46 protein-coding genes, 1 pseudogene and 1 CRISPR repeat array (1 of these 48 only partly in view) are annotated in these 57,671 nt (G+C 34.3%); of the genes and pseudogenes, 24 read left to right on the top strand and 23 right to left on the bottom strand.

What is annotated here, in order from left to right:
• A protein-coding gene (locus BK054_RS15460) for a hypothetical protein (RefSeq protein ID WP_232234291.1) crosses the window boundary here: on the top strand, nt 1–12 show its end. 318 nt of this gene lie to the left of the window's left edge; the window shows 12 of its 330 coding nt (coding positions 319–330); the start codon falls outside the window, past its left edge; it ends in the stop codon at nt 10–12.
• 66 nt (nt 13–78) lie between these two features.
• Here the strand turns inward: BK054_RS15460 and BK054_RS15455 are convergent, their stop codons facing one another.
• From BK054_RS15455 to BK054_RS15435, 5 genes are all read right to left on the bottom strand, one after another.
• The gene (locus BK054_RS15455; protein WP_071307461.1) at nt 79–666 is read right to left on the bottom strand and encodes a DUF3347 domain-containing protein; all 588 of its coding nucleotides are present in this window, start codon (nt 664–666) and stop codon (nt 79–81) included.
• A gap of 251 nt (nt 667–917) precedes the next feature.
• Nucleotides 918–2,504, bottom strand: coding sequence for an efflux RND transporter periplasmic adaptor subunit (locus BK054_RS15450; RefSeq protein ID WP_071307460.1), 1,587 nt, complete (start codon nt 2,502–2,504; stop codon nt 918–920).
• Between the two features lie 3 nt (nt 2,505–2,507).
• On the bottom strand, nt 2,508–3,986 hold the full coding sequence (locus BK054_RS15445) for a TolC family protein (protein WP_006265513.1): 1,479 nt from the start codon (nt 3,984–3,986) through the stop codon (nt 2,508–2,510).
• 228 nt (nt 3,987–4,214) lie between these two features.
• A complete protein-coding gene (locus BK054_RS15440; RefSeq protein ID WP_071307459.1) occupies nt 4,215–8,030 on the bottom strand; it encodes an efflux RND transporter permease subunit in 3,816 nt (1,271 codons plus the stop codon).
• A 354-nt stretch (nt 8,031–8,384) separates the two neighbouring features.
• Nucleotides 8,385–8,813: a hypothetical protein gene (locus BK054_RS15435; RefSeq protein WP_006259953.1), complete on the bottom strand. Its 429-nt coding sequence runs from the start codon at nt 8,811–8,813 to the stop codon at nt 8,385–8,387.
• Nucleotides 8,814–9,212: 399 nt separating this feature from the next.
• Between BK054_RS15435 and aqpZ the strand changes: the two are divergent.
• The 3 genes and pseudogenes from aqpZ to cas13b all read left to right on the top strand — a co-directional run bounded on the left by aqpZ (nt 9,213) and on the right by cas13b (nt 14,808).
• A pseudogene (gene aqpZ / locus BK054_RS15430) lies at nt 9,213–9,918 on the top strand (aquaporin Z).
• A gap of 737 nt (nt 9,919–10,655) precedes the next feature.
• Nucleotides 10,656–11,336 carry a CRISPR-associated protein Csx27 gene (csx27, locus tag BK054_RS15420; RefSeq protein ID WP_071307458.1) on the top strand — a complete coding sequence of 227 codons (681 nt, stop codon included), beginning with the start codon at nt 10,656–10,658 and terminating at the stop codon, nt 11,334–11,336.
• A gap of 13 nt (nt 11,337–11,349) precedes the next feature.
• Nucleotides 11,350–14,808, top strand: a complete 3,459-nt coding sequence (gene cas13b, locus BK054_RS15415) for a type VI-B CRISPR-associated RNA-guided ribonuclease Cas13b (protein ID WP_071307650.1) — start codon at nt 11,350–11,352, stop codon at nt 14,806–14,808.
• A gap of 116 nt (nt 14,809–14,924) precedes the next feature.
• Nucleotides 14,925–15,966: direct repeats of the CRISPR family, unit length 37 nt; unit sequence GTTGGTACTGTACACGTTTTTGGTGTGCAATCACAAC.
• A gap of 533 nt (nt 15,967–16,499) precedes the next feature.
• Here cas13b and BK054_RS15410 read toward each other — a convergent pair.
• The 5 genes from BK054_RS15410 to BK054_RS15390 form a co-directional block, all read right to left on the bottom strand.
• On the bottom strand, nt 16,500–18,080 hold the full coding sequence (locus tag BK054_RS15410) for an MFS transporter (protein ID WP_071307457.1): 1,581 nt from the start codon (nt 18,078–18,080) through the stop codon (nt 16,500–16,502).
• A gap of 42 nt (nt 18,081–18,122) precedes the next feature.
• On the bottom strand, nt 18,123–18,497 hold the full coding sequence (locus BK054_RS15405) for a four helix bundle protein (protein ID WP_036496705.1): 375 nt from the start codon (nt 18,495–18,497) through the stop codon (nt 18,123–18,125).
• 131 nt (nt 18,498–18,628) lie between these two features.
• Nucleotides 18,629–19,747, bottom strand: coding sequence for an HlyD family secretion protein (locus BK054_RS15400; RefSeq protein ID WP_058699900.1), 1,119 nt, complete (start codon nt 19,745–19,747; stop codon nt 18,629–18,631).
• 178 nt (nt 19,748–19,925) lie between these two features.
• On the bottom strand, nt 19,926–21,245 hold the full coding sequence (locus tag BK054_RS15395) for a TolC family protein (protein WP_071307456.1): 1,320 nt from the start codon (nt 21,243–21,245) through the stop codon (nt 19,926–19,928).
• Between the two features lie 91 nt (nt 21,246–21,336).
• On the bottom strand, nt 21,337–22,203 hold the full coding sequence (locus BK054_RS15390) for a helix-turn-helix domain-containing protein (protein ID WP_071307455.1): 867 nt from the start codon (nt 22,201–22,203) through the stop codon (nt 21,337–21,339).
• Nucleotides 22,204–22,441: 238 nt separating this feature from the next.
• Here BK054_RS15390 and BK054_RS15385 point away from each other — a divergent pair, with 238 nt between their 5' ends.
• The 7 genes from BK054_RS15385 to BK054_RS15355 all read left to right on the top strand — a co-directional run bounded on the left by BK054_RS15385 (nt 22,442) and on the right by BK054_RS15355 (nt 33,767).
• Nucleotides 22,442–23,002, top strand: coding sequence for a sigma-70 family RNA polymerase sigma factor (locus BK054_RS15385; protein WP_071307454.1), 561 nt, complete (start codon nt 22,442–22,444; stop codon nt 23,000–23,002).
• Nucleotides 23,003–23,257: 255 nt separating this feature from the next.
• Nucleotides 23,258–24,178: a FecR family protein gene (locus tag BK054_RS15380; protein WP_071307453.1), complete on the top strand. Its 921-nt coding sequence runs from the start codon at nt 23,258–23,260 to the stop codon at nt 24,176–24,178.
• Nucleotides 24,175–27,591, top strand: coding sequence for a SusC/RagA family TonB-linked outer membrane protein (locus BK054_RS15375; RefSeq protein WP_071307452.1), 3,417 nt, complete (start codon nt 24,175–24,177; stop codon nt 27,589–27,591). The genes BK054_RS15380 and BK054_RS15375 overlap by 4 nt, the downstream gene beginning before the upstream one ends.
• Before the next feature lie 10 nt (nt 27,592–27,601).
• Nucleotides 27,602–29,278, top strand: coding sequence for a RagB/SusD family nutrient uptake outer membrane protein (locus BK054_RS15370; protein WP_071307451.1), 1,677 nt, complete (start codon nt 27,602–27,604; stop codon nt 29,276–29,278).
• A 20-nt stretch (nt 29,279–29,298) separates the two neighbouring features.
• Nucleotides 29,299–30,537 (top strand): YdcF family protein, encoded by a 1,239-nt coding sequence (locus BK054_RS15365; protein WP_071307450.1) that lies wholly within the window; start codon nt 29,299–29,301, stop codon nt 30,535–30,537.
• 1 nt (nt 30,538) lies between these two features.
• A complete protein-coding gene (locus tag BK054_RS15360) occupies nt 30,539–32,569 on the top strand; it encodes a glycoside hydrolase domain-containing protein (protein ID WP_071307449.1) in 2,031 nt (676 codons plus the stop codon).
• Entirely contained in the window at nt 32,562–33,767 is a 1,206-nt protein-coding gene (locus tag BK054_RS15355) for a Ca2+-dependent phosphoinositide-specific phospholipase C (protein WP_071307448.1), read from the top strand. Before BK054_RS15360 ends, BK054_RS15355 begins: the two co-directional genes overlap by 8 nt.
• A gap of 66 nt (nt 33,768–33,833) precedes the next feature.
• Here the strand turns inward: BK054_RS15355 and BK054_RS15350 are convergent, their stop codons facing one another.
• A complete protein-coding gene (locus tag BK054_RS15350; protein ID WP_071307447.1) occupies nt 33,834–35,015 on the bottom strand; it encodes a multidrug effflux MFS transporter in 1,182 nt (393 codons plus the stop codon).
• 66 nt (nt 35,016–35,081) lie between these two features.
• Nucleotides 35,082–35,921: an AraC family transcriptional regulator gene (locus BK054_RS15345; RefSeq protein WP_071307446.1), complete on the bottom strand. Its 840-nt coding sequence runs from the start codon at nt 35,919–35,921 to the stop codon at nt 35,082–35,084.
• 235 nt (nt 35,922–36,156) lie between these two features.
• Here BK054_RS15345 and BK054_RS15340 point away from each other — a divergent pair, with 235 nt between their 5' ends.
• Nucleotides 36,157–36,984 carry a HipA family kinase gene (locus tag BK054_RS15340; RefSeq protein WP_039329733.1) on the top strand — a complete coding sequence of 276 codons (828 nt, stop codon included), beginning with the start codon at nt 36,157–36,159 and terminating at the stop codon, nt 36,982–36,984.
• Complete coding sequence (locus tag BK054_RS15335; protein ID WP_006261398.1) at nt 36,981–37,853, top strand: hypothetical protein; 873 nt, start codon at nt 36,981–36,983, stop codon at nt 37,851–37,853. Before BK054_RS15340 ends, BK054_RS15335 begins: the two co-directional genes overlap by 4 nt.
• Nucleotides 37,854–37,944: 91 nt before the next feature.
• Here the strand turns inward: BK054_RS15335 and BK054_RS15330 are convergent, their stop codons facing one another.
• From BK054_RS15330 to BK054_RS15295, 8 genes are all read right to left on the bottom strand, one after another.
• A complete protein-coding gene (locus tag BK054_RS15330) occupies nt 37,945–38,679 on the bottom strand; it encodes an acyl-[acyl-carrier-protein] thioesterase (RefSeq protein WP_006259974.1) in 735 nt (244 codons plus the stop codon).
• Between the two features lie 443 nt (nt 38,680–39,122).
• Nucleotides 39,123–40,043, bottom strand: a complete 921-nt coding sequence (miaA, locus tag BK054_RS15325; protein ID WP_071307445.1) for a tRNA (adenosine(37)-N6)-dimethylallyltransferase MiaA — start codon at nt 40,041–40,043, stop codon at nt 39,123–39,125.
• The gene (locus tag BK054_RS15320; protein WP_006259977.1) at nt 40,027–40,878 is read right to left on the bottom strand and encodes an ion transporter; all 852 of its coding nucleotides are present in this window, start codon (nt 40,876–40,878) and stop codon (nt 40,027–40,029) included. The genes miaA and BK054_RS15320 overlap by 17 nt, the downstream gene beginning before the upstream one ends.
• An 11-nt stretch (nt 40,879–40,889) precedes the next feature.
• A complete protein-coding gene (locus BK054_RS15315; protein ID WP_071307444.1) occupies nt 40,890–42,239 on the bottom strand; it encodes an exonuclease domain-containing protein in 1,350 nt (449 codons plus the stop codon).
• A gap of 17 nt (nt 42,240–42,256) precedes the next feature.
• Nucleotides 42,257–42,928: a YggS family pyridoxal phosphate-dependent enzyme gene (locus BK054_RS15310; protein ID WP_071307443.1), complete on the bottom strand. Its 672-nt coding sequence runs from the start codon at nt 42,926–42,928 to the stop codon at nt 42,257–42,259.
• Nucleotides 42,929–42,943: 15 nt separating this feature from the next.
• Nucleotides 42,944–44,161, bottom strand: a complete 1,218-nt coding sequence (locus BK054_RS15305) for a DUF1015 domain-containing protein (protein WP_025124814.1) — start codon at nt 44,159–44,161, stop codon at nt 42,944–42,946.
• Nucleotides 44,162–44,253: 92 nt separating this feature from the next.
• The gene (locus BK054_RS15300) at nt 44,254–45,141 is read right to left on the bottom strand and encodes a 3-hydroxyacyl-CoA dehydrogenase family protein (protein ID WP_006259981.1); all 888 of its coding nucleotides are present in this window, start codon (nt 45,139–45,141) and stop codon (nt 44,254–44,256) included.
• Nucleotides 45,142–45,171: 30 nt separating this feature from the next.
• The gene (locus BK054_RS15295) at nt 45,172–46,140 is read right to left on the bottom strand and encodes a Gfo/Idh/MocA family protein (protein WP_006259982.1); all 969 of its coding nucleotides are present in this window, start codon (nt 46,138–46,140) and stop codon (nt 45,172–45,174) included.
• 150 nt (nt 46,141–46,290) lie between these two features.
• On the opposite strand from BK054_RS15295, the gene BK054_RS15290 reads away from it, so the two are divergent.
• Together BK054_RS15290 and BK054_RS15285 are read left to right on the top strand one after the other, a co-directional pair.
• Nucleotides 46,291–46,932 (top strand): protein-L-isoaspartate(D-aspartate) O-methyltransferase, encoded by a 642-nt coding sequence (locus BK054_RS15290; RefSeq protein WP_025124812.1) that lies wholly within the window; start codon nt 46,291–46,293, stop codon nt 46,930–46,932.
• Between the two features lie 105 nt (nt 46,933–47,037).
• Complete coding sequence (locus tag BK054_RS15285; RefSeq protein WP_006263753.1) at nt 47,038–47,337, top strand: hypothetical protein; 300 nt, start codon at nt 47,038–47,040, stop codon at nt 47,335–47,337.
• 1,065 nt (nt 47,338–48,402) lie between these two features.
• Here the strand turns inward: BK054_RS15285 and smpB are convergent.
• Nucleotides 48,403–48,855, bottom strand: a complete 453-nt coding sequence (gene smpB / locus BK054_RS15280) for an SsrA-binding protein SmpB (RefSeq protein ID WP_006259985.1) — start codon at nt 48,853–48,855, stop codon at nt 48,403–48,405.
• Nucleotides 48,856–48,955: 100 nt separating this feature from the next.
• Nucleotides 48,956–49,549, bottom strand: a complete 594-nt coding sequence (locus BK054_RS15275) for a porin family protein (RefSeq protein ID WP_006265488.1) — start codon at nt 49,547–49,549, stop codon at nt 48,956–48,958.
• A 453-nt stretch (nt 49,550–50,002) separates the two neighbouring features.
• Between BK054_RS15275 and BK054_RS15270 the strand changes: the two genes are divergently transcribed.
• Entirely contained in the window at nt 50,003–50,857 is an 855-nt protein-coding gene (locus tag BK054_RS15270) for a GNAT family N-acetyltransferase (protein WP_006265487.1), read from the top strand.
• A gap of 107 nt (nt 50,858–50,964) precedes the next feature.
• Here BK054_RS15270 and BK054_RS15265 read toward each other — a convergent pair whose 3' ends face one another.
• Nucleotides 50,965–51,555 (bottom strand): porin family protein, encoded by a 591-nt coding sequence (locus tag BK054_RS15265; RefSeq protein WP_006263749.1) that lies wholly within the window; start codon nt 51,553–51,555, stop codon nt 50,965–50,967.
• A gap of 177 nt (nt 51,556–51,732) precedes the next feature.
• On the opposite strand from BK054_RS15265, the gene BK054_RS15260 reads away from it, so the two are divergent.
• The 8 genes from BK054_RS15260 to BK054_RS15225 all read left to right on the top strand — a co-directional run bounded on the left by BK054_RS15260 (nt 51,733) and on the right by BK054_RS15225 (nt 57,627).
• Complete coding sequence (locus BK054_RS15260; RefSeq protein ID WP_071307442.1) at nt 51,733–53,517, top strand: ABC transporter ATP-binding protein; 1,785 nt, start codon at nt 51,733–51,735, stop codon at nt 53,515–53,517.
• A gap of 407 nt (nt 53,518–53,924) precedes the next feature.
• A complete protein-coding gene (locus BK054_RS15255; protein WP_071307441.1) occupies nt 53,925–54,146 on the top strand; it encodes a DUF2798 domain-containing protein in 222 nt (73 codons plus the stop codon).
• A 3-nt stretch (nt 54,147–54,149) separates the two neighbouring features.
• The gene (ribB, locus tag BK054_RS15250) at nt 54,150–54,806 is read left to right on the top strand and encodes a 3,4-dihydroxy-2-butanone-4-phosphate synthase (protein WP_006263747.1); all 657 of its coding nucleotides are present in this window, start codon (nt 54,150–54,152) and stop codon (nt 54,804–54,806) included.
• Nucleotides 54,807–54,812: 6 nt separating this feature from the next.
• Nucleotides 54,813–55,376, top strand: coding sequence for a Crp/Fnr family transcriptional regulator (locus BK054_RS15245; protein ID WP_025126173.1), 564 nt, complete (start codon nt 54,813–54,815; stop codon nt 55,374–55,376).
• 283 nt (nt 55,377–55,659) lie between these two features.
• Nucleotides 55,660–56,280, top strand: a complete 621-nt coding sequence (locus BK054_RS15240) for a DUF4240 domain-containing protein (protein ID WP_071307440.1) — start codon at nt 55,660–55,662, stop codon at nt 56,278–56,280.
• Nucleotides 56,281–56,346: 66 nt separating this feature from the next.
• Nucleotides 56,347–56,640, top strand: coding sequence for a type II toxin-antitoxin system HigB family toxin (locus tag BK054_RS15235; RefSeq protein WP_071307439.1), 294 nt, complete (start codon nt 56,347–56,349; stop codon nt 56,638–56,640).
• A 6-nt stretch (nt 56,641–56,646) separates the two neighbouring features.
• The gene (locus BK054_RS15230; protein WP_041892147.1) at nt 56,647–57,012 is read left to right on the top strand and encodes a type II toxin-antitoxin system HigA family antitoxin; all 366 of its coding nucleotides are present in this window, start codon (nt 56,647–56,649) and stop codon (nt 57,010–57,012) included.
• A 15-nt stretch (nt 57,013–57,027) separates the two neighbouring features.
• Nucleotides 57,028–57,627, top strand: a complete 600-nt coding sequence (locus BK054_RS15225) for a hypothetical protein (RefSeq protein ID WP_006265482.1) — start codon at nt 57,028–57,030, stop codon at nt 57,625–57,627.
• Nucleotides 57,628–57,671 lie beyond the last annotated feature (44 nt).

The following is a 57,671-nucleotide window of genomic DNA, read 5'->3' as shown; positions in this document are numbered from 1 at the left end:
AAAGTCTTATGAATAATATTCCAATAAAAACAGAAAGGCTGTCCAATCGGACAGCCTTTCTATTTTTTAGTTATAAAACTATTTAGTTTCAAATGTGATTTTGTTTTGATTAGCACCACATTTAAGCATTGAAGAACCGTATAATGGGTTAGAAAGGTCTTCTACATCACTTAGCCATTGACCACCTTCACCGTTGTTGTACATTGGGCAGTATTGTTCAAATACTACTCTGTCTGTTCCTACCGTATTGATTAGTTTTACTAAATCTTCTGTTAGGTCTTCGAATTCTTCTCTTTGTACTTTGATGTCTGCTACGTCAATCTTAGTAGCTGTTTCTACTAATTCTTTCACTAGTTCTTTTGCCTTAGCATCTTCTGTTACTACTGCATTAAGATTAGTTACTAATGTTTTACTAGCTGTCGCAGCTTCTGCTTGATTGTCTTCTTGAAGTGCTTTTTTAACTAAGAAATAAGCATCAAGAGTAGATTGTAATACATTAGATTCTTTTACTGTTGTTACTTTCTCTGCAGCGCTAGCTGTAGTGTGATCATCGTGATCATGTCCTGCGTGTTCTTCTGTAGCTGGAGCTGTTGTTTCTTGTTTTTTGTCATTACATGCAGTAAGTGTGAAAGCTAATACTGCAAAACTTAAAATTACTTTTTTCATTTGATTGTTATTTGATATTTGTTCTTTTTATTTCAAGTCACAGATTATAAATCTGCGACAACATCTTTTTTGTCAAGTAAAGTTAGAAAAAAGAAGGTAGAGTAGGTCTACATTCTTTTTTCTGTTTTTTGTGTGTTGTTATAGACATGTATATACATTTTGGACAAACCACATCACATTATCTAAGTATCTAATACCTTAAAAGGCACCCATTCCTAATTCTTAACTCTTAATTTGAGCGAAGCGACTTACTATCTTTCGAATTGGCAACAGCTGTGTAAGGCTTTATAATCTGCATCTGTAGCTTTGTCTAGTTCTGTATCATGTCCTACCTTGGCTACAGCTTTAGATATAGCAGCTTTAGAGGTTAGTTTCTTGTCAAAATTAAGGTGTAGTACCTTTTCTTTTACATCCCAAGAAGCAGTAGATACCCCTTTTACTTTTTTAGCAGCGGTTTCTATTCTCTCTTTACACAGGTCACAGTTTCCTTTTACTTTAAGCATAGCATGTTCTAGATTAGCACTTGCTGTAGTGCTGTGATCATTACCATGATTAGCGTGACCTGTAGCAGCAGGAGCATTATCATTATTCATCATACTTCGTTTTCCTTCTAACTGTGCACTGGCATCAACTGTAAATACCCCATTGGTTACGATTTCTTCTCCATTTTCTAATCCTGACATTACTACATAATTCTCTCCAAGTGAAGGTCCTAATACGATTTCTCTTAGCTTAAAGGCAGGAGTAGCAGTCTTGGGTTGTTTTACATAGATTACAGAGCGTTTACCAGTCCATAGTACAGAAGATTTAGGAATGACCATTTCCTTATTGTACTGTTTTAAAGGAGCTGATATTTTTGCACTTGCGTACATTTCAGGTTTAAGGTTATTATTTCTATTATCTGTTTCAACCCTTACTTTAGCTGTTCTAGAAGTAGCGTCTATAATAGGGTTGATAAAAGCAATTTTTCCTTTAAATACTTCTCCGGGCAAACTCTGTAATGTATATTCTAATACATCTCCTTCTTTGATAAATGGAAGGTCATTCTCATAGGCATCAAATACAGCCCATAGTTTAGATAAATTAGAAATATTATACAGCACAGTTCCTTGACTGATATAATCACCTTGGTTAACATTTTTTGCCACGACAATACCACTTGTATTTGCGTGTACAGATACATAAGGAGAAACATTCCCTGTGCTTAAAACTTTGCTTATTTGAGCTTCAGACATCTTCCAAATGCGCAATTTCTCTTTAGCTGCGTCTAATAATAAGGGCTGTAAGTCTTTTAACTTAGCTGCTTCTAATAACTCTTGTTGAGCGGTTAGTAAATCAGGAGAATAGATAGTAGCGATTAGTTGTCCTTGTTTTACAGCTTCTCCTGTAAAGTTAACATACAACTTCTCAATACGACCATTGACATGAGAAGTTTGAGATTGTTGTAATCGCTCATCTACTTGTATGGTTCCATAGAGTTGAATGTCTTTTACAGCATCTTGATGCCCTACCACAGTAGTCTGTATATTAGCTAGTGCTACTGCTTCTTTAGACATCTGGATTGCCTGATCGTCTATTGCATCATCACCACCATCAGAAGATTTAAGCGGAATTAAGTCCATAGCACATAAAGGACATTTCCCTGGTTTATCCATTTTGATTTGCGGGTGCATAGAACAAGTCCATACCGTATTTCCCTCTTCTGTAGTAGCTGGTTCTCCATTGTGCTGATGCGATCCTGCACCACCAAAGACCATCCATCCTAATAATAACCCTACAAGTAATATTGCACTATAACGTACAATATTGTTTTTGAATATATTTCTTATTTTGTTCATTGCCTAAATATTTTGTGTGTTGTCACGTATTGCTAATAATTTCTTGATAGAAGCTACCATGGTATTATAGTTAGCAATTGCTTCTGCTTTTTTTAATTGGTAATCTAATAATTGACGTTGTACTTGTATTACATTGGTTAAATCACTTTTACCTGTTACAAATTCTTTGATAATAAGGTTGTAAGTCGTCTCAGCTAATGTAGTTTGCTTTTCATACAAGGTGACAATTCGTTCGGCATCATCTAATTGACTTTTGTATCCATAATACTCACTTTTTAAAGTATTGTAAGTGTCTTCGAATTTTTGATCACTAGACTTCCACCATAGTTTACCTTCTTCTTGTTGGGCTTTATACTTTTTGCGGAAGATAGGAAGGCTAACAGTCACCATCGGCATAATCATATCTTTTCCATTCATATCTCCCATAGCCAGCATTTTATCATTAGTCTTTCCGATAACCATATACTGCAATCCAAGCCCTATCATAGGGTAGCTCATTTTCTTGTCCATTTCTGCTTTTGCTTTATAGGCAAGACCTTCTTCTGTGATCATTGAAAGCATAGGGTTATTAGCCTCTATGGCAAGAAGAGCATCTTGCTCTCCATAGATAAAAGAAGTTTTTTCTATTTCACCTAATACTACCTCATGGTTTGCTTCTCTGTTTAAAAGAGCATTGAATTTTGCTTTCTCTGCTTTTAATTGAGAGTGTAAGCTTTCAATATTATTCTCTATCTCTATAAGCTCTAATCCGATACGCAATACATCGGACATTCCTGAGGCGCTACTGCTACCCATTTCGCTCATACCTCCACCAGATCCCATAGAAGAAGACATTGCTGGTGCGCTACTAGCAGTAGCGCCACCACCCATACTCATTCCCCCCATACCTGCTGATGTAGAAGCGGATGGAGTAGAGGCAGTCTTAGTGCTTACTTGTGGAGTTGCACTTGGTTTTGCTGTATTTGAAGGAGCAGAGAACTTTCTAAGAGCTAATTGTTCTAATTGTTGTAAGAGTTTTTTGTTCTCTTCATTATTTCTTAATTGTTCGTTTAGCTTCTGCATGGCATACCACTGGGTATGTACTTGTAAAGTAATATTATCAACGACTTCTTTGTACTGCTCATTTTGCATATTAGCCATGTGACCAGCTTCTATGCGGGCACTCTTACGGGTACCAAACCAAGGAAGCATCTGCATGATACTTACATTACCAATAGAGCGTCCACCGACAATATCCATAGGCTCTGTATAGAAGTCCATAGATAGTTCTGGATCCTGAAAAGCACCTGCTTGTGGAATCTTTTGTAAAAAGGCTTCATGAGCAAATTTCTGTGCTTTAATCCCTGGGTTATTCTCTATGGCTACATTAAGGTAGCTTGATAGAGAGTCTTTAGGTTGCTGCTGCGCTATAGCCGTAGCAGTGAAGCTAGTCACTGCTAAGAAGGCCGAAGCTAAATATATATACGTTTTATTTTTGTTCATTGTTTTTTTAGTTTACAGTTGACGGTTTACAGTTCCCGGTTCACAGTTTATGTACTAGATGTGACACAGGACAGAGCGTTAAGAAAATGTCTAGTAGACATTTTTAGTGAATGGGACAGGTGGCGTGTTGGCTAAATGCGTCTCTACCTTAGTGTATTGTGTGCTCATAATATTTATAATACCCGTAGGGCAACCATTCTTAATTTATAATTCCTAATTCGTAATTAATTAAGCGGAACGCTTAATTGCCCATTCTCTCCACCAACATTGGAATACGGGTACTACAAACATGGTCATGGACTGTATTAGCATTCCTCCGAATGTAGGGATAGCCATGGGTACCATAATTTCTGCTCCTTTACCCGTAGAGGTCATCACAGGAAGAAGTGCGATTAGAGCAGTAGCAGTAGTCATCGCTGCTGGTCTTACACGTTTTAATCCTGCGTATACTACCGCTTCTCGAATTTCTTCTTTAGTCTTAGGGTCTCTAGCCTCGAAGGTATCATGTATATACGTTCCCATTAGTACTCCATCATTAGTAGCTAACCCAAATAGAGCGATAAAACCTACCCAGACTGCTATACTCAGGTTGATATTGTGCATTTGGAATAAGTCTCTCATATTCATATCTCCAACAGAGAAGTTCATAAACCAAGGCTGTCCGTATAACCACAATAAGATAAAACCTCCTGCAAAGGCTACAAACACTCCTGAGAAGTGGATAAGCGATGCTGCAATCGTTTTAAACTGGAAGTATAGAATCAAAAGAATCGCTAATAAACTCAGTGGTACAATGTATAGTAATCGCTGAGAAGCTCTTTCTTGTTGTTCATAATTACCAGCAAACTTATAGGTTACTCCTTTTGGCAGGGTAAGTTCGCCAGAGGCTAGTTTGGCTTGTAATAGCTTATCTGCCTCGTGTACTACATCTACTTCTGCTTTTCCTTCTATTTTATCAAAGATGACATAACCAAGTAAGAAGGTATTCTCACTCTGAATCATCTGTGAACCTTTAGCATACTCTATATCCGCTACTTCGCTTAAAGGAATTTGAGCTCCTGTAGCAGTAGGGATTAGCATTTTTGCTAGTTCTTCTGGGTTATCTCTTAATTCTCTAGGATAACGCAATCTTACTGGGAATCGCTCACGACCTTCTACAGTAGTGGTTAGGGCCATTCCTCCTATAGCAGCACCGATTACATCTTGCAGGTCAGATACCGTAATTCCGTATCTAGCCATATTATGTCTGTTTAGGTGAATCTCCACATAAGGAGCACCTACTGCACGATCATAGAACACAGTAGAAGGCATAATAGAAGGGATGTCTTTAAGCGCCGCTTCTAATGCTTTTCCTCCAGCTTCTATAGATTCTAAATCTGGTCCAGATACTTTTAATCCCATTGGCGCACGCATACCTGTTGATAGCATCACAAGTCTTGCCTCGATAGGCTGAAGTTTAGGAGCAGAGGTTAGTCCAGGCAAGTGAGATACATTGACAATTTCTTGCCAGATATCATCCGCCTTTTTGATCTCAGGACGCCATTGACGGAAGAACTTACCGTCTTTGTCTATAATTAAACTATCTCTAGGGATAAGTCTAAAACCATCTTCTACATTATAGGTAGTTCCATTGATGAGTTCAAACTCTCCTTGTTTATTAACTTTAAATCGCTGTCTATGTCCATTGTCATCTAGGATGTACTCTGATCTATAGTTGATCGTATTCTCAAACATCTGAGTAGGAGCAGGGTCTAGAGCAGAGTTTACACGTCCCCATTTACCTACTGTTAATTCTACTTCAGGAATATTGGAAATACGTCTGTCTAGTGTCCCGATAAACTGAAGGTTCTGTTCAATACCTGTATGAGGCATACTTGTAGGCATCAGTAAGAATGATCCTTCGTTAAGACTAGGCATAAACTCCTGTCCAATACCTGGGAAGGTCTGTGTTGATTTTTGCCAAAAAGCAGTTTCTCTAAATGATTTCCATCCCACAGTCTCAAAGCCTTTAGCTACAAAACCAAAGCTTTTGTCTGCACCTAACCATACTAGCATTCCGAATACTAATGTTAGAATAGGAATACTCATGAACTTCCAACGGTGGGTAAGTGCCCATCTTAAGATCTGCTCATAGTAAATCACTAATAACCACAATACACCTAATATAGATCCGATAGCTAAGAATACAAAGACAAAGTTTAACCCTGTACTCTGCTGCGTCCCTAGTGGTAGCCATTCTACTGTAAGGTAGTATAAAGCCACAAATAGGGTAAGGGCTACATTGATATAATTCGCTATTGTATCTGTTTTCCAGCCTGGTGTAAACAGATTATTAATAGCCACTAATGTTAGTGTTACAGCAATAAACTCACCTGTGTATATCCACAGTCCTATACCTGCTACAGCTAAGATATAATTGGCTATTTTGCGTACTTTTTGTTTGTCTATTTTAATAGAGTATACATAGTACGCTATCGTAGGAAGTACGATGATCCCTAAGATAAATGCTGATAATAGAGCGAAGGTCTTGGTGTAAGCTAAGGGTTTAAATAGCTTTCCTTCTTGCGCTTCCATTGCGAATACCGGTAAGAAACTGATAATCGTGGTTAGCATAGCTGTTGACAATGCACCTGATACTTCTGATACCGCTTTTGTAATAAGGTTGACAAAGGCCATTCCCTTACTTTGTATTCCTTGGGCTCGTTCTTCTTCCATGTACCTGATGATACTCTCGACAAAGACGACGCCAACATCCACCATAACTCCAATAGCAATGGCAATACCTGATAGGGCAACGATATTGGCTTCTATCCCCATATACTTCATAATGATGAAAGTCGCTAGTACACCTATGGGTAGAATACTAGAGATAATTACTGACGCGCGCAAGTTTATAACAAGTACGATTACTACGATGATACAGATTAATATCTCGTGTGCTAAGGCTGTTTCTAGTGTACCTATTGTTTCTTGTATTAATCCTGATCGGTCATAGAAAGGAACTACGGTTACTTTAGATATGGTACCATCAGCCAGTGTCTTTTGAGGAAGCCCAGCTTCCATCTCTTTTATTTTAGCTTTTACGTTACTAATCACATGCATAGGGTTAGCTCCATAACGAGCTACTACAACACCTCCTACAGCTTCAATACCTTCTTTATCTAGCCCCCCACGACGTGTAGCTGGCCCTAAGTTAACGAAGGCGACGTCTTTAATTTTTACAGGAACATTGTTTCGTACTGTTACTACAGCGTCTTCTAGGTCCTTGACATTTTTAATGTATCCCAGACCGCGTACTAAGTACTCTGCTTTATTAATTTCGATGGTCTCTGCTCCGATATCCAGGTTACTTTTCTGAATCGCAGACATTACATCCATTACAGATACGTTATAAGCGCGCATCGCATCAGGATTCACTTCTACCTGATACTCTTTTACATATCCTCCGATAGAGGCTACTTCAGACACTCCCTCTGCAGCAGATAAGTTATATTTAGTGTAGAAATCTTGTACTGTACGTAGCTCGTCTGGATCCCATCCACCTGTAGGTTCTCCTGTCTGAGGATTACGCCCTTCAAGTGTGTACCAATATACTTGTCCAAGAGCAGTAGCATCTGGACCTAATGAAGGTATAACTCCTTCTGGTAATGTACCAGCAGGTAGAGAGTTTAGTTTCTCTAAGATACGCGAGCGGCTCCAGTAAAATTCTACATTTTCTTCAAAAATGATATAGATAAACGACATCCCAAACATAGAGCTACTACGCACTGTTTTTACACCAGGAATACCCAGTAGAGAAGTCGTTAGCGGATAAGTGATTTGCTCCTGAATATCTTTAGGAGAGCGCCCCATCCACTCGGTTGCTACGATCTGTTGGTTTTCACCGATGTCAGGTATAGCATCTACTGGCACAGGATCACTTGGCAACATATTTTGGTGCCAGTTAAATGGAGCTGTTATTAGTCCCCATACAATAACTACTACCAGTAGTAATAGAGTGATTACTCTATTGTGTAAGAAGTACTTAATGATTTTATTAAGCATAAGATATATATTATACTGTATTAATAAATGACATCTGCTAATCCTTTATTTTATGCAACAATAGGTATGCCATATGCTTAGACATTATTTATAAACCTAAAATCCGATAAAAATAAATTAGCGATGATAACTAAAAAGGTAATTATCATTTGATCCACAGATAGGTACTATTACTTCTTAAGAACGAATATTTAAGTATTTATGTTGCTATATACTTACTATGTGTACATAGTAAGGTAAGTACTTTAAATAATACTTTCTTATCTAGTAATAGAGTGAAATGGTGTGGATGAAGTAACTAATATAAAAGTGACCTAAAGGTATAGGTGTGAACTAGTTACTTTTTTTAGAATATCATATACGATAAATACAGATATAAGACAAGGGGTCTATATCTTTATACTTAAATCCAGAAACAGAAACAGAAAGGGGAGAAACAGATACTAAATCAATAGATTTTAAGTCCTCTAAGTAGTTAGAGTTAAACCATTGTGATTTAATATTGGCTGTTTTAGCCTTTGTGTCTTGAACAACTTTTGGCGTTTGTACTTTTAACTCTGCTATGGTAACTAATACACGTGAAGCAACTGTACAACATGGCATATTCATATCCATACTGCGAGAACCTTGCTCCATATCACCACCACAACAAGACATACCACCATCATTACTTATCTCCATACCACAAGTCATCACCTCCTCTGTGCAAGACCACTCTATAATAGGGCTAGCCGTCACTAGGAAGGATAAGAATAGGAATAATATGGATAAGTGTTTCTTCATTTAATGTCTGAATTGTTCAAAACGATGAGACAAAGATACTTGTTTTTTAAATATATAGATAGGTTTTAAATGATTTTTGCAGACGTAAAAACACTTTTATTTTTACACTTATACAATTGTTGTTTTTTGTTGTGTAATTTCTGTTTTTGAGACAAGAAATACTCTTTTTAACCTTGAGAAAAGGGAGTGTAAAAAAGTTAAAGTCTTATAAAGTTGATAATTGAAAAGAGCACGTAATTATAGGGATATTCTATCTGTAATTTTTTATGTTCTTGTTTCTCCTCTTTTTAACATGATATTAAGGTAAAATCATATTCTCTGTATTGGTGTTAAAGAATGTTCGCACTATGTGACTTCGCTTATTCTAGAGGTCTTAATAGTAAACATATTAAAATTGCTATGAGCAATTATTTTGCAGAGTTCTTTGGGACTTTTTGGTTAGTATTAGGAGGATGTGGTAGTGCATTATTTGCAGCTGCTGTTCCTGATGTGGGAATAGGATTTATGGGAGTGTCATTGGCATTTGGTCTTACCGTTTTGACTATGGCTTATGCTGTAGGACATATTTCGGGAGGACATTTTAACCCAGCCGTTTCTGTCGGAATGTATATGGGAGGGAGATTTTCAGCTAAAGAGATTTTGTCTTATATCGGTTCTCAAATACTAGGGGCTATTGCCGCCGCTGCTACTTTGTTTTTAATCTTTAAGGGAAGTCAGATGTGTTGTATAGATCCCAGTACTCCAGGAGCATTCGCAGCTAACGGTTATGGAAACTTATCTCCAATGGGGTTTAGTATGACTTCTGCCTTTATCACAGAGTTTGTTTTGACAGCTTTCTTTGTTCTAATTATTTTAGGAGCTACAGATAGATAAGAGAGCCAATGCTAAGTTTGCAGGTATTGCTATTGGGTTGGCACTGACGTTGATTCACTTGATTTCTATCCCGATTACGAATACTTCTGTTAATCCTGTACGCTCTATTTCACAAGCTATTTTCGTAGGAGGAGAGTATGTGCCTCAACTTTGGTTGTTTATTACAGCCCCTATGCTAGGAGCAGTAGTAGGAGGGCTTATTTATAAATACCTTTTAGAAGCGAAAAAATAAAAACTCCTGTTTTGTATATATATTAGGGCAACGCATTTAAGTATGCGGAGCCCTTTTTTGTTTTTTTGGGTTGTCTTAATTGCAGAGAGAAAAAAGGAAAAAAAGAGAATATTAGGACTATTTAATAAAATAGGAGTTGTCCTAAATAAGGATTTAAAATGTGTCTCTATAACTGTGTTTTTATTGAGATTTAGAAAAGAAAAGTCTTCCATCGATATTGTTTTTTTAGGCTTGAATTGTAAAAAGTGCTATAATATGTCAAAAGAGGTAAATATAAGTCTTATCTATATTCCTTTTTTCTTGTTTTATTGTTAATAAAACGTACTTACTACATAGTAAAACAATTAAAAAAAACAGATAATAATTATAATTTAATAATATTTTGGGTAGTGTAAAAATATCATGCGATTTTTTGCTAAATGGTTGTATATTTAAAATGTGGAACAACAAACTCTGGTTGTATAGAAAATATAGAAGTTTTATTTTTTTAAGCCAATAAGTAAAACGGAGTTCAAAACACCCAAAATTTTTTTCTTTTCAACTTATAGAGGCGCACAACCCTAACCAAGTCGTCGATATTAGGCAAAGAGCTATCCTATTTATAGGGTAGCTTTTTATTTGGTATCATATCATGATGAGGCCATTTATTCTTTTGTTTATATGTATTTTTGCTATTTTTTGTCTTTAAAAATACTAGTTTGTTCTGTACCTTGGGAGAGATGTTTTAATCACAAATTATGGATAAACTTTCTCTTTACGAGCTGTTCTCTTTTGTTATTCCTGGAGGTATAGCACTTCATTTATTAAATTGGTGTTCTGTCAATGTATTAAGTACAGGTACTCTATTTAATCTATCGGATTTATCAAATAGTTTGATAGCTTTAGTATTCGCTCTTCTTATAGGAGTAACACTTCATATTATCACTTTTAATATCTTATTAAAGAGTGGTAGCTACCGCCAGATAATTTATAAGTCTGTCCAAGAGATCAAACTAGATGATTATATCCAACAAGTAATTCCCTTTTTAAATCAAGAGTATTTTCACAATAAGAAACACGAGGTAGCTGCTAATACCAATAATGCTGTACCTGCAGAGAACCTATTTGATTATGCTTATTATTACTTAGAGGTAAATGGCAAAAATGCACAAGCAAAGAATTTCCAAAGTTTGTATTTCTTCTTTAGAAATATGTTTACTCTAGGGATCGTGTCTATTGTAATTCTGATTATTGCTTTAGTTTATAGTACGATAACAAGTGTAGGAAAAGATGTCTTAAGTGAGATTGTTTTTAAGATAGCTTTTTTTGCTGTTATTATTGGTATCGCTGTACCAGTAGCAAATTGGTTGAGAAAAAAGATGATTATAACAGTGTTCGGGTGTTATTATGCTGATAGAGTACACCAAACGAATAAATAATAAAAAGACGAATATGAAAGATATACTTACAACAGAAAAGCAAAACCGTTTTTATTCTCATAAAATAGCAGATAAATACTTCTTTGGGGGATATTTTAATCTTGCTTCTAATAATATTTATGAGGTCTTTGAGGAGGTAAACAAGAGAAATACTTTTGGTAAACTAGCTAAGCGAGATAATGGTAATTTAAAGAATTATATTATTCATGTTTTTAAAGATGAGTTGAGTATTAGTGATTTTGAAAAACGTGTGGCAATATTCGCAAGTTATTTTCCTATTTTAGAAACAGTGGATAAGAAGAGTATTAAGGAACGAAATAGAACCATAGACCTTACTCTTTCTCAACGAATAAGACAGTTTAGAGAGATGCTTATCTCTTTAGTAACTGCAGTTGACCAGTTGCGTAATTTTTACACACATTATCACCACAGTGAGATAGTGATAGAAAATAAGGTATTGGACTTCTTAAATAGTTCATTCGTGTCAACAGCGCTCCATGTGAAAGATAAATATTTAAAAACAGATAAAACCAAAGAGTTTTTAAAAGAGACTATTGCAGCTGAACTAGATATTCTGATTGAGGCGTATAAAAAGAAGCAGATAGAGAAGAAGAATACTAGGTTTAAAGCTAATAAAAGAGAGGATATTCTCAATGCGATATATAATGAGGCTTTTTGGTCATTTATTAATGATAAAGATAAAGAGACGGTAGTAGCAAAAGGTGCGGATGCTTATTTTGAGAAGAACCATCATAAAAGTAATGATCCTGACTTTGCTTTAAATATCTCTGAGAAAGGTATTGTATATCTGTTGTCTTTCTTTCTGACAAATAAAGAAATGGATAGTCTAAAGGCAAATTTGACAGGCTTTAAAGGAAAGGTTGATAGAGAAAGTGGTAATAGCATTAAATATATGGCTACACAGCGTATCTATTCTTTTCATACTTATAGAGGATTAAAACAAAAGATACGTACATCAGAAGAAGGGGTAAAAGAAACGCTACTGATGCAAATGATAGATGAGCTGAGTAAAGTGCCGAATGTTGTATATCAACATTTATCAACAACTCAACAAAATAGTTTTATAGAGGACTGGAATGAGTATTATAAAGACTATGAGGATGACGTAGAAACAGATGATCTGTCAAGAGTAATTCACCCAGTGATTCGCAAGCGCTATGAAGACAGGTTTAACTATTTTGCTATTCGTTTCTTAGATGAGTTTTTTGATTTCCCTACGTTGAGATTTCAAGTACATTTAGGAGATTATGTACACGATAGAAGAACGAAACAGTTAGGGAAAGTAGAATCAGATAGGATAATCAAGGAGAAGGTAACAGTATTTGCACGCTTAAAAGATATAAATAGTGCTAAAGCGAGTTATTTTCACTCGTTAGAAGAGCAGGATAAGGAGGAGTTAGATAATAAATGGACTTTATTCCCTAACCCGAGTTATGACTTCCCTAAAGAGCATACTCTTCAGCATCAAGGTGAACAAAAGAATGCAGGAAAGATAGGTATCTATGTAAAACTTAGAGATACCCAATATAAAGAGAAGGCAGCTTTAGAAGAAGCTAGGAAGTCATTAAACCCTAAAGAGAGGTCTGCTACTAAGGCTAGTAAATATGATATTATTACACAAATAATAGAAGCAAATGATAATGTAAAAAGCGAAAAACCTTTAGTGTTCACTGGTCAACCTATTGCATATCTAAGTATGAATGATATACATTCAATGCTTTTCTCTTTATTAACAGATAATGCGGAGTTAAAGAAAACTCCTGAAGAGGTAGAAGCAAAGCTAATAGACCAAATAGGTAAACAGATAAATGAGATTCTTAGTAAAGATACTGATACTAAAATACTAAAGAAGTATAAGGATAACGACTTAAAAGAGACTGATACAGATAAGATAACTAGAGATTTAGCTCGTGATAAAGAGGAGATAGAGAAGCTAATCCTAGAACAGAAACAAAGAGCAGATGATTATAATTATACATCTAGTACAAAATTTAATATTGATAAAAGTAGAAAAAGGAAACACCTTTTATTTAATGCTGAAAAAGGAAAGATAGGAGTATGGTTAGCCAATGATATTAAACGCTTTATGTTCAAAGAATCTAAGTCTAAATGGAAGGGATATCAACATACAGAACTACAGAAACTCTTTGCTTATTTTGATACAAGTAAAAGTGATTTGGAGTTAATTCTAAGTGATATGGTGATGGTCAAGGACTATCCAATAGAGTTAATAGATTTAGTTCGGAAGTCAAGAACATTAGTTGATTTTCTGAATAAGTATTTAGAAGCAAGGTTAGGATATATAGAGAATGTCATCACAAGAGTAAAGAATAGTATAGGGACACCACAGTTTAAAACGGTTCGTAAAGAGTGTTTTGCTTTCTTAAAAGAGTCTAACTACACTGTAGCTTCTTTAGATAAACAGATAGAGCGCATCCTATCTATGCCTCTCTTTATAGAACGTGGTTTTATGGATAGCAAACCTACGATGTTAGAAGGCAAAAGCTATCAACAGCATAAGGAAGACTTTGCTGATTGGTTCGTACATTATAAAGAGAATAGCAACTATCAGAACTTCTATGATACAGAAGTTTATGAGATAATAACAGAGGATAAAAGAGAACAAGCTAAAGTAACGAAGAAAATAAAGCAACAGCAGAAGAATGATGTATTCACACTGATGATGGTGAATTATATGTTAGAAGAAGTATTGAAATTACCATCTAACGATCGTTTAAGCTTAAATGAGCTCTATCAAACTAAAGAGGAGCGTATAGTGAATAAACAAGTAGCTAAGGATACGCAGGAGCGTAATAAAAACTATATTTGGAACAAGGTCGTTGACCTTCAATTATGCGAAGGTTTGGTTCGTATAGATAAGGTGAAACTAAAAGATATAGGCAACTTTAGAAAATATGAGAATGATAGTCGTGTAAAAGAGTTTCTTACTTATCAGTCAGACATAGTCTGGAGTGCTTATTTATCGAATGAGGTAGATAGTAATAAGCTCTATGTAATAGAGCGTCAGCTTGATAATTATGAATCTATTAGAAGTAAAGAGCTGTTAAAAGAGGTACAAGAAATAGAGTGTAGCGTCTATAATCAAGTAGCGAATAAAGAGTCTTTAAAACAATCAGGTAATGAGAACTTTAAACAATATGTACTTCAGGGTTTACTGCCTATAGGTATGGATGTAAGAGAGATGCTTATATTATCAACTGACGTCAAGTTTAAAAAAGAGGAGATTATACAGTTAGGACAAGCTGGGGAAGTAGAGCAAGATTTGTATAGTCTAATCTATATCCGTAATAAGTTTGCTCACAACCAACTGCCGATTAAGGAGTTCTTTGATTTCTGTGAAAATAATTATAGATCGATTAGTGATAATGAATACTATGCTGAGTATTATATGGAGATATTCAGATCTATTAAAGAGAAATATGCAAACTAGGATGAAAAAAATAGTATTTAAAAGAAATAATATAAGAAGAGATAAGCCTTTTTTAGAAGTATAAAAGGCATTGCACCCTAGTAAATATAGTACATCTGACCTCTGCAAATGTAGAGGTTGGTACTGTACACGTTTTTGGTGTGCAATCACAACCATTTGTAAGTAAATAAATCATAAGCATTCGTTGGTACTGTACACGTTTTTGGTGTGCAATCACAACTAAAAACTTAGTGAATCATTATAATGATGCGTTGGTACTGTACACGTTTTTGGTGTGCAATCACAACCTTCTTGAATTGTTCTTCTGAAGCGAGTATGTTGGTACTGTACACGTTTTTGGTGTGCAATCACAACTTTACCCCAAAGACCAGCTTTCTTCAATAAGTTGGTACTGTAAACGTTTTTGGTGTGCAATCACAACGAAGACAACAAATCAAAAACATTTGATTTTGTTGGTACTGTAAACGTTTTTGGTGTGCAATCACAACGAAGACAACAAATCAAAAACATTTGATTTTGTTGGTACTGTACACGTTTTTGGTGTGCAATCACAACATTATTGACAAAGGTTACCTCTTGTTCTTTGTTGGTACTGTACACGTTTTTGGTGTGCAATCACAACACGATCACTTCCACCCAACAGTGAAAGATGGTTGGTACTGTACACGTTTTTGGTGTGCAATCACAACATCTTCTTGTAAAGTCCTTATAGTGTATCTGTTGGTACTGTACACGTTTTTGGTGTGCAATCACAACACTCTGAATGCGCCTAACTGTGACGCTGTGGTTGGTACTGTACACGTTTTTGGTGTGCAATCACAACTTGCGTTTCTAAATTCCATGATCTTAAATTGTTGGTACTGTACATAGATTTGGTGTGCAATCACAACATTAATCGTATTCATTACGTCTTTTGCAATGTTGGTACTGTACATAGATTTGGTGTGCAATCACAACATTAATCGTATTCATTACGTCTTTTGCAATGTTGGTACTGTACATAGATTTGGTGTGCAATCACAACTAGTAATCCATTCTTCTGCTTTAGTCCAATGTTGGTACTGTACACGTATTTGGTGTGTAATCACAACATTAACAAGTTCTATCTGATCGATGAATACGTTGGTACTGTACATAGATTTGGTGTGCAATCACAACTCTTCTAAGTTTTAGTTCTAAATCTGCTAAGTTGGTACTGTACACGTTTTTACTTACGTTGTTTCTATTTTAAATATAGGAGTTCGTGAATCTAAAGATTTGGTGTGCAATCACAGCTGTCTAAAGAACAAGTATTAATCCAGGTTAGTTGGTACTGTACATAGATTTGGTGTGCAATCACAACTATGTAGTGTTTTTTCAGTGCGACCAATTAGTTGGTACTGTACACGTTTTTACTTACGTTGTTTCTATTTTAAATATAGGAGTTCGTGAATCTAAAGATTTGGTGTGCAATCACAACGATATCGACTACACCTGTCTTATCAAAGTAGTTGGTACTGTACACGTTTTTACTTACGTTGTTCTTATTTTATATATAGGAGTTCGTGATTATGAATAATTGGTGTGCAATCACAACAGAAAAAGCGATTACAGAGAACTCTGTAATCGCTTTTATTTTTTAAAATTAAAAAGAATCTCTAGTTCTTTCTTCTTTAGAAGAAGCAGTGTACTAGAGGTTCAAAAGTACAAATCTATATATTGTTAGGGAGTTGATTTTCGATACTCTCTTTATCTTTTTTGCTCATCATAAGATTACCTAGTTTATTGATATACACACGAGTTTTCAGTGTGCGTATTCTACCGTAGTGGTGGAATAATACATATAACAACACTCCTATACCAGCGATATTAATATATCCATATACTGTCTTGGTGGCAGCGAGTATCCCGTTTAGTTGGACAAGGGATAGATTAATACCCGATCCTGATCTTAATAGCATGGCATCGTCTAGATATACGGCTAAGTTGTTTAGACTTTGTATTTGGAACTGGTATTGCGTCCAGCTGTATAATGCACTAAACATCCCTACAGCGATAAATGTACGCCATAGAATAGCAAATCCGATTAGTCCTAACATACTAGCCAAGTCTAACTTATCTAAGGTGTAATACCAAGTGGTGACAAAGATAACTCCCATTCCGTATCCTTTAAAGAACATGGGTAAGTACCACATCGAATAGCTGAATTCTGTAGCCATAGCGAGGTACATCATCACACTGTACATAAGAAATGCAGAGAATCCAGAGAAGACGAGCATGCGTATAGGGATTTCGTTTTTATACCAATAATAACAGACAACTGCTGCAGTAATAAGCCCGGGAATCAGTAAGAGATTTAGGGAGGCATTGGTCATCGGATTATATCCTAATATACCTACAGCAAAGATATTCTGTATCGTAGCGGTGGCAAGGTACATTCCTAAACACAGTAGCATGATGGTTCCGTGTCTTACATTATTCTTCTTAAAGGCATTTAGGGGCAGGAATGGTCTTCTAATCAACTGCTGGCGGATGACAAAAATAAATAAGAGAATACCAAATACTAATGAGGCATATCTTATGATCTCTGAGTCAAACCAAGCTTGTTGTTTTCCGAAGGCTAGGATATAGGCCAAGGTCATGAATGTCACATTGAATAAAAGGATGCTAATCCAGTCAATGTAAATAAAAGGAACCTTGCGCATAAAGCGTTGATTGTGTTGAAATATAATACAAATCAATGCTGCTCCAAAGCACATAATCGCTAGGTTCATATAGCTAATCTGCCAGCTGAATATAAAGCTTACCTTAGCTACAAAGTAACCTGATAATTGGGTGATAACTAATAGGGCAGAGTAGTAGATACTGTAAAATATCCCTCTGTTGCCTCCTACACTTAAAAGCATCATAAGGGGTAATACTACTTCCATCATTCCCATCATTTTAAATACTCCTATTAGATAAGAACAGGCTATAATGATATAGGGTTGATGTGTGGTAGATTGTACCAAATATAATAAACCACACATGGTGAGTGAGGTTACAAGAAGTTCTTTTGTTCTGAATCGCGCTTTGATCCTAACAATAAGAGGCATGACTGTACCTAGACCTATGGCATAGGCATAGTTAGCCCATAGGTAGTACTCTGTCATCGAGCCCGTACTACCCACGATATTGGTTATATTAGTGGTATATATTCCACTAATACTACAGAACACAGCAGCTATGATTACAATGAGTAATAGCATGACTGGTTTTGGTACCCAAGAGTGAAATAATCCTTTGTTATACATGGTATAGAATTAATAATTAGGAATTGTGTACGTTGTACATCCCTAAGTATGGTTTATTATTTTTTCTTTTTCTTTGATTGTTTTTAGAATGCTTCCTATAATTTTAAGCAGCTCATCTATGTCAGTCAAAAGGCTTGTACTCTGTTTAGTCGTTAGATAGTCTGTGTCAGTTAACAGTCGAATCCAGTAATGAGATTCACGAGCTTCTTTATATGCAATATATAGTTTAGCATAGAAATCTTTATCTGATTGACCTCCAATAGCTTCTTCTATATTTGCACCAATAGATGTTCCGCTGCGAAGCAATTGTTTGCTTAATATAAACTCTTTCTTAGTAGTAGTTAGATGTTTATAAGTATTAACCATTCGAATAGCAAAAGCATAGCTTTTAATTTGTACTATATTTTCATTCTTCATAGAAAACGGATTTGATGAATTTAAAAATATAGTGTACACATTAATCATTCCATTATTAAGAATTAGAAATTTAATTATAGGATATATTTAGAAAGCCCGAAGGGCTATGATTCCTAATTTAAAATTCCTAATTAGTTAGCCAGTTGTATATTCATATTCATCCCTGCTTTAAGGTTAGCGATGTTTTCTATATCATTCGTATCTGTAAATTCGATACGCACAGGGATACGCTGTTGTACCTTGACGAAGTTCCCCGTAGAGTTATCCGTAGGCATACTAGAATATCTAGAACCTGTAGCTGCAGAGATAGCCGTTACTTTTCCTTGAAAGCGTATTCCTTTTACAGCATCAGCTGTCATATCAATAATACTACCTATTTGAATATTGTTCATTTGAGATTCTAAAAAATTAGCTGTTACCCATTTCTCATTATCTTTTACGATAGTAGTAATTTGCTGGCTAGGTGAGAGTAGTTGTCCTTCACTGATTAGTCTTCGTCCCATCACCCCATCATAAGGAGCTGTAATCACTGTGTATGACAGGTTTAGTTGAGCCATATCTAACATCGCTTTTGTGCGTTTGATATCTGCTTCATTTAGGGCAAGACGTGTTTCTATCTCTGAAACTGAAAGTTTGGTTGTGTTTTGTTGTTTTATTAAACTTTCATAAGCAGATTTAGCAGCTTGGTACTCTGTTTTTACTTGATCATATTGTTGTTGGGTAACAGCCTCAGCTTGTAGTAAATTCTCGTATCTTTTGTTGTTTTGTTCTGCGTTCCACAATCTTGCTTTAGCACCTTCAATATTAGAGCTAAATACCCCGATATTATTTGATGCTGTATGAATAGAGGAGTTAGTTACTTTCTTAGCAGCTAAGGCACTTAGATAAGCAGCTTCAGCTTGTTCTACTTGCGTTAAGATTTCTCTGTTGTCAAGGATAACTAGTGTATCTCCTTTTTTGACTTGCTGATGTTCTATGAACTTGATCTCTTTAATATAAGCAGATACACGGGTATTAATAGGGTTAATGAACTCTTCTACCTGTGCTGATTCTGTGTAATCTCTATCGTTGATGTGAAAGTATTTAGTCAATAACCAGAAGAAAGCGATTCCTATTACCGCAAATGTTAGGGTGTTGACTAAGAGTATCTTTGTTTTCTTCTTTTTTTCTTTTTTAGCTTTATCCTCTACAACTTGCTCTACTGGAGCTTGAACTGGTTGTTCAGTAGTTGTATTTTCTTTTTTTTCCATTGCTTGTTTTAGATATAATGTCGTTTGTACTTTTTGTTTTTTAGGAGGTACTGCATGTCACGTCACGGATTACAAATCCGCACCATCGTTGTATTTTACCACAATCTATATCGCGTCATATAAATACATTATGGCTTAGCCAAACATTCCTAATTCTTAATTAAATGCCCTGCGGGCATTAAAGTGTTCCTGTTGACTTTAATAAATTGTAGTATTGGTATAATACGTTTATTTCGGCATTAGCGTACTTAAGTTCGGCTTCTAATTTTGCATTAGTTGCATCTGTCATTTCAGCTTGAATAGCCAATTGGTTTAGGTATTTAGCCTCTATGATTTTGTAATTCTCCTGTGCGAGTTGTTGACTTTTCTTTAATAGATTAGCGTTCTGTATAGCCTCATCATATTTGGTATAAGCTGCATTGACTCCCATCTCTAATTGTTGTTGTACAAGGGTAAGAGATTCTTCTGCTTTGTTCTTTTGTAGTTTCTCTAGTTTGACTTTTTTGGGTGTTTTATATAAATTGTCAATATTATAAGTCAGAGATACCCCTACTTGCCAAGCGTTAGAATACATATCCATCACAGGGTTAGATGTGGTGATCGGACGACTCATGTTATACCCACCTACTGCAGCTAGAGCAGGATACTTATCAGTATTGGCAATCTCTATCTTTTTTTGTGCCGCTTCGACTCCTTTTTCTACTCTTTGTATCATCGGATGTTGCGTATAGGCTAGATCTAGATAATAGTTATAATCGCCCTCTAGTGGTCTGTGTACAAGAGCTTCATTAGGTGTTATTTTAGTTGATGTAGGTAGTCCTAGTGCAATCGCCAAATTATAGTTTAGAATCGATAGATTATTATCTACACTTAATAGGGCTTGATCCATATTCTGAAGAACTAATTCTCCTCTAATTACTTCATTTCTAGTCATCATCCCTTCCTTATAGTAACGATTGACATTCTCAAGGCGGATTTGGGCTAACTTTTTATTGTTTTGATAAACTTGCTCTTGATGAATCAGTTTATATACATCTAGGTAGTTAGAAATAACTAAGAACTTAATGCTTTGTTGATCTTGTACAAGGTCTAGAGAGGCAAGCTGTTCGCCTATTTCAGCGAGTTCTATATTCTTATTAATCGCTCCCCCTTTATAAAGGAGTTCAGATGCTTGTATTGCATAACTGTTGCCAAAGTGAGGCATGTCTTTCGTCATGACTTTACTGAAATCTCGATCTAATATAAGCGCGTCTCCTATATAAGAAGCATTGGCAGTAAAGGCAAGATTAGGTAAGCGTTGTTGTTTAATTAATTGGGTTTGCTGCTGGCTAATGTTTTTGTTTAAAGCAGTGACTTTTAATTGTTGATGATTTTGCATCGCTAAGTTCACCGCTTGTTCTATACTAAGTGTTTGGTCGCTTACTTGGCTATATATTGAAGTATATGAGAGTAGTAGTAAGCTTAATCCACAAAAGTATTTGTGAATATTTCTTTTCATTTTATTTGTACTTTATGCCGACAAAGTTAGTTCAGTAGTACATGGTATAAAATGATTAAGAATATCAAAAAAGATGTTTAAAAGTATTATTCTATAGCTTAAACATCTTTCTATACTGAGTTGGGCTAGTGCCTTGATGTTTTTTAAAGAAGTGAGCGAAAGCATACTGATCACTAAATTGTAGCTTAGTGGCTAATTGTTTGATAGGCAAAGTAGTAGTGGATAACTGTGCTTTAGCTTCGTTAAATATAAACTCATTGATGATCTCTATAGGTGTTTTTCCAGAAGTTTCCTTGACTACTGTACTTAGATGTCTAATAGAGAGTTGTAGTTTATCTGCGTAGAACTGAACAGACTTAGTCTCTAGGTAATAATCAGAGACTAGCATCACGAATTTATACGTGATCTTTTGCTGTGAGGTCATTTGGTTAATAGAATCTTCACTTCTAGGCGTGGCTACGCTTACTAGGTGATAGAGGATGATATTAAAATAATTTTCTATAATGTATTGACCATACTCAATCTCCTTGAAGTGCTCCAGGTAATAACCCAGCGATTCTACATTGGTCCAGAAGATCTCTAGTTCTTGTTTGCTAATGTGGAAATTGCGTTGTAATTGTGTTTTTAAATCTCTATATACTTTTAATCGGTGAAGCTTAAAAGAAGCAGTTTCTAAGAAATTTCGATCATAGCTAAGTAGTCTCAGTTCTGCATCGGGACTTATCTCTAAGATTTCGTATACGTATTTGACATCAATAAGGAAGATAGAGTTCTCTATGATTTCGAATTCATTAATCTGTTCTCTTATTCTTAGTTTTCCTTTTTTGACAAATAGAAAGGAAGAACGAGTGGGTCTATAGGGATGCCCAAAGTTGGCATGATCAAAGATGTTTTGTTGATCGTATATCTGTACATGTATAAATGAAGAATTGGCTGTCTCTATATTTCCTTGAAGCATAAGGATGGTTTTATAGGTGCAAGATAGGGAAAAAATAGGGAGTATAGGCTTTATCTGTAAGCAGAATACTCGCTGAAAGAAGCGATGTGAGTAGGAATATTTTAGGGATATGGAGTTACTGGGGAAGGGGGGGGAAGTTTTCAATTTATTATCTATATAATATAATTTTTTGTTAATGATTATTTAATTCTTATTAGTTGTGCAAGCTATACTTTAGCATCGATTAATCAGACATAAGATGGCACTATCAAGAGATCAATGGGTTGATATTAACTACTATAAGTATTGGGATATATTGTATTATCTCTCTTGTAATATTACGAGAGATAAGGATCTATCAGCTGATATAGTTCAAGATGTTTTTGTGAATATATGGAATAATTACAGCAATTTGATAATCGATAATTCTAAAGCTTATTTAATACAGTCTGTTCGTAATAAAAGTTTAAAAGCTATTAGTACAACTAGTTTTAATACTGTTCAGTTAGAAGAGGTATATAATGTATTAGTAGATAATGAAATATTAAGTAGAGAAGAAGAAATAATGTTTAAGGAACAATTAGTTAATATGATATATAGTAAGGCTCAAGAAGTACTACCAGAGAAGTGTTATCAAATATTTGTTCTTCGATATAGTAATAAATTGAGTTATAAAGAAATCGCATTAAAACTTGGGATATCAGAAAGTACTGTAGATAATCAAATTAATAAAGCTTTAAAAAGTATTAAGAGTTCTTTACCTTATTTGGTAGACTATATTATTGTGATAGGTTATTTGATGGGGGTAACCCAGAATTAGTACTAATTAAATACTGTAAAGTGATTTTGCTTCATAGCTTTTCTCTTAGTTCTAAAACTATACTAGAGTATGTAGGGGGTACTTATTTAAGCGTCTTTTTTATAATTGTTTTCGTTTATCAGTTTATACTTTGTTCTGAATTGAAAAGCTATGTTATCTAAGTGTTACTCATATTAAGAATGAGTTAAGCGTTTGTTTTTGCATAGGGAGTTATAATAATAGAGGACTCTTACTTATGTAAGACAATCTTAAATTATGCAAAATAAGTTTAAACATTTTTTAAATAAATATTTACTTGGTACAGCTAACTCTACAGAAAAAAAAGTTGTGGAAGACTTTTCTGATAATTTACAGAGAAGACCATTAATAGAATTAAAGATAATTCAAGAGAATAGTAAACTGAGAAGCTCTATATATAATAGTATAAAGTATAAAACTAGAGAAAGAAAGCGAAGAAAGAATTATAGATTATTATCAATAGTTTTTTCACTCTTATTAGTGGTAGGTTTAACAATTTATCAGAAGAATATTTCTGTTAATAATCAAGAATTAACATATTCTACTTCTAATGAGTTAGCTAAACATATTATTCTACCAGATGGTACTGCTGTAACGCTAAGTAGTAACTCTACATTAATCGTGTCAAATGAGTTTAATCAATCAAACAGAGAGATTAAATTACTAGGTGAGGCTTATTTTCAAGTTGCTAAAGATGCCTCAAGACCTTTTATTATTTCGTCAGATAATTTTGAGACACAAGTTTTAGGAACTTCTTTTTGGGTGAAACGAAATATAGTAGAAGTCTCTACAGGACGAGTAAAGGTTAGTAACTTGTTAGATAGGGAAAACTATGTCATTTTAACTGCTGAGCAAAAGGCCTTACTAAAAGACCATAGATTATATAAAAACACCATAGACGTGTTTTCTTGTATCTCTTCTACATCATCTTATCTTATGATGAACAACATCACTCTTACACAGTGGAAACAAATAATAGAAAAAGAGTTTGATATCCAGATACACTTCCTGGAAGATATTATTTCAACAAAAGAATTTATTCAAGCAGATTTTAGAAACTCTACTCTAGCAGATATTGTTCAGAGTGTCAGCTATATGTATGGCTTTGATTATAAATACGAAAATAAAACTATAATTATTAATAACACCAAGAAATGAGATTAAATTACTATTGCCGGTTAAGAGTAGAGACATATCTTTTTTGTCTTTCTTTATTAAGTACAGGCGTTTATGCTACTAATCAGACAATTTCTGATAAGGTAGGTGTCCATGTCTATGTAAGTAATTCTTCAGAAACAGTGAAGAGTTTATTTGAAAAAATAGAAGCACAAACTGCTTACAAAGTAGTTTATTCTCCCTCTACATTAGATACCTCTATTGCTCTTAGATTTACTAGTAAAGAACGTGAACTAGAGAAGTTGTTAGAGGATATTGCCTTAAGAACAGGATCTACATATAATATATCAGATAAATTCATCACTTTTAAATCACAATATGTTATTCCTAAAGGAGATAAGGTTAATACAGGTCAGCAAAATAACAAGACTGTTTTAAAAGGGGTAGTTAAAGACATTCATGGACTAGCACTTCCTGGAGCGACTGTAAAAATAAAAGAATCTACAGAGGCTGTAGCTACTGATTTAGATGGTAGTTTTATGTTAGAAGTAGTCCAGAATAAACCGATCATATTAGTAATAGAGTATATAGGATATGATACTAAAGAAATTAAGGTAGAAAATCCAGAATATACTTCTATAGTCCTAGAAGAAGATGCTCGCAGTTTAGAAGAAATTGTAATCACTGGTTATACAACAGAGAGCAAGCGAAATATTACAGCTGCTATTTCGACTATTAACGTAGATGGTATTAAGGATGTTCCTAAGGCGGATGTAGCCGAGATGTTACAAGGTAGAGCTTCAGGGGTACAAGTTATGAGTGATAATAGCCCAGGTGGAGGAAACTCTATTCGGATAAGGGGATTCAGTACTATTAATAATAATGAGCCATTAGTAATCGTAGATGGAGTACCTGTAGCTAATGGGTTGAATTCGATTAATAGTAATGATATAGCTTCAATGCAAGTATTAAAAGATGCTGCTTCATCCTCTATCTATGGTTCTAGAGCGGCTAATGGAGTGATTTTAATTACAACAAAGTCAGGAGGGAGAAATGAAAAAATATCTATAGATGTAAGTAGTTTTACAGGTGTTCAAAGTGCTTTTAACCTACCTAAGATGCTAGATGCTCAGCAGTACGGTGATATGTTATGGCAAGCTTATAAAAATGATGGTGTTGCTCCTAAACATGATATTTATGGAAATGATCCTACTGGGGCAACTATTCCTCTTTATTTAAATAAAGATAAAACTATCAAAAGTGGTAATGTAGATTGGGTTAAAGAAATATTTAATCCTGCTACGATTCAATCTCACAATATATCATTAGCAAAAGGAGGGGAGCACTCTAGTCAACTTTTTTCGTTAGGGTACTTTGATCAACAGGGAATCATAAAAGATACTTATTTTAAAAGATTTTCAGGACGTTTTAATTCAGATTATAGATTCTTTGATGGGATCTTGACAATAGGGGAGAATCTTAATGCCTCATATACAGAAAATGTTGGTATCGGTACTAATGCAGCATTAGGGTCAATAGTATATAATGCATTTATGTATCCTTCTATAGTGCCTGTTTATAATGAGTTAGGAGAGTTTTCGGGTAATCCATTAAATGATATTCAAAATCCTAGAGGGCGTTTAGATCGAAATAAAAATAATAAAACAAAGGAGCTGAGATTATTAGGTAATTTATTCGGAGAGTTAAAGCTAAGTGATTTTACTTTTAGGTCATCTATAGGGCTAGATTATGTAAATATTAATGGAAGGAACTTCTCACCAAAGTTTAATGAAATATTAGTTATTAATCCAGTTAATTCACTATCTACTAGAAATTCGTTTAATTATCAATTTACTTTTACTAATACACTGAGTTATAAAAAACAATTAGGCAATCATAATTTTGATGTCTTATTAGGACAAGAAGCTGTCGAGTATTACTATGAAGGTTTTTCTGCTTCAAGACAGAACTTTATGTATGAAGATCCTAATTATTGGTTTTTAGATTATGGTACAGCCAATCAACTAAATGGAGGTAATGCTAATGGGTGGTCATTAAATTCCTTCTTTGGAAAAGTTCATTATAATTATGATGGAAAGTATATTGTATCTGCTACAATGCGTAGAGATGGAACTTCCCGATTAGCTAATCATAAATGGGATACTTTTCCTGCTGTGTCACTTGGTTGGAGGATAGATAGAGAAGACTTTTTTGATTTAGGAGATACTTTTACTTCATTTTTACTTCGTGGTGGCTGGGGAGTTACAGGAAACCAACAGGTACCCTCTTACTCAACTATAAAAAGTTATTCTAGTAATAGTTATAATTCAAATTATGATATTAATGGAGGACAGTCATCTGTTGAGACAGGTTTGATTCAATCTAGAGTACCTAATCCAGAGTTAAAATGGGAGACTACTACACAGAGCTCTTTAGGAGTTGATTTAGGCTTTTTTAACGACAAACTGAATGTAACAGCAGATATCTATAACAAGAAAACAAAAGATATTTTGGTCTATAAATCGTTGCCTTTGACCTACGGAGGTACTAATGATGGACAGTGGGTAAATGATGGAGAGATGACCAATAGAGGTTTAGAATTAAATCTATCTTATCAAGATAATATAAAGGATCTTCACTATAATATTAATTTCAATTTTACAACATATAAAAATGAATTGACAGCATTAAACTCTGTTAATTATCTAGGTATTCCTTCTTCGTCTTTACACAGTGTAAATTTTGGACAAGAAATTTCTAGGTCTGCTATAGGTCAACCAATAGGCTCATTCTTTGGTTATGTTAATGATGGGATATTTAAAAGTCAACAGCAGATCGATCAGTATAAATTACAACCTAATGCAAAACCAGGTGATTTAATCTTTAGAGATGTAAATAATGATGGTGTAATAGATGACAATGATAGAACATTTATAGGTTCTCCTCACCCTGATTTTATTCTCGGCTTTAATTTAGATTTAAAATATAAGGGGTTTGATTTAAGTATGTTTTTTAATGGAAGTTTTGGCAATAAGCTTTATAACTTAACAAAATATAACTCTCATTTCTTTAATCAATCAGCTTATAATAAGTCTTCTGATGTATTAGGGGCATGGACACCAGACAATCCGAATGCTTCTATACCAAGATTATCCTTAGATGATACAAATAACAATATACGCCCTTCATCTTATTATGTGGAGGATGGCTCATATTTCAAGTTAAATAATTTACAACTAGGTTACTCTTTTGGAGAAAAAATTCATAAAAAGCTGAAAATGAGAGTTTATCTACAAGCAACAAATGTATTTACGATTACTAACTATAGTGGATTAACTCCAGAAGTGGGACTACAAAGTTATTCTAAGAGTAATAAAAATTTAGATATAGGTATTGACCGTGGGCTTTATCCACCTGCACGTACTTTCTCTATGGGATTAAGTATTAATTATTAAAATACAAGTAATGAAAAGATATATTTTAAATAAAACATATAAGATACTATTTGTCACAACTATTATGGCAGGTGTAATGAGTTCATGTTCTAAAGACTTTTTAGATGAAACTACCTATGGAGAAGTATCACCAGATAAGATGACAGATCCTAAGAATGTGGAAAGAGTAATTATAGGAGCTTATAAGATGCTGAATGGACAGATGGATAATGCTTCAAATGCGATGAATTCTCCAGCGTCTAATTGGAGTTTTGGAGATGTGACTTCTGATGATGCATATAAAGGAGGTGGAGGTACTGGTGATCAAGGGCAAATCCACAGAATGGAGTTATACCAGACAGATCCTACTGTAATAGATATAGAAAGAAAATGGAGTGCATTATATGAAGGTATTAAAAGGGTAAATGACGCTCTACGATTATTAAATCAATCAGTAGCATTTGATCCTGAACTAAAGAAGCAGAGACAAGGAGAATTATTCTTTCTTAGAGGACATTACTACTTTGAATTAAAGAAGATTTACAATAGAATTCCTTATATAGATGAAAAAGTTGTTAACGTAGAGGATTATAATCGATCAAATGTAGAGTTTACTTCTGAACAGTTATGGCAAAAAATAGCAACAGATTTTGATAATGCATCAAAAGTATTGCCTTCTAAGCAAGCACAAATAGGAAGACCTACTAGCATTGCTGCTAAAGCTTATCTGATGAAGACAATGATATATCAAAAGAAATGGCAAGAGGCTTATACAATCTCAGAAGAGGTGATGTCAAGTCAATATAAACTTCTGTCTAATTTTGAAGATGTGTTTTTACCAGAAAATGACAATAGTTCAGAAGTAATATTTGCAGTACAACATTCTATTAATGATGGTGATCCTAATAACTATAATGGAAGTATAGGAGATCGTCTTACAGCTCCAGGAGGCCCTTTTTATCCTCAGTATGGTTTTCATAGACCTTCTCAAAATCTAGTTAATGCTTTTAAGACAGATGCTAACGGATTACCTGTAAAAGATAATGTAGATGTAAACAGTCAAGATTTCGTAGATCCAAGATTAGATTATACCATAGGTAGACCAGGTATAACATATAAAGATTTAGGAGTGACATATGATGCATCTTGGGCAAGGGATGTAGCTACTTATGGAGTATATGCACCAAAGAAACGTATAGTTTCTGCTAAATCACCGTATTATGGCGCAACTTGGCCTTATGTTTCTGCGTTGAATTATTATATTATTCGTTATGCAGAAGTAATGTTATGGAAGGCAGAAGCAGCTGTAGAGTTAGGTAAATTAGAAGAAGCTCGAAGTATCGTAAATGCGATTAGAAATAGAGCAAAAGAGTCAAAGTATGTGATGGCTTTAGATGGTAAGTCATATGCTGCTAATTATAAAATAGGCTTGTATAATGATAGCTGGAGTGATGTAAATAAGGCTAGAGAGGCTGTACAATTAGAGAGTAGATTAGAGCTAGCAATGGAAGGAGAACGATTCTTTAATTTAGTGCGTTGGGGGATAGCAGATAAGGTCATTAATCAAGAGTATCTAGAAGCAGAGAAACATAAACGTTCATTTTTGACAAATGCTCATTTTACTAAAGGAAAGAATGAATATTTTCCTATTCCACAAAGATATGTAGATGGGGCTACTTCTAAAGTTGAACAAAATCCTAATTATTAATATTAAGTAATATAAAACAAATGAAAAAAATAGTAGTAGGTTTTTTACTCGCTGTATGTACTTTTTCTTTCGGACAACGTGGTGATAATAAAAGTGTAACATTGTTAAGAAATAGTAATTTTTATTTTTTAGATCAGCTTTCTAAACAACCTAGTCTTGTTAAGTTGCTCAATGATAATAAGACTTTTACAGAAATAAAACATAATAGATTAGATCTAATAAGTAAGTTAGTAAATGGTGAAACTTTTCCTAAGAGCGAAGAATTGGTTCATTCTTATATTTTTACAGACGATCAGATAAAAAGTATCTCTGATGAGTTAGTTGCTTTAAATAATAAGGAGAAGAAAGTAGAAACTTTTTTTGAAGAATTAAAGCAGTCTAAAAAATACATTAATTACAATGAGATGAATCAGAAAGATTTTATCTCTAATGTAGTGAAGTTAAACTTTAGTGGATTAAATCATACTTTAAAAGTATATGGATTAGGAGAGAAGCCTTTTTATCCAAACATTGATTCAGTATCTTATGATAAGAATTCACGCTATTTTAAAAGTGCTATTTTATTTTGGGCAAAGCATTTAGCAAATGAATCAGATTATTCTAAGGCGAGCTTCTTTGAACCAATGTTGGATTATGGACTGTATTTGATGTATATGAACCACAGGGATGAAGGTATTAGATATGAGCCTCTAGCGGAATTGTATAATAAGAGCGCTATAGAATATGTTAAACGCATTGATTTTAAAAAGTATGAATACAATGCATTAATCGTCTTAGGGGATGGACCAGAGAATTATAGAGATCCTTTGGGGGCGTTAGGAAAATTGAATCTAAAATTAGCAGTAGAACAGTATAGACAGGGTAAGGCGCCTTTTATTATTGTTTCAGGTGGACACGTACACCCAAATCGTACAGAGACTTGTGAAGCTATAGAAATGAAAAAAGAATTAATAGGGTTATATAATATTCCGGAAGAGGTAATTATTGTAGAACCTTATGCTAGACATACGACTACTAATCTTAGAAATGCTACTCGTTTAATGATAGAGTACGGTTTTGATATTAAACAAAAAAGTATGATTGTCTCTTATGAGTTACACACAAAATCAATAGCAGATAAGAAGTTCTTAGAACGTTTTATGCGTGAATTAGGTTATTTACCAGGAAAAATAGTTAAGCAGAAAAAAGGAGAGTTATTAGACTTTTATCCATCTGAATTACTATTACAAATAAATCCTTTAGAGCCGTTAGATCCATAAGATGAGGAAGTTTCTTATTTTATTGCTTATAGCAACTCAATGTGGTTATGGACAAAAAAGTAAATTAAGTGATAAAGTGAATGTTTTTTTAGGAACTTCAGGGGATTATGGACAGTTATCTCCTGGAGCTTCTTTTCCATTTAGTATGCTATGTATTTCTCCCGAGACATATCCTTATAATCATACAGGATATGATAATAGAGCAAAACAATTTAAAGGCGTGACTCATACTAGACTTCAGGGAGTGGGATGTAAGGGAAGTGGAGGTAATATTCTGATCAAACCAATTATAGGAAGTAATATTGAAACAGAGTTAATCAAAGAGAGAGAAAAGGGAACACCTGGTTACTACAAGGTGGAATTTACAAACAACATTAAGGCTGACTTTACTGTAGGACATAATTATGGAGTGCATCGATATTCCTTCCCTAATAAAGGGCAACTATTTGTGGATTTATCTAGTGCTACAGGTGATGCTTTTATCAGTGCTGAATATGAAGTATCTAATCAGGTTATTCAGGGAAAGATTAGTTCTAAAACAACATGCTCTGCTGGGATATATCACTTTTATTTTAGTATAGATTTAGGAAATGGAGCCATCTTAAGAAAGGTAGGAGAATATCAATTTATCGTTGATTTTCCCTCTTCTAAAGTCGAATTACAGATTGGTTTTTCATCTGTTTCAGAACACTATGCAAAGAGAAGAATAGCAATGGGGCAAAGTTTTGATTTAACAAGAACTCTAGTTACAGAGCGATGGAATGAATTATTATCTGTTGTTGAGGTTAGTGATAAGGATGATGAGAGGGTAAAGCTTTTTTATTCTTTGCTTTACAGGACTCTTCAGGCGCCTTATCTGATATCTGAAGCAGATGGGACTTATAGAACAATTAGTGGTGAGGTGAAAAAAGCTGATTTTAATGTATATCATGGTTGGGCGCTATGGGATAATTATAGAGAAGTTATTCCTATGTATTCTATATTATATCCTGAAGTGTATAAAGATGTAGTTCACTCTATTGCTAATATGTATCCATACGGTAAAAAAGACTTCTCTACACTCAATGAACCTGGCCCTACAGTGAGGACAGAGCACGCTTTAGTTGTTTTGGCTGATGCAGTGAATAAAGGATATCAGTTACCTATAGATTCCATTAAGGAGTACCTTGTTAAGGAAGCTGAGCAACTTGATTTTTCTTCTCCTGATAAGGCATTAGAATCATCTTATGATTATTGGGCATTGAGTGAAATATTTAAAAGTGTTCAAGATACTGTATCTGCAAACTATTATTTAGAAAAAGTTAAAGAGTATAAGAAATATTGGCTAAAGGACTTTAAGGATATTCAGACTCACGATGTGGATAAAATGCAAGCAAGAGGATTATATCAAGGAACTATCTGGCAATATAGATGGTTAGTACCTTATGATATAAAAGGCTTAATTAGTCTTATAGGTTCTGAAAAAGAATTTGAAGACCAATTAGATACTTTTTTTGAAGGTCATTATTATAATCACGCCAATCAGCCAGATCTTCAGACATCTAGTTTGTACAATGCTACTAGAAGTGCTCATAAGAGTCAGAAATTGATCCATGATTTACTACTAGGAGAGAGTATTCAGTTCTACTTTAATGACAACAGTAAAGGAATTGATCCTTACATCGGGAGGATTTATAAGAATGCATCTCAAGCTTTTTTACGGACTATGGATGATGATTTAGGGACAATGTCAGCATGGTTTGTTTTAAGGAGTTTAGGATTCAGCGCTGCTAATGTGGGGTCGGATACTTTTTATCTCAATGCTCCTATTTTTGAAAAAACAATCATACGCAATAATTTGGTAATTAGTAATAAAGAAAGAAGCTCTTATATACAAGAGGTAGCGTATAATAATAAGGATTATCAAAGGAACTATATTACTTATAAAGAATTTTTGAAGGCATCAAAAATCATATTCAAAACAAGTGATGAACCTAATAAACAATGGCCGTCAGAACCATTGTGGATTTCAAATATAAAAGAAGATGAATAGAAATATAAAGTTAAGTAGTATTCTGTTAGGTATACTATTACCTATAGTGATGTATGGGCAAATAAATTTACCTAGTGATTTACGCATTAATCAGATTCAAGTTTTAGGTACACATAATAGTTATGCAGAACCAGTAGATCCTAATCTCCTTGATTATGTATCTAAAATTGTAGATCAGTCAAAAGGGAAGTTATTAGAGGGAATGACTAAAGAGCAGTTAGACTTTTTTAAAGAGTATCACCCTAATGAAATTAGTTTTAAGGAGAGTTTGTTTTATGAGCACCCAAGCTTTGAGATTCAGTTAGACAGTGGATTGAGAAGTTTGGAACTAGATGTGTATTATGATTCAACAGGCAATAGATATACAAATCCAGCAGGCTATGAATATTTAAAAACAGTAGGAGTGAAGCAGCTAGCAAAGCATAACATAACAGATTTAGATAAGCCTGGATTTAAAGTTTTGCATATGGCAGATGTAGATTTTAGGTCTAAATATCCAACGTTAAAATTAGCATTACAAAGTATAAAAAAATGGTCTGATCAGCATGTAGATCACATCCCTTTATTTATCATGATTGAAGCAAAAGATTCAAATTGGCCTTTGTTTAAGAATCCAACAGAAGTATTGAAATATGATGAATATGCATTTGACCTATTAGATCAAGAGATTGTTGATATTATAGGTAGAGAGAAGTTGATTACACCTGATGATTTAAGAGGAAATTATAAAACGCTTAAAGAGGCTGTGGCTAATCATAACTGGCCACTAGTATCTCAGTCTAAAGGGAAACTGTTGTTTATGTTATTACCTTCTACAGGAGGGGTAAATCAAGGTGAGTCCGCTTATGTACACAATCGTCCAAATTTAGAAGGTAGAATAATGTTTGTACAGTCTAAACCAACGGATACTTATGGTGTGTTTTTACTCTTAGATAATGCTATTGTACGCCAAGAGGATATAAAAGAATACGTGACTAAAGGTTATCTTGTGAGAACTAGATCAGATATAGATACGTATGAAGCGAAAGTCAATGATCATACTCGTTCTAAAGCTGCTTTTTCTAGTGGTGCTCAAGTTATATCAACAGACTTCTTCTCTAAAGTTTACAACCCTTATCGATCAGGATATTTTGTAGAGCTGCCAGATAATCTTAAGCAGATTAGGATAAACCCAGTAAATTATAAAAAAAGTAATTAGTATAATTATTGTTTTTAAAAAAGCCTTGTAACTTACAGTCACAAGGCTTTTTGTATTAAAATTATATTATTCAGCTTGTTTCTCTTTAATCAGATAACACCCTAAATACAATACATGACAGGCAAGTAATGAATAGGCTGTTAATGTCATGATATCTGCAGGAATTAGATTCGTTACTGCTGATATAATAAAGGTTAGCAACAACTGTAATGTACCTAATAGAGCTGACGCAGATCCACTATTAGTAGTGAACGGTGCTAAGGCTAATTTAGTAGTTGTAGGGAATAGTACTCCAAGAGTTAGTACAATGAAGAACAACGGAACTAATAAGGCCTCAATAGGTTCTTTTAGTACACACATTACTAAGAAGGCTATTGTCCAAGCAATACCAAAATAGACAGTGTATTTTACGACTTGTTCTACAGTCCACCAACGTGACAATACAGAGTTAGCCAGCCACGCACCAAGGATTAATCCAATGGCATTAAAAGCAAATATACCACTAAACATATCTGAAGACATTCCTCCATACTCCATAATAAGGTAAGGGGCATTGGCTAGGTAGATCATTAAGATACTATAGGTTAAACTTCCGATTAATGTATATTTGACAAAGACATTATTTTGTACTATTTCTTTAAAGTCTGCCATAAGGTTAACATCTCTTTTCTCAGTTACAATACGCGTTTCAGGCAAGAAGAAGATAACAGCTAATAAGCAGATAACTCCTAGTACGACTAGTGTTACAAAAGTAGACTGCCATACAAAGTGACTGATCAGAAAGTTACCAGCGATAGGGCCTACGATAGGTGCTACTCCTGCAATAATGGCTAATAAAGAGAACACATTCATACTCTGGTCAGCAGAGTAGTACTCGTTCACTACGGCACGAGCGATAACTACCCCTGCACATCCTGCAAAAGCTTGAAAGAATCGAGCTGCCCAGAACTGTTCTATCGTTTCTGCATAGATACAAGCTACCGATGCAAGGATAAAGATAATTAAAGAGGCAATAGTCGGAAGTTTACGACCATAACGATCAGAGATAATTCCCCAAAATAGCTGTCCTGCTGCGAATCCTCCTAAAAAGAAAGAAAGGGACAACTGTACATTTTTTAGATCTGTATTAAAGGTCTGTGAGATTTTTAAGAAACCAGGTAAGTACAGATCTATACTAAAAGGTTCGATAGCAGATAGTAATGATAAAATAATCACGACTATAAACTGAGCTTTTGTTAACTTATTCATATTGATATTTTGATGGGGCAAAAGTAAACCTGTTGATTCACTTAGACCTTGGCAAAACAAGTACTCTTATTGGACTTTTTTCACATTTTCTCTAAAAGCTAATGGAGCCAAACCTGTACTTTTTTTAAAGAAGCGGTTAAAATAGTTGACCTCACTAAAGCCTAATTCGGCTGAAATCTCTTGGATATTCAAGTCAGAATATCCTATTAGCCTCTTTGCTTCTAGAAGTATTCTGTTGTGAATATGTTGATTAAGGGTATAGTCAGTAGCCTTTACTACGAGTTCATTCATTCGTTTTACAGACAGAGCTATTTTATCTGCATAAAAGGAAGTAGGGTAGTGTGCTGTATAGTGTTCTTCTACCAGTTCAAGCAGTTTTAATACACGTGTATCCATTAGAGGATTGTCCTGTGAGAGCTCTTTTAATCCTTGAATATGGGAGATATAGATATTGAGGTATTTCTCTAGTATATAAGTGCGTTTCTGTGTATCCCATTCTTGTTGGAATAAAAACATGATCGCTTTAAAGACTTCTTTTTTATCTTCTGATAACTCAAACCATAAGGGAGGATTAAATCTAAACTTGTGCTCGTTAAATTCTTTGGCGAGAATGCGGTTAAAGAAATCTTTATTGACAGAGATAAAATATCCCCTTACTCCATCAGGATTAATATTGTGCATTTGCCCTGGATAGATGACCCATATCTGATCATCAGAGATAGGGTAGGACTCAAAGTCAACTTTCTGTGTTGTCTCCTTGGTTTGGGTAAACCAGTAGATCTGATAGAAGTTACATTGATAGTGGTAATCAAAGTTGAATAGATGACTATTGTCTTCTAGCATAAAGAATTCAATAGGTACATCTTGATCAAATTGTTTGGCTTTAATTACCTTGTGTGTAGACATTGTAGATTAATTAGGGGGTAAAGGTAGTTTATTTTGCCTAGTTGTAATTTAAAAGTGTTTTAAGAATGTGTTTATATTGTATAAACAGTTGATTGTAAAGAGGCATTCTTTTAAAAATATAATATATACATCTATTTTTTTGGTAAGTATCTGTTTTATAGGTTAAATTTACATATAAGCGGTGTATTAAGTGGTATAAATAAGGCTAATAAAACGAAATAAATACTGAATTGATATGGAGGTAATTGGCGCTATACAGATTCTGGAGATATTAGAAACGAATAGTATTCCTATTAAAATATTAGGCACTGATGCTGATATCTATTATGCAAAAACTATTTTTAAGATTCATCCTCCATTAGAAGATATTATTAATGAATTGATAGGGAATCAGGTTTATAAGATTTGGGGTATAAAAGTACCAGAAATAAAGATAATAAAAATTGAGAACAGGTTACTTCAAGAATATTTGATCACCAATAATATGATATCTAAATATAGTCAGTTTGATATCGAAGAGTTGTTTGTTATAGGTTCTAAAGAGATTAATAGTCAGACAGAACTAGATTACCACAACTTAGTTCTATCTAATAAGAATGATTTTAATCAATACTTAGATCCCTATAAATTTTTGGATATAGCCTTTTGTGATGTATGGTTAGCTAATAGAGATCGTAGAATCAATAATCCGAACCTTTTGTTAGTTGAGGATCAAGGAAAAATAGATTTTGTTGCTATTGATCATACACAACTTTTTGGTAATCAAACTAACTATAAAGGGTTGAAAATTAATGTAATGGATGTCAGTCTTGTAAATATGTTAATTGCTTCAAAATTCACCAAAAAGATTTGTAATTTTGCTGAGAATGAAGTACTTTCAAAATTCAATAGTAGAATTATTGAAAAAATTAACACAACACTAGTGGTCTTGCCAGAGGTGTTAGATAGCCTTCCTTCAAAAGTAGGACTGAGTAAGGCGGGTAAGCTTAAAATAATAGAGATACTTAGTAATCAAGAACGAAATACTAGAATTTCCAACATATTAAACAAACTATTAAAATGAAATCGTATTACAGTTTAATTAGATACTTTAATAACTCCTTGTCTAGGGAGAATATTGTTATTGGACTAATAGCGGTTTCTTCAACCAATAATGTGTTTTATAAGTTTTCTGAATCAAAGATTAGTTTTATTACTAGATTCTATGACAATAAGAGTAAACTATTAAATTTCAATATAAAGAAGATTAGTGAAGTTTTGGAACTAAATGCTAAGGAAGATTTATTTATTGAAGAGAATACTAATATTTTAAAGAAGTACTTAGATCGTTTAGCAGTTTATAATAACGGAATGATTCAATTTGACAAACCAGTTGAATTAAATATGAATATAGATGCAGCTTTCTTTAGTAAATTCTATGAGAAATATATAGGTGACTTGAGGACAAGTACTAAGAGTAACAAAAAAGATGAGGTGTTTTATAATCGTATTAATAGTCACTTTAGAGAACCTCTAGAAGACATCATAGATATTGATTATAAGATTGAAAAGAAGGTAATTCCTTCCTTGTTTTTTGATTATAAATTAAATGGGATAGGAGGAAATGGATCTATTTATAGTGTAAAGTGTATTGATATTAATTCGAATAGAACAATAGATACTATTCAGAAAGATATATCTGAATTAGAAAGCTTAAACTTTAGATTAAATGATTTTTCTAAGCAATTAGTAGAATATCCTGAACAGAATAAGCATTATCTAGTTATAGATCAGTATAAAGGTATTGATGAGAAGTATCTAGAATTATATGATACATTAAGTAACCAAGAAAATGAACTATATCAATTGATTAATTCAAATCAACTAGAAGAAGTAACTGCTGATATTCTTAGAACAGGAGCATCTAAATTCTCTGAACTGATTTTGCGATAATATTATTAAGAATTAAATAATATAACAAAGGCTAATACATCGAGATGTATTAGCCTTTGTTATTTTTGATAATAAGTCTGTTCCCTTCTAACTACTCTAGTACACATTGGAAGTTGAGGTCTCCTTCATTAGATTTGATTACAAAGTGGTTGTTATTAGCAACACATTGTTCTATAGAATACTCCTGATTAAAACGAAGTTCTTTATTAAAGTGCATATCAACTACTGAGATGTCATTAGGGGCTGTTTCAGATGCTTTTAAGGCATTAATAACCCATTCTAGGTATTTGATGTTAGTCACATGATTTACCATGTCTAAATCAGAGTATTTTACCTTATCTGTGATTAAATGAGTCGTTTCAGGTTTCTTCTGAAAAGTAGTGAACTCTCCTTTAATACTTTTTTTGTCTCCATGTTTAGTAAAGTGGTCATGAGGGATAGCCATCATCTCAGGACGACGTCTTACTGTATTCATAATCACCCACATCGAGCTAGCACTTGCGACAAGTTCTCCGTTACAGTGTACCTCAAAGTTGCGCACAGAGCGAATACCATCTAGTGTCTCTATCCAAGTAGATACCTCAATGCGGTCTTGCCACTTAGGCATTTTGTCTATCTCAACTCTAAACTTATAAACTACCCATGACTGATTTGCTTCTTGCAGATCCCAAAAGCTTATTCCTCCTAAGACTGCATGATTAGAAGAAGCCATCTGTATCATCTTACATAGATCTACTGTTTTTAACTGTGCATTGATATCGCAGTCAAAGTAATCAACATCGAAGCTCTGTGTAAATATAGATGTAAAGTTGGGTGATATAGGCATGGTTTTTTTGTTTTTTGTGCTGTTGTTTTTTTGTGAAACTGTGAATTTGTGAAACCGTGAAATCGTTGTTTCTTGTTTTCAGTTTCCCGTTCCCTGTTCTCTGTTTTCAGTTCCCCGTTCTCTGTTTCCAGTTCCCCGTTCTCTGTTTCCAGTTCCTCGTTCTCTGTTTTCAGTTCCCCGTTCTCTGTTTCCTGTTTCCAGTTCTCTATTTCCAGTTCCCCGTTCCTCGTTCTCTGTTTTCAGTTCCCTGTTCTCTGTTTTCAGTTCCCCGTTCTCTGTTTCCAGTTCCTCGTTCTCTGTTTCCTGTTTCCAGTTCTCTGTTTCCTGTTTCCAGTTCTCTATTTTCAGTTCCCCGTTCTCTGTCTCCAGTTCCCCGTTCTCTGTTTCCAGTTCCTCGTTCTCTGTTTTCAGTTCCCCGTTCCCTGTTTCCAGTTTTCTGTCTCTTATTCAGCTATAACATTCTCTATAGCCTGAGTAATCTTATCAGCATTCGTAAGGTAGTCAAACCACATAACATCAGGAGTACGTTTAAACCAAGTAATCTGACGCTTAGCAAAGCGGCGTGTATTCTTTTTGATTTCCTCAATAGCAAACTCTAATGTGAATTCGTTGTCAAAGTACGCAAATAATTCTCGATAGCCAACGGTTTGTAACGCATTGTTATCGCGATACGGATATAATTCTTGAGCTTCCTTTAGAAGACCATTGTCTAGCATGATATCCACACGTTTATTAATGCGCTCATACATCTTCTCTCTATCAGCTTCAAGTCCTATTACGATAGGAGTGAAGTTGCGAGTGTGTTGTTTTATATTTAAGAAACTAGAGTAGGGCTTACCAGTACCTATACAGATCTCTAATGCTCGAGTTACTCTTTGAGGATTGTCTATCGCTACTTTTTCATAGTGAATAGGATCCAATTCCTTTAGCATATTTTGCAAATAAGGAAGGCCTTTTTCTGCTAAGTCTTGATTTAATTGTTCTCTGACACTTGGTTCTACATCAGGGAAATCATCAAGCCCGTTTAGGATTGCATTGACAAAGAGCCCCGATCCACCTACCATAACTTGTACAGGGTTATCTGTAAAGAGCTCATCTAGCTTAGCCAGTGCCTCTCTTTCAAAATCTCCTACAGAGTAAGTATCGTGAATGCTGATATTCTGAATAAAGTGATGTGGAGCAGTAGCTAGTTCTTCCTTAGAAGGCACAGCTGTTCCTATCGCCATTTCCTTATAGAATTGGCGGCTATCACATGATATTATATTGGTATTAAAATGTTGTGCAAGTTTGATTCCTAAAGCTGTTTTTCCAATCGCTGTAGGCCCAATGACAACAATAAGATAATTGTTATTTTTCGTAGACATCTCCTAATTTTTGACCGCAGTTATAGCAGTAATTTGCATCATCATCGTAGATTGTAGTAGTACATGTAGAGCAGTTTCTTCTTCTCTTCGCATCTAATCTGTTGCGTTTAATATTAGAGAACTCTGCTGTCACAATACCTGTAGGAACGGCGATAATACCGTAACCCATAATCATGATAAAAGATGCTATCATCTGACCTAGTGGGGTCTGTGGAGCGATATCTCCATATCCCACTGTAGTAAGCGTTACGATACACCAATAGATACTTCTAGGTATACTCGTAAAGCCACTTTCTTTACTCTCGATCACATACATTAGCGCACCTAATAAGATCGACATCACAAGCACAAAGTATACGAATACAATAATTTTCGTTCTACTAGACTTAAGAGCTAGCTTTAAGTGTGACTGTTGTCCAATGTATGGAACAAGGTTTAAGATACCAAATAAACGTAGTAAACGCAGTGCTCTTACAACAGTAAGTGCTCTAGAACCAGGAATAAAGAACGATAAATACATCGGTAGGATAGAGATAAGATCTACTATTCCATAAAAACTAAAGATGTACTTAAGCGGTTTTTTATTACAAAGAATCCTAAGGATATACTCTATGGTAAAAAACACAGTGATAATCCACTCACAGACTACTAGACCTGTGTGGTGCTTCATATCATAGCTCTCTATCGATTCAAGCATCACTAGAAGTACACTCATCAGAATAACCGCTAGTAGTGCAATATCAAATAATTTACCTGCAAAAGTATTTGAACCATAAATAATGATGTAAATCTTCTGCTGTAGGATATCCCATTTGTTTTTTAATCTGCGTCTCACAAAAACTGTTTTTAGTAGTGAATTAATTTGTAACCGATCTTCTTATTTAGATAATTAAGAATGATATTTCTGTTGTTTCTATTAAACAAAATTGGCGTTAAATTGGCTGCTATTCGTTCTGGGGCGTTGATTTGGTGGTTTAAGTTATAGAAGCAATATCCGTTTAGCTTCCCTTTTTCTAAAGCGACAGCACTTTTCTCATCTACTTTACGGCCTTTGTCTAAGATTAGAACATGGTCTTTGTCTATATCATAAGGCTTAAATAGTTCAAGTATATTAGCATTGAACTCTTCTCTTGTCGAGGTAAAGTTGATAAAGAAGTTATCAGCTGTTATTTTAGTTGATTTTTTCTCATATATAAACTCTACATAAGGTAACTCTTGTTGACCTTGGAATATCTTATGTAAGAATTTTCTAGCTTCATTAGGCGATGTAAACGCCATTAGATTTCTCTTTCTACCATCTGTCTTTTCGATAGATAGGTATAAGTATCCCTCTAGATTAGTTTTTAAATAAATAGAGTAGGGGAATACACTTTTCTTACTGACCTTATTGTACTTTGGTTTATTGGTATTGATCTCTTCAGCCTCTTTTAGAAGCGCGATGAGTTCAGTACCTGTTTTTTCGAAAGTGACAGTATAGGTTTCTTGTTGTATTTTTTTGAATATATGCGAATTACTTGTAAAGTGCTGTAAGACTTTCTTTCTAATATTCTTGCTCTTACCGATGAAGATAATATTACCTTCTTTGTCCAAGATATAATAAATACCTACAGTAGAAGGCAAAGTGTCTACGATATCCAAAAACTTAGGACTAATCCCCGTTTTGATATCCGACTTAATCATAGAGGTTAAGATGGTCTTCTCTTTATCTTTTGATAGAAGTAATTCGAATAGCTTTTCTGTAGCCATAGCATCTCCATTAGCGCGATGTCTATCTGCGATGGGAATACCAAGTGATCGCACTAGTTTACCTAAGCTATAAGAAGGCATATCAGGCAGTAACTTCTGTGATAGTTCTACTGTACACAGTGTATTGCGACTGTATTCATAACCTAGTCGTTTAAACTCATTGCGCAGTACTCGATAATCAAATTCAGCATTATGAGCTACGATGACACAGTTGTCCGTTATTTCTATGATGCGCTTAGCTATCTCGTAGAACTTCGGAGCTAGCCGTAGCATAGCATTATTGATTCCCGTAAGTTTCACTACGAAAGGTTGTATCTCCATCTCTGGATTAACTAAACTAATAAACTGATCTACGATCTGATTACCATCAAATCGATATATAGCAATTTCGGTGATTCCTTCTTCATTAAACTGCCCACCAGTTGTTTCTATATCTAAAACTGCGTACAACTTGTCCTTTTAATAAATTAATAATTACGACTACCGAAGATATTACTACCTATTCTAACCATCGTACTTCCACATTCTATCGCTAGTGGATAATCGTTACTCATCCCCATAGAGACAATGTTTAGGTCAAGGTTATCCTTCGTGCCGTATTTCTCTTTACACATTGCAAATATATTACTTAGTTGTGTAAATTCTTTCTTTACTTGCGTTTGATTATCGGTAAAAGTAGCCATACCCATAAGTCCAACTACTTTAATATTCTTAAGTCCAGCAAATTCCTCACTTGAAAGAATTTCTAGTAATTCTGCCTCATCTAAGCCGAACTTTGTATCTTCTTCTGCGATGAACATCTGTAATAAACATTCTATAACACGGTTATTTCGTTTCGCTTGTTTATTTATCTCTTCTAAGAGTCTAAAGCTATCCACTCCGTGAATCAGAGAGACAAAGGGTGCCATATACTTCACTTTATTGCGCTGTACATGTCCAATCATGTGCCATTGGATATCTTTAGGAAGAGCTTCATATTTATCAGTCATTTCCTGAATCTTATTCTCACCGAATACACGTTGTCCTGCCTCATAAGCTTCTACAATATCCTCATTGGGTTTCGTTTTAGAAACAGCAACAAGGGTAACATGAGCAGGTAATGTGTTCTTAACGTGTTTTAAATTCTCTGTAATAGACATAATTTTTATCTTTTTTTAAATTTCGTATATAAAGAGACCATTCATAAACTTAGGCTCTATATATGTGCTTTTTGGAGGCATGATAAGGTCGTTATCTGCCACTTGTTTGATCTCACTTACATTTGTAGGATAAAGCATAAATCCTACTTCGTATTCACCATCATCTACTAGTTCTTTGATTGTAACGATAGATTCATTACCAGGAACATAGTCTATACGAGCATCATTTCTCAAGTCATCTAATCCTAATATAGGATGTAGTACTTCATCGTATAGTATTTGCGCATCTAACTGTTGTAAGATGCAGTCTGTTTGTTTGATGTCTTTTAGCGTTAAGGCATAGAAGTCACCGTCTAAGTACATTCCGAATTCCATCTTCTTAGTAGGTTTCCAAAGTTGTTGTTCTTTATTGACAACGTGAAACTTCTCTTTTAGAAGGTTTAGGAACTCTTCTTTAGTATGATTGTTTAAATCGTGTATAATACGATTAAACTCATAGATTTTAATATTGTTTTCAGCGATTAAATACGTCATCACTGTATTGTTATGAGCAGGAGTTCCGTTAGAATGTTCTGCTTGTAACAGTTCTGCAGAAGCAAAACGGTGATGTCCATCTGCGATATACAGTTCTTTAATATCTGCAAATTGTTCTGTTAACCACTTGATATCGGTATCCTCATCTATCTTCCAGATCGTATGTCTTTCTCTAGTTACAGTACTAAAGTCATACAGGGGTTTCTCATGCTTCTTTGTGATAATCCACTTTTCTATATCCTCCTGATCAGGATACATCATCAGTACAGGTTCAGTATTGAACTTACTGTGATATAAGTATTCCTTAAATAGTCTTACACGAAACTCTAAGGTGTCTTCATGTTTTTTGATCACATTACTCTGGTAGTCATCTATAGAAGTTCCTGCCACTATCCCTGTAAAACTCCAACTTTTTGTACTGATCTGATACAGATAATAAATCGGTTTATCTTCTGTAATCAGAATACCTTCTTTTTTAAAGTCGTTTAACTTGGCTGCAACCATTTTATAACGTTTATCATACGTTACTTTTGAAGGGTTTACATAAGCAGGGTTTAATACGTGCAAAAAAGAGAAGGGGTTGTAGTCTAAAAGATAAGCAATCTCAACAGCATTGTAGTCTTCGAATGATCTACAGCTTACTAAGCTTACTTTATCTCGGGTAGGGCGCAAGCCTTTAAAAGGAATTATTTTAGCCATTATAAGTATGGTTTCAAAAATATCAAAGACAACCAAAGTTTAGTTTGGTTGTCTTTTATTAGTATTTACTAGTTTACAATAACACTGGAGGGTTAAGCGAACATTTTCGCTACTTTCTCAGCTTTTTTGCTTTCGCTATAGTCGTAGAATCCTTCTCCAGATTTAACTCCTAATTTACCAGCCATTACCATATTTACTAATAGTGGGCATGGAGCATATTTAGGATTTTTAAATCCGTCATACATTACGTTAAGGATAGAAAGACATACATCTAATCCGATAAAGTCAGCTAGTTGTAATGGTCCCATTGGGTGAGCCATACCTAACTTCATCACAGTATCGATTTCTTCTACACCAGCTACACCGTTGTATAATGTCTCGATAGCTTCATTGATCATCGGCATTAAGATACGGTTCGCTACGAATCCAGGGTAGTCATTAACCTCTGTAGGAACTTTATCTAAAGCTTTAGACATATCCATGATTGCTTTAGTCACTTCATCACTCGTGTTGTATCCTCTGATGATTTCTACTAACTTCATGATAGGCACAGGGTTCATAAAGTGCATACCGATTACGCGCTCAGGGTTTTTCACCACAGAAGCGATTTTTGTAATAGAGATAGAAGAAGTATTCGATGCTAAGATTACATTCTCATCACATACTTCGCTCAGTTGTTTAAAGATATTTAGTTTTAACTCTACATTCTCAGTAGCAGCTTCTACTACTAAATCAGCATTCGCTACACCATCTTTAATATCAGTATAGGTAACGATGTTTTCGATAGTTGCTTTTTTGTCCGCTTCAGTGATGCTTCCTTTCGCGATCATACGATCTAAATTCTTAATAATCGTAGTCATTCCTCTTTCGATAGCAGCTTCTGATATATCAATTAAAAGAACTGTAAAACCTTTTTGAGCAAATGTATGTGCAATACCATTTCCCATCGTTCCAGCTCCGATAACAGCAATTTTTTTCATAATGGTTAATTTATATTTTTTGATGTTAATTTATTTTTTCTCCATTGCCTCGATGATTTGGTAAGCTAAGCGCAGTGCTTTAGTACCATCATCTAGCGTCACGATAGGCGTAGTTTTATTCACTATCGCGTCATGGAATGTCTCTAACTCGTCTAAGATAGCATTATTCGCTAATACTTCAGGATTGTCGTAATAAATTTGTTTTTTAACTCCTTCAGCATTTTGAAGGATTAGGTCAAAGTCACCTGGTACTTCAGGAGCTTCTTTCATCTTCACTACTTCACACGTCTTCTCTAAGTAATCCACAGAGATATAAGCATCGCGTTGGAAGAAGCGCGATTTACGCATATTCTTCATAGAGATACGGCTAGCAGTGATATTAGCCACACATCCGTTCTCAAACTCTACACGAGCATTAGAGATATCTGGAGATTCGCTTAGTACAGCTACGCCACTAGCGCTTACATGCTTTACAGGAGATTTAACCACACTTAAGATAGCATCTAGATCGTGGATCATTAAGTCTAATACTACAGGTACATCTGTTCCTCTAGGATTAAACTCAGCTAGGCGGTGAGTCTCGATAAACATAGGGTTTTCTATCTTTGGACGTACTGCGATAAACGCTGGGTTAAAACGCTCTACGTGACCTACTTGTCCTAGTACATTATATTTAGCAGCTAATGCGATGATTGCTTCAGCTTCTTCAATAGTCGTTGTAATCGGTTTTTCTAAGAACACATGCTTACCAGCTTCGATAGCTTGTTTAGCACAGTCAAAGTGAGAAAGGGTAGGAGTAACGATATCTACTACATCTACTGCCTGAATTAATTCCTCTATAGTGTCAAATTTTCTATAGCCAAATTCTGCTGCTACTTTTTCAGCATTCTCTTTAAAAGGATCGTAAAATCCTACTAGTTCATATTTTTCAGATTGGTTAAGCAAGCGTAGGTGAATTTTACCTAGGTGGCCTGCTCCCAATACTCCAACTTTAAGCATAAAACTATATTTTGAAAACAAAAATATAATTTATTTATCTAAACTTTCAATAAACCTGCTTAAAGTTTTGTTCAATTATATTCTCAGGGCTTATACGGATTGCTTTTGTTAGAAAATATTAGTTATTTTGTGGGAAATAATAATTTAATAGTGAAAGATTCTGCAAAACATCAAGGTCTTAGAAACCAGTTAGTTGAAGTGCTTAAGCAAAAAGGGATTGTTGATACCAATGTTTTAGATGCTATCAAGAGGGTACCACGTCATTTATTCTTAGATTCAAGTTTCGAGGATTTTGCATACCAAGATAAGGCTTTTCCTATCGGAGCTGGCCAGACTATTTCGCAACCTTATACTGTAGCTTTTCAATCTCAGCTACTTCAAGTCAAAAAAGAAGATAAAATCTTAGAAATCGGTACGGGTAGTGGATATCAGACTGCTGTACTAGTAGCTATGGGAGCTAGAGTGTACAGTATCGAGAGACAAAACGAATTGTATAAAAAGACTTCAGCTTTATTGCCAAAGTTAGGAATCAGACCTAAGCTTACTACTTTTGGTGATGGGTATAAGGGATTACCTAATTATGCTCCTTTTGATTCTATTATTGTGACAGCAGGTGCTCCTTTTATTCCACAAGCTTTATTAGGACAAATAAAAGTAGGAGGTAGGCTGATCATTCCTATTGGTGAGGAGAAACAAATCATGACAGAGTTGATCCGTATCAACGAAAAACAGTTTGAAAAATACGAACATGGAGACTTTAAGTTCGTACCCATGTTGGAGAATAAGAATTAGGAATTTAGATTGATTTTAGGATACTAACTATATCTTTTATTATGGTAGTTTAATTGTCATATTTTTTTTATTATGTTTATATAACCAATTAAAACATAATAAATTATGAAGAAATTATTTTTCGTAGCAATTGCCTTTGCTACATTTTCAGGAAGTGCATTAGCCTCAGATGTTAATGCTTTGTTTACGATAAAGTCTAGTACTCATTTATCGTTAGATCAAGACCCTAATGCAGGACTTGTTTATGCTTATTTAGTTAGACTTGCTGATGGTTGGGAAGTATATGTACAAGGTTATGAATGTGCCGTAGAATTTGCTCAACAACGTGGTGGCACAATTGTAGGAGGAAAATATATGAAGGGGCATCAAGCAATGATGTGTCTTACAGGACCAGAGGAATTATAATTAAAATTAGATAAAAGCTGCTGTCTTTAGATAACAGCTTTTTTTAATAGAAATTAATTCTGGTAAATATCGTTTGTATATAACCAAGACAAAAAATACTTTCTTTTTAATAGTCTCAATTAGAGATTGTTTCACACGAGTTTTAATTGTAAAACAATGTTAATTAGGATTATTTACTTATAGTTAAATTTTTAACATTTACAGCGTTTTTTACAGTGCTAAATAATATCCAACCCCAATGTTTTCAAGTGTTTACAACGTTTTTTGTTAGCCTTGTTCGGGGATTGCTCGGAGCTTCTTCGGAAAAATGGCGCTTTTTCCGAAGAAGCTCCGAACAAAACTAGTCTAAGACCGTATGAATAGTGGGTTTAGATGAAAAATAATGCGTTAAAAAGAGTGTTAAAATTTGGAGTAAAGATTTTACAGATTGACTTTTTTACTGTAACAATGTTGAAGAAAATAACATTATATATTGGTTCAATTTGTGTGTTTTAAGAAGTAACACCTAGAACCTATATGTTTGATATATGTAAATATACAGAAAAAAACCTTTAATTTGTTTTTATATAAATCATTGTAGAGACTTTATTAATGACGTGGTATTGTGGAGATGTTTTGTCAGGATATATTTTTCGTAACGCATATACACAATCTACTAAAGTAGAGATGCAATATTTTGCATGTCACCCAAACCTTATCAAGTAATCAAAAGTCAGAAGATTTTGCCAGAGGAGATGTTTTGTCAGGACATATTCTCGCAACGGATATACGCAATCTACTAAGGTAGAGATGCAATATTTTGCATGTCACCCAAACCATATCAAGTAATCAAAAGTCAGGAGACTTTGCTAGTGGAGATGTTTTGTCAGGATATATTCTCGCAACGCATATACACAATCTACTAAAGTAGAGATGCAATATTTTGCATGTCACCCAAACCTTATCAAGTAATCAAAAGTCAGAAGATTTTACGCAGTGTTTATGTAGCTCAAAGTCGGGAGACTTTGCGTAGCATGTGTAAACAAAAAAAGCATCCGATAAAGGATGCTTCTATAAATGTATGTCTTAATACGATTTTTTAAGTCTATCTAGGTCGCGCTTATTATCGCGATCTTTAATTGTTTCTCTCTTGTCATAGTTCTTTTTACCACGAGCTAGAGCGATATCAAGTTTGGCTCTACCTTTATCGTTTAAGAATAGTCTAAGCGGAATGATAGTCAGACCTTTATTCTGAACATCTTTTAGTAGAGATTTTAATTCTTTTTTGTTTAAAAGAAGTTTTCTCTCTGTTTTTGCTTTGTGATTAAAGTGCTTACTATATGCGTATTCTTCTATCTGACTATTGATAACGAATAATTCGTGTCCTTGAAACTCACAAAAGCTTTCAGCGATATTTGCTTTACCTAAACGTATAGACTTAATTTCAGTTCCAGTTAATACGATACCAGCAGTATACTTATCTAGTATTTCGTATTCGAACTTAGCCCTTTTGTTTAAAATGTTTATTGTCTTTTGCATGGGACAAAAATAACAAATTTTTAAAGTGTTTCTACTTTTATGATATAAAAAAAGAGCTACCTCTAGAGATAGCTCTTAAATAGTATGTTTTATAGACCTACTATAGGAAGAAGTATCCTAATGATACCATCCAAGTATTAGGTCTTGCTCCGATTTCTTTGTTTGTTTTGCTGAAGCTTCCGTCATAAGAAACGTCAAGAGTGAATGTCAATACATCAACACCAACACCTAAGCGGTATCCGATATTGTTTTTGTCAAAGTTTTTGAATTGTACTGCATCGTTGATTTTACTTCCAGATAATTTGTCATCAATAGTATTCGTGTATACTCCTCCAGCAAATCCTCTAAGGCTTACCATTGGAAGTTTTAAGAATTTGTGACCGATAACTACTGGTATTTCAAGTTGTTTAGAAGTACTAGTAGTACTTTCTCCTAAGTTGTTTTCGAACTTAGACTTTTTCTCAGCATATAATAACTCAGCTTGGATATATGTTTTTTTGATATCAATTCTAGTCATTGCTCCAATACCAAAACCTGTAGATGCTTTACTACTGTAATCTTTTAAGTCAGTAGAAATATTTGTGAAGTTAGCACCAGCTTTAATACCAAAGTGAATTGGAGAAGGTGTTTGTGCAAATGCAGTTGCTCCAACTAACATAAGAGCACAAGTAAGTGATTGCATGATTTTTTTCATTGTCATTTTTTTTATATTGAAAGACAAAATTAAATAAAAAGTTAATTATTTAAAATGTTTTCTTTGTAGATATTGACGGATTTACATAATATATACACAAAGGGCTGTATTTTTATGATAAACGGTTGTGTTGTTTTTCTATAGAAATCAAATTTTCAGTTTATAACTAATATTATGAGATTGTATTAGATACGATTTTTCATAGACCTACTGATTTACTGTTTTTTATGAACCTCCTGTTATAGAATACCTTGAATAATAGACCAAAGAAACAAAATTAGTTTTGTAGCTGTTTTTTAAATTAGAATAGTGCTTTTTGTATGGTAATAAAAGATTGGTTACTAAGGGGTAGTATTCGACTAATACAGGATTTAAGAGTAAATAAGCTAGAATAAACTAGTTTTTAGAACCATTAATGTTACATTTGGCTATATTGTAACAATTACTATAAAAATGACTATTTCATACCAAAATGCTACAGTAGCAGATTGTGAATTACTAACACAGACGGCATTAGCTTCTAAGAGATATTGGGGATACAGAGAGGAATATATGTCGATGTGGACAGACGATCTTACAATCACAGATATTAATTTTAGAAAAGGAGAGCTTATTAAATGTTTTTGTGCAGGTGAATATATTGGCTTTTTTGAATTAGAAAATAAAGGACCTTACTTATGTATAGACCATTTCTGGTTATTGCCTAAGTATATTAATAAGGGATATGGACGAGTGATCATGTCTCATATCAAAGCGATAGCGAAGTCTAGAGGATATAAGTATATAGAGGTGTATGCAGAACCTAATGCAAATATCTTTTATGAGAAAATGGGAGGGGTATGTGTGCGTCAGGTTTTGACTAGTGTACCTGGTCGTATGATGAAGATTTATCACCTGCCTGTCGTAGAAGAAAATTGGATAGATCTAGAGACAGCTGGGCTTGTGGTAGTAGAAGAAGGTAAACTACTACTAGCGTATAGCAATAATAAGAAGGCTTGGTACCTACCTGGAGGAAAGATAGACGAAGGAGAGGGGAGTAGAACAGCTCTGATTCGAGAGATAAAAGAGGAGTTAAACCTAGTGTTAGATGTAGATAGGTTGGCTTTCTTACATCATATCACTGCTCCTGCCTATGGGGAGAAGCTTAATATCATGATGCAACAAGACTGTTATAGTTATAGCCTAAATGGAGAAACTATAGAAGCTACTAATGAAATAGGAGCTGTGAAGTACTTCAGCTTAGAAGAATATAAGAAAGAAGAAGTACAGGTGCCAGGGGTACTAATGGTGTTCAATATCCTATCATAAGATAACTAAGACCTAAATATTGTTTAGGTCTTTTTTTTTATTATCTATAAAAATAAGAGGTTCTTATTGGAAGATAAGAGCCTCCATAGTTATATTAGGTATCTGTATTAGAATTTATATCCTACAGATAATTGAAGTACCCCATTTCTTGAAGCATCTCCCTCTTTGTTAACTTTACTAAGACCTATATTATATCTAGTATCAAAGAATATTCCGTTAGATAATTCGTATCCAGCTCCAAGCCCTAATCCAAACTCAAAAGACTTAACATTCTCTTTAATATCTTCCATATGGTTTTTTGCAGTTACATTGAATGCAAATTGAGGACCTGCCTGTACATTAAGCCCTTTTACGATATAGTATTTGGCAATTACTGGTATTGTAATATAATCTAGTTTTAATGTTTCTGTTTTAGTTTTAGAAGAGTAAAAGTTATAACCTTCTATAGTTTCAGTATAATCATATCTAGCTCCTTGTGCTGAATATAGTAATTCTGGTTGAATAGAGAACTTTTCATTGATAAAAATTTCTGCAACGGCTCCAATGTGAAAAGCTGGGCGTGATGAAGATTCGTCGAGATTACTAATGTTAGAAATACTCAAACCTCCTTTTGCTCCGATTTTGACATCTGGAGTCTGTGCATTTGCAGAAAAACCTATTGCTAGGGCTGCAATTAATGATAAAGTAATTTTTCTCATATTTTTAATGTATTGTTAAATTTAACGTAAAACTAGTGCGAATTTTTCATAAAAACAAGGGTTGTGAAGTGGTTATATGACAAAATGAGAATAGGTGATTGTGTAATAGATTGAAAACGAGTGAATTTATTGACATAAATCAAAGCTTTTTATTTAGAACAATTCTATCTTTGCAGTATGAATTTGATAAAAATACTTAAACAGATAAAGCCTTTTGTAATGCCTTATAAGAGGTTAATCATAGGGACATTGATATTGACAGCCGTTGGGTCCTTCGCAGTGCAGGTAAATGCACTTATTATTCGCTCTATGGTAGATACGCTAAATGATGTGGTAAGTGGAGTGAAGGATTTGGCTTGGGGGTATAAGATGCTTGTTTTTAGTACAGTAGTTCTTATTGTAAAAGAGATTTTAAATGCCTTTATACAGTTTGGTCAGAAGTTTTTTGGGGAGAAACTGCGTATTTATGTTTCTAGAGATATTTCACAGTTAGTGGTTACGAAGATATTAACCTATCGTATGGCTTTCTATACCTCTGATGAGAATGATAGTGGTAAGCTACAGACTCGTATAGATCAGGGAGTAGGGAGTATTACTAGATTGATTCAGAACTTTTTTATCGATATCTTGCCTTTGTTTGCTAATGCTATAGTAGCTTTAGTGTTTATTTATACAGCTAATGTGTATGTAGGTATAGTTAGTACAGCGATGATTCCTTTATACTTCTATGTGAGTCAGCTTCAGGCTAGCAAATTAAAAGGTTTTAGAAGAAAAATGCGTAGTTATAGAGAGAATAAAAATAATGGTATTATCTCTCTGATTAATTCTATTACTGTGATTAAGTCTTTTGTGAGAGAACCTTTAGAAGCTGAGAAGCATGAAGAGATTCAATACGATATGACAGAGAATCAGTTGCAAACTAGACGTATGAGTTTTGTCTTTGATGCTGTAAAAGGATTTATTGAGCAGTTTGGGCTTGTAGTGATTATTCTGATGACAGCTTACTTTGTTCTCAAAGGAGAGATGACGGTAGGAGCTATTATGTTTCACGTCTTATTATTTAATAATGTTACGGCTCCTATTAGACAGCTTCACCGTATCTATGATGATGTAAATGATGCGATGATATACTCAGAGACTTTCTTTGAGATCATTAATGCTGATCACGAAGTAGAAACAACAGGTACTTATGTTCCTACCGAAATTAAAGGAAAAATAGAGATTAAGGATGTTTCTTTTGATTATCCTAATGGGACAAGCGCTTTAAAAGAAGTGTCTATGACGATAGAACCTAATCAAACTACTGCTCTTGTAGGGCTGAGTGGAGCAGGTAAGAGTACAGTGATTAATTTATTAGATAAGTTCTATGCACCTACTTCTGGACAAATACTATTAGATGGTGTAGATCTAAGAGAATACGATACTAAAGAACTTCGTAAGCACATAGGCCTTGTACTTCAGAAGAATCACATATTCCAAGGTAGTATAGCGGAGAATATACGTTATGGAAATCCTCATGCTACTATGGAAGAGGTAGAACTCGCAGCGCAGAAGGCGTATATTCACGAGCAGATCATAGATCTTCCTCAAGGGTATGAGTCTGATGCTCGCCTGCTATCAGGGGGACAACAACAGCGTATTGCTATAGCGAGGTTGTTCTTAAAAGATCCTGCTATTATTTTCTTAGATGAGCCTACAGCTAGCTTAGATGCTATCGCTACGGAGCAGATCAAGAAGAGTCTTGATGCGATTAAGGAGAATAGAACAGTTATTATTGTTTCGCATAGTATCTCTCAGATTATAGATGCTCATGATATCGTAGTGATGGAAAAAGGAAGGGTAGTGGAGAATGGTAAGCATGAGGAGCTGTATGAAAATAAGAATACTTATTATGAGATCTTCTCTGCTATGGCAAATAGCCTGAACCTAGAGAAAATATCACAAACGTTACATCAAGATTAAAAATAAACATTTATAAATTAGGTTGTGTAATAGAGCCACTGCATCTGCGGTGGCTTTATTTTTAATGGTTTTTATTGACTTATGTCAATGTTTTAGGGTTGTAGACAGTTGATATTTGCTGAACCAAAAGATCAAAAATTATTAGTGTCTCTCAAGAGATAAAGTCGGAAAGGCTAATAATTATAGTTCAAAAAAGATACCGCCAACCTGATATAAGATTATACATATTATGTGATTTAGACTCTCACAAGTATAGGTTGTGTAATAAAGCCACTGCTTAGGCGGTGGCTTTATTTTTTTGAGTGTGTACTAAGGTTTTTTGAGTGTGTTTATTTTTTGACTTACGTCAATGTTTTTCGAGGTGAGGAAGAAGAACTTTGTCTTGTCAATAAATAAAAAATAAAAGAATGAAAACGAAGTATTATAAGTATGTAAATACGCTATTTGTGGTTATTCCGATGACCCTTATTATGGCCTTTGTAGGGTTGATTAGAAATTATGGTTTTGGAGATGGGTGGTTCTTTATGTTTTTAAAAGCATGGAGTGTAATGTCGCCAGTGGCTTATGCCTCAGCCTTTCTAATTATTCCTCGAGCGCGCAAATATGCAGAGAGACTAATAAAAGAGTAAAATATGAATACATTAGAAAATGCCCTTAACCAATTTGGTTGGGATAGTCAAGAAAGAGTTAATCAAGCGTTGAGTTTTTTAAAGAGCGGTAAAGGTGTTCTTTTATTAGACGATCAAGATAGAGAGAATGAAGGAGATATCATCTTCTCAGCACATTTAATGTCAGAACAGGATATGGCGATGATGATTCGTTACTGTAGTGGGGTGGTGTGTTTATGTCTAACAAATGATAAAGCAGACGAACTAGAGCTGCCTTATATGGTGACAGAGAATAGTTCTAGATTTCAAACACCTTTCACGGTAACTATAGAAGCTGCAGAAGGGGTAACTACAGGATTATCTGCTGCAGACCGATTAACTACCGTAAGAGCAGCAAGTGATAAGAATGCTAAACCAGCTGATCTAGCACGTCCAGGACATATATTTCCATTAAGAGCAAAAAATGGAGGAGTATTAGAGCGTAATGGACATACTGAAGGAGCGATTGACTTAATGAAGTTAGCTGGTCTACCTCCTCAAGCAGTATTATGTGAATTAATGAATGACGATGGTACAATGGCAAGATTACCAGAGGTAGTGGAGTTTGCAAAAGAGCACAAAATGATGGTGTTAAGTATAGCAGACTTAGTATATTACCGTACTTTTGTCACAGAAAAATAATAAGTAATGAAGCAACTAATAGATTATATACAAGATAGAGTTGAATTAAATGATCAGGAGCTAGATGTAATACTTTCTTTTTTTCACTATGAGAAACTAAAAAAGGGAGAACAGCTTACATCAGCAGGGGCGAGTGCACAGAAGCTTTATTTTGTGTGTAAAGGGTGTTTGCGTATATTTTATATCAATGAGGCAGGGCAAGATGCTACGAGATTCTTTGCTTTTGAAAATCAGTTTGCTACAGCCTTAGTGAGTTTTATCAATAGTTCTACATCATCCGAATATTTACAAGCACTAGAGATAAGCGAAGTATATTCTATTACGCACGCTGATTTTTACAATTTATTAGAGTTAGTCCCGAAGTGGGAGAAGTTCTACAGACAGTATTTAGAATTCGCTTATATTAATAATACCAATAGATTACACGCTATGGTCACCATGGATGCGGCAGAGCGATATAATGAGCTACTCAAATTAAATCCCCTTATCGTACAGCGACTACCCAATAAGATAGTTGCTTCTTACTTAAATATATCTCAGGAAACGCTGAGTAGAATAAAATCTAAATAAGTCGGATTATTTATTTTAACCCAAAATAGGTGATAGACATATAAACAAAAAGTAATTATACAAAATAGGTCTGAATTAGCGATACAAGTATACTGTAGTGTGGTTTTAGAGCTAATGAAAGAGATATAAAGTAGAATTACTTTGTGGTATGTGGCTAACGAATATTTTGGCTTTAACCCTCTTGACAGTGTGTGCTGTTGAGAGGGTTTTTTATTTCATTGATTTAAGCAATATAAGATGAATAAGCTTTATCTTAGTAAGACTGACATAAGCATATAAAACAATGAATATAGATTTAAACGAACAGTTCTTTTGGGAATTAATAGAACAGTCTAATACTAGTGATAGTTGGCAGACTTATGATATAGATGAACATATAGATGAACTAACTGCTCTCTTAACAGAGTTGTCTTCAGATGAGATGATTCTTTTTGAAATGACATTGAGAAAAAAAATTAATGAATTAGATAAGGTAGAGATAGGAGAGTTAGGCATTATTTTAGAAAACAGTTTTCAAGAAGAAGATGGGATTTATAACTTTGATGATTATATCTCTACAGACGGATTTATCTACTTTAGGTGTTGGCTTATTTTACGAGGAAAAGAGTTTTTCTACGATATCATAAAGGATATTAATGCTTTTATTAGCGGCAAGTATTCTTTTGATATAGGAGATACATGGGGCGAAGGCTTATTGTATGTGAGTGATTTAGCCTATGATGCTAAGTATGGGACAGAGGATTCTAGTTTTGTGACAGATGCTGTAAATGAATTGTATCAGGATATAGAACATTATGATGTTATAGATACACAATGGACTCGACCACCTTATACAGGTACAGCGTTACAAGTACACTACCCTGCATTAGTGAAAGAAATAGGAGAGCTGAGGAGAGAGGAGTAATGATTGTTTTGTATTCTGTAATTATATTTTGTTTTTTGTTATATATTTGTTGTAATTATAAGCTAAATGAGAATAGTAACCTTTTCGGCAATTAAGTCTTTTATAGAGAACCATCCTATGTCTGATATTGCACTTAGAGATTGGTATTACAGGGTTAGTCAATGTGATTGGGAGAGTTTAGGAGATCTTAAACGGACTTTTAGCACTGTTGATTATGTTGGAAATAATCGTTATGTATTTAATATAAAAGGGAACCATTATAGACTTGTAGCAATAATTATTTTTGCATCTAAGAAAGTGTACATTAGATTTATTGGTACGCATGCTGAGTATGATAAGATTGATTGTAAAAATATATAATTAATTATGAGAACAATTCAGAATAAACTTGAGTATAACGCACTGTGTGAGCGAATAGAGGAATTACTTAAAGTAGTAGGTAATGATACCCCTACAGATAGTAAAGACTTTATAGAGTTGGATTTTATTTCTGACTTAGTTGCTAATTACGAGGAATTAAATGAACCAGTTTTACCTCCTACTTTAATTGAGAGTATGAAGTTAAGAATGTATGAAAGAGATTTAAATCAAAAGTCTCTGTCAGAATTATTAGGTGTTAGTACTTCTAGAGTTAGCGAATACCTTACAGGGAAGGGAGAACCTCCTTTAAAAGTCGCTAGAGAAATCAGTAGAAAATTAGATATTGACCCAGCTATTGTCTTAGGGGTTTAAAGTCTTTTATTAATAATGAGTTACACAAAATTAACTAAAGAGATAGAGAAGCATTATAAACAACTTGGTCTCCAATATCATTATAATGCTTTAGAGATTACGCTAGAAGAAGAGCATAAAAGATTAACGAGGTATAATGAGGTGCGTGATACTATAATCGCGCAGTGGAAAGAGGCTAAACGATATAAGGAGCTTATCTCTTGTGCTCATGGAGGGTGGTATAGTTATGAGGAGTTTAATGAACCTCTAGCATTATACTTTGTACAGCAAGAAGAACTTTTAGCGCTTAAGGTATTATGTGAACGTGGTATTCGCTTTAGAGTAGAGGATATATTAAGTACACTAGTAAGAGCAGAAGAAGACTTTCCTAATATTACCAAGGAGGAAATGGTCAAGTTTAATCTAGAGCTTTATTTAAAGAGCCAGGTATATCATCCTGTAGGAGAAGTGGTAAAGTACAGAGGCAAAGCGTTAACCCTAATTGATCACTTGATTCGATATATAGAACAAACTAGCGAATCAGAATATTTGAGACAATTAAATATACTTAGAGATAAAGTATATTCATTAGAAGTGAAGAAATCAGATTTAAAATATTTTAAGCATAGGTTGTAAGTAATCTATGCTTTTTTATTCATTCTTTAACCCAGAATACGCGA

Source organism: Myroides sp. ZB35 (assembly GCF_001865835.1).
Taxonomy (GTDB): Bacteria; Bacteroidota; Bacteroidia; order Flavobacteriales; family Flavobacteriaceae; genus Flavobacterium; species Flavobacterium odoratimimum.
The sequence above is the reverse complement of the archived record's forward strand: the minus strand, read 5'-3'. Positions and strand labels throughout refer to the sequence as shown.

Excerpts from the sequence above, each read along its gene's own strand:
- BK054_RS15235 (WP_071307439.1), top strand. The coding sequence starts at position 56,347 with ATGAGAATAGTAACCTTTTCGGCAATTAAGTCTTTTATAGAGAACCAT.
- BK054_RS15400 (WP_058699900.1), bottom strand. The coding sequence starts at position 19,747 with ATGGAAAAAAAAGAAAATACAACTACTGAACAACCAGTTCAAGCTCCA.
- BK054_RS15255 (WP_071307441.1), top strand. The coding sequence starts at position 53,925 with ATGAAAACGAAGTATTATAAGTATGTAAATACGCTATTTGTGGTTATT.
- BK054_RS15265 (WP_006263749.1), bottom strand. The coding sequence starts at position 51,555 with ATGAGAAAAATTACTTTATCATTAATTGCAGCCCTAGCAATAGGTTTT.
- smpB (WP_006259985.1), bottom strand. The coding sequence starts at position 48,855 with ATGCAAAAGACAATAAACATTTTAAACAAAAGGGCTAAGTTCGAATAC.
- BK054_RS15370 (WP_071307451.1), top strand. The coding sequence starts at position 27,602 with ATGAAAAGATATATTTTAAATAAAACATATAAGATACTATTTGTCACA.
- BK054_RS15360 (WP_071307449.1), top strand. The coding sequence starts at position 30,539 with ATGAGGAAGTTTCTTATTTTATTGCTTATAGCAACTCAATGTGGTTAT.
- BK054_RS15285 (WP_006263753.1), top strand. The coding sequence starts at position 47,038 with ATGAAGAAATTATTTTTCGTAGCAATTGCCTTTGCTACATTTTCAGGA.
- BK054_RS15225 (WP_006265482.1), top strand. The coding sequence starts at position 57,028 with ATGAGTTACACAAAATTAACTAAAGAGATAGAGAAGCATTATAAACAA.
- BK054_RS15295 (WP_006259982.1), bottom strand. The coding sequence starts at position 46,140 with ATGCTTAAAGTTGGAGTATTGGGAGCAGGCCACCTAGGTAAAATTCAC.
- BK054_RS15355 (WP_071307448.1), top strand. The coding sequence starts at position 32,562 with ATGAATAGAAATATAAAGTTAAGTAGTATTCTGTTAGGTATACTATTA.
- BK054_RS15275 (WP_006265488.1), bottom strand. The coding sequence starts at position 49,549 with ATGAAAAAAATCATGCAATCACTTACTTGTGCTCTTATGTTAGTTGGA.
- BK054_RS15245 (WP_025126173.1), top strand. The coding sequence starts at position 54,813 with ATGAAGCAACTAATAGATTATATACAAGATAGAGTTGAATTAAATGAT.
- BK054_RS15305 (WP_025124814.1), bottom strand. The coding sequence starts at position 44,161 with ATGGCTAAAATAATTCCTTTTAAAGGCTTGCGCCCTACCCGAGATAAA.
- BK054_RS15385 (WP_071307454.1), top strand. The coding sequence starts at position 22,442 with ATGGCACTATCAAGAGATCAATGGGTTGATATTAACTACTATAAGTAT.
- BK054_RS15450 (WP_071307460.1), bottom strand. The coding sequence starts at position 2,504 with ATGAACAAAATAAGAAATATATTCAAAAACAATATTGTACGTTATAGT.
- BK054_RS15455 (WP_071307461.1), bottom strand. The coding sequence starts at position 666 with ATGAAAAAAGTAATTTTAAGTTTTGCAGTATTAGCTTTCACACTTACT.
- BK054_RS15300 (WP_006259981.1), bottom strand. The coding sequence starts at position 45,141 with ATGAAAAAAATTGCTGTTATCGGAGCTGGAACGATGGGAAATGGTATT.
- BK054_RS15380 (WP_071307453.1), top strand. The coding sequence starts at position 23,258 with ATGCAAAATAAGTTTAAACATTTTTTAAATAAATATTTACTTGGTACA.
- BK054_RS15335 (WP_006261398.1), top strand. The coding sequence starts at position 36,981 with ATGAAATCGTATTACAGTTTAATTAGATACTTTAATAACTCCTTGTCT.
- BK054_RS15440 (WP_071307459.1), bottom strand. The coding sequence starts at position 8,030 with ATGCTTAATAAAATCATTAAGTACTTCTTACACAATAGAGTAATCACT.
- BK054_RS15445 (WP_006265513.1), bottom strand. The coding sequence starts at position 3,986 with ATGAACAAAAATAAAACGTATATATATTTAGCTTCGGCCTTCTTAGCA.
- BK054_RS15410 (WP_071307457.1), bottom strand. The coding sequence starts at position 18,080 with ATGTATAACAAAGGATTATTTCACTCTTGGGTACCAAAACCAGTCATG.
- ribB (WP_006263747.1), top strand. The coding sequence starts at position 54,150 with ATGAATACATTAGAAAATGCCCTTAACCAATTTGGTTGGGATAGTCAA.
- BK054_RS15345 (WP_071307446.1), bottom strand. The coding sequence starts at position 35,921 with ATGTCTACACACAAGGTAATTAAAGCCAAACAATTTGATCAAGATGTA.
- BK054_RS15390 (WP_071307455.1), bottom strand. The coding sequence starts at position 22,203 with ATGCTTCAAGGAAATATAGAGACAGCCAATTCTTCATTTATACATGTA.
- BK054_RS15365 (WP_071307450.1), top strand. The coding sequence starts at position 29,299 with ATGAAAAAAATAGTAGTAGGTTTTTTACTCGCTGTATGTACTTTTTCT.
- BK054_RS15260 (WP_071307442.1), top strand. The coding sequence starts at position 51,733 with ATGAATTTGATAAAAATACTTAAACAGATAAAGCCTTTTGTAATGCCT.
- cas13b (WP_071307650.1), top strand. The coding sequence starts at position 11,350 with ATGAAAGATATACTTACAACAGAAAAGCAAAACCGTTTTTATTCTCAT.
- BK054_RS15350 (WP_071307447.1), bottom strand. The coding sequence starts at position 35,015 with ATGAATAAGTTAACAAAAGCTCAGTTTATAGTCGTGATTATTTTATCA.
- BK054_RS15435 (WP_006259953.1), bottom strand. The coding sequence starts at position 8,813 with ATGAAGAAACACTTATCCATATTATTCCTATTCTTATCCTTCCTAGTG.
- BK054_RS15330 (WP_006259974.1), bottom strand. The coding sequence starts at position 38,679 with ATGCCTATATCACCCAACTTTACATCTATATTTACACAGAGCTTCGAT.
- BK054_RS15395 (WP_071307456.1), bottom strand. The coding sequence starts at position 21,245 with ATGAAAAGAAATATTCACAAATACTTTTGTGGATTAAGCTTACTACTA.
- BK054_RS15270 (WP_006265487.1), top strand. The coding sequence starts at position 50,003 with ATGACTATTTCATACCAAAATGCTACAGTAGCAGATTGTGAATTACTA.
- BK054_RS15405 (WP_036496705.1), bottom strand. The coding sequence starts at position 18,497 with ATGAAGAATGAAAATATAGTACAAATTAAAAGCTATGCTTTTGCTATT.
- BK054_RS15375 (WP_071307452.1), top strand. The coding sequence starts at position 24,175 with ATGAGATTAAATTACTATTGCCGGTTAAGAGTAGAGACATATCTTTTT.
- BK054_RS15230 (WP_041892147.1), top strand. The coding sequence starts at position 56,647 with ATGAGAACAATTCAGAATAAACTTGAGTATAACGCACTGTGTGAGCGA.
- csx27 (WP_071307458.1), top strand. The coding sequence starts at position 10,656 with ATGGATAAACTTTCTCTTTACGAGCTGTTCTCTTTTGTTATTCCTGGA.
- BK054_RS15340 (WP_039329733.1), top strand. The coding sequence starts at position 36,157 with ATGGAGGTAATTGGCGCTATACAGATTCTGGAGATATTAGAAACGAAT.
- BK054_RS15240 (WP_071307440.1), top strand. The coding sequence starts at position 55,660 with ATGAATATAGATTTAAACGAACAGTTCTTTTGGGAATTAATAGAACAG.
- miaA (WP_071307445.1), bottom strand. The coding sequence starts at position 40,043 with ATGTCTACGAAAAATAACAATTATCTTATTGTTGTCATTGGGCCTACA.
- BK054_RS15310 (WP_071307443.1), bottom strand. The coding sequence starts at position 42,928 with ATGTCTATTACAGAGAATTTAAAACACGTTAAGAACACATTACCTGCT.